The sequence below is a fragment of the Streptosporangium sp. NPDC001559 genome, assembly GCF_042893955.1.
In the GTDB taxonomy this organism is placed as follows: Bacteria; Actinomycetota; Actinomycetes; order Streptosporangiales; family Streptosporangiaceae; genus Streptosporangium.
This window is the reverse complement of record NZ_JBIAVG010000007.1, coordinates 55,531-113,201: the sequence shown is the minus strand read 5'-3', so window position 1 is coordinate 113,201 and position 57,671 is coordinate 55,531. Positions and strand designations below refer to the sequence as shown.

Genomic DNA, 57,671 nt, shown 5'->3' with positions numbered 1-57,671 from the left:
CCGGTGCGCGCTACCGGGGAGACATCTGGAACAACGACCTCCTGATGGTGAAGGTCGGCGCGGACGGAAACGTGAAGATCAAGAACACCGGCGCGCTGACGGTGACGGTCCGCGCCGACGTGCACGGCTACACCCTCCTGCCGGAGGCCGTCACGCCGGCTTCGGCGGCGGGATCGCGCTTTGTGGGCCTGACTCCCGCCCGGATCCTCTCCGGGAAGGTCGTGCCCGGCGAAGGCGACTACACCTTCAGCCCGCTCGGCATGGGCGGCGTGCCCGCCTCGGGCGTGTCACATGTCGTCTTCACCCTGGTCGGCAGTGTCACCGCGGCGACGGCGCTCATCGTCCATCCCTTGGGAACGGTCAGGCCGACGGATGCGAACCTGCACGCCAGCCCTGACGGCTACAAGGACAACCTGGTGATCGCCGAGCTCGGCACGGACGGCAAGATCGTCATCAGCAACACCACGGCCACCCCGGCCACGATCTGGATCGACGTCTCCGGGTACTTCGCGACCCCCGAGGCCGCGGTCTCCGGCTCGACCCTTGTCCCGGTCCAGCCGACGAGACTCGTCAACAACGTCAACCTCGGAGGGTACGCCAACCACACCTTCTCCCCGCTGGGCAAGGGGGGAGTGCCCGCCTCCGGGGTCACCTCCGTCGGGATCAACCTGACCCTCCGCAGCTCCACCGACACCGGCTGGGCCCGGGTCTTCCCCACGGGTACGGCTATGCCGGACACCTGGACGGCCGGCTACCCGACGATGACCTACTACAACGCGGGCGCCATCGTCGCGAAGCTGGGCTCCGACGGGCAGATCACCGTCTACAACGGCGGCAACCATCCGGTGGAGTTGTCGGTGGACGTGTACGCCTACACGGTGCCCGCCTGCGCGCCTCCACCTGCTCCCGTCTCCCCCAACGTCGACATCGAGCAGTACTCCCCGACGACCGTTCTCCAGGCGAGCCCACTGCCCGGCGCGACCCTGGGCATGCTGGAGTACGCCTACAGCGACAACGTCGGCCATCTGGTGCACGGGCGCCAGCCGAGCATCGACGACTTCAGCACGATCCAGTGGCAGGTGATCTCCGATGTGGAGAGATCCGCGGTCAGCGGCCGCCCCGGGATGATCGAGCAGGCCGACGGCCGAATGAGAGTCATGGCACTGACCACCACGGGCAATGTCTGGTTGCGCCCGCAGGCCACCAAGGACCCGCCGGCCTGGTCCGGCTGGACCAACCTCGGCGGGCTGATGTCCTCGCCTCCGGTGGTCGCCAAGCGCTCCGACAACACGGTCGTCGCCTTCGCCGTCGATGCGGGCGGCACCCTGTGGGCGTCCCCGCAGGAGGGGCAGAACGGCGGGCAGGGGTGCTGGTCCCCGCTGGCCATGACCGGCCTGACCGGTGCCCCCGTCGTGGTCCGGGTGGCCACGGGCCTGCAGGTCTTCGCCCGGGACACCGCGGGAGCCGTCAAGTCGGGCCTGTACGCCGGCGGGTCCCTGTCCGGGGTGACGAGCCTCGGCGGATCCGGGCTGACCGGGGCTCCCGCCGTGGTGATCTATCCGGGCAGCAGGCTCCGCGTGTTCGCCCGCGCGGGCGACGGCTCGATCCTCACCCAGATACAGGACACGGCGGGCGACTTCCCCGGGACGTGGGAACAGGTCGGCTCGTTCGTCGCGGCCGGGTCTCCCTCGGCGTTGCTGAGCCCGGTCACCGGCAAGGTCGAGGTCGTGGCCAGGGACGCGAACGGGATAGTCCACAGTACGGGCGAGACGACGCAGGGCTCCGGCACGTGGCGTGCGTGGAAGAGAGTCGATACCGCGCCCCAGGACGTGGCCGCCACCGACCCGACCGTGTTCACCTACACCAGGATTTCTGGGCAGACGTGGGCGTTCGCCTTCCGCGACCCGGACAACCGGACGCGCGTTTACATCGTCCCGACGGACTCCGTGGCCGCCCGAGACGATGCCCAGGACGACGCGGTGACGTTCGTCCCCCACACGCTCCCGGAACCTCCCAAGTAGACAGCGCCGTACAAGGGGCGGGGGTTCGCCCGCCCCTTCCCCGAGCTTGGAGGGGGCATGGTCACCCCGCACCCCATAGCGCCCCGGCCGGCCGGTCACCACAGTCAGGTGGCTACTCCCGATCGCGTCGGCCGTACCGGACGGATGTCGCACCACACCGCATCGGCCCGGCCCGCCGGGATCGGCGTGCCGGCGCCCTCCGCGACCGGTGAGGCCGGGGCTCGCGCCCTCGCCCGATGGGCCGTCCTCACCGCGGCTTCCGGTGCGCGATGAGCCTCGCCATGCCGCTCCCGGCGGGCCGGATACGCCGGGGCACGTCGTCCCGATTACGACGTTGGGGATGGCCGGCCGTCTTCGTGGTGCTGGCGCTGGTGGCCACCTACCTGGAGGGCATGCCCGCCCTGCCCCTCCCGTACGGCGCCCGCGACCCGCTGCCCGCGCCCGAGCAGCGCTGGGGAGCGGCGACCGCCACGACCGAGGGCATTCCCGCGACGAGCCCGAACCACGCCGTCCCGGCGACGCTGCGCTCCCGATACCCCTTGTGGCGGCCTGCCGCCACGCCACCGCGCGGCCGTAACGAGGCCGCCGTCGCCGCCCCGCCGCCGGCCGAGGTCCGCGGGTTCGACGCCGGAACGAGCCGGGAGGTGCCCGCGCTGCGCGGCGCGTACGAGCGGGTGCACCGCAACGCCGACGGCAGTGAGACGACGGAGTTCTCCACCGTGGCGATCAACTACCGCCGCCCCGACGGGACGTGGGCGCCCATCGACTCCCGGCTGCGCCCGGTGGACGGCGGGACCGGCTGGCGGGCCGGTCCCGGGCCGGTGGGGACCGAGGTGGCCGGGCGGTCCGACGCCCCGGTCCTCACCCGGCTCGCCCTGGACGGCGGGCACGCGCTCGGCTTCGGGCTGTCCGGCGCGGCCGGATCTCCCGGCCGGGTCAAGGACGCGACGGTGACCTACCGCGATGTCCTGCCGCACGTGGACCTGCGGCTGTCCGCGCAGAGCGGCGGCGTCAAGGAGGTCCTGGTGCTGCGCTCGCCGAAGGCCGCGGCGAGCTTCCTGTTCCCGCTGACACTGACCGGCCTGACCGCCCGGGTGGAGGACGGGCGCGTGACGTTCCACGACGAGCATGGCGCGCGGCGTGCGGTCATCCCCGAGGGCTTCATGTGGGACGCGGCCCCGGGCGGTGGCGCGATGAGCCCCGGCGTCGCGTACCGGCTGGAGCCGGGAGGGCTGCGGGTGACGCTGGACCAGGCGTGGCTGCGCGATCCGGCGCGCCGTTACCCGATCACGGTGGACCCGTCGGTCGACACGGCCGCCGCGGACGCCGCACTGGTGGTGCACGGCGGTTCCTCCCGCTCAGGCAGCGGCGAGCTGCTGGTCGGCCGCAAGGACGGCAGCGCCTCGGCCTCCTACGTGAGGTTCGCGGGCCTGGTGGACCGGCTGCGCGGGCACACGATCTACGGCGTGCAGATGTCGGTGGTCAACTTCGACGCCCCCTCCTGCCGCCCGCGCCGGGTGAACGTGCACCCGGTCACCGAGTCGTGGTCGCCGGGCACGGACACGTCGTACCCGGGGCCGTCGGTGGGCGCGGCGCTGACCGGCTCGTCGTTCGCCTACGGCTACATCGCCCTTGGTCAGTCCAGGTCGGCCTGCCCGGTCAAGGCGACCCTGTTCAACCTGGGCGCGGGCGGGCGCAGGCTGGTGCAGGGCTGGGCGGACGGCCGCCCGGACAACGGACTGTCACTGCGCGCCTCGGCGTCGGACACGCTGGGCTGGAAGCGGCTGGCCGGTACCGGGACCCCGAACGCGCCCCGGCTGTACGTGACGCACAGCCCCTACAACGCCAAGTACGCGATCACCGACCCGGTGCCCGAGCCCCCGGTGCTCCAGAACCAGGCCGGCCGCGTCAAGGTCGCGGTCACCAACCTGAGCGCGGCGGCCTGGACCGCGGGCGGCTACTACCTGGCCTACCGCGCCTACAACGCCAGGACCGGCAAGGCCGTCACCCAGCAGCGCGCCGCCTCGCTGCCGGGCACGGTGGCCCGCGGCGCGCGGGTCACCCTGACCGCGACGATCCAGCCGCTGCCGCCCGGTGACTACTTCCTGGACTTCACCATGGTCAAGAGCGGCGGCCCGGTGTTCACCGACGAGCAGGTGCCGCCCGCCAGGATCGTGCTCAAGGTCATCGACATCCCGCCGGTGCTTCAGGAGTTGCACCCGCCCAACGGCTACCAGACACCCACCCTCCAGCCCCGGCTGTGGGCCCGCGCGCTGGACATCGACGCGCCCCCGAACAGCGCGCTGCGCTACAAGTTCGAGCTGTGCGAGCGCGACGCCGCAGGCAAGCCGGTGCGGTGCGAGGCGACGCCGTACCAGACCGGCCCGGCCTGGACACCGCCCGCAGGCAAGCTGGTGTGGAGCAAGGGCTACCTGTGGCGGGCGTTCGTCAAGGACGCGGGCAACGAGGTGGACTCCCCCTGGTCCGCCCTGCTCACCGAGGTGCCGCAGCCTGCGGTGACCTCGCGGATCGCGGGCGCGCCCTACGGGTCGCAGGGGCAGGAGTTCGACCCTCAGGTGGGCAACTACACCACCGCCGCGCTGGACGCGCCGGTCACCACGGTCGGGCCGGAGCTACGCCTGGTCCGGACCTACAACAGCCTGGACCCGCGCAGAGACTCGTCGTTCGGCACCGGCTGGAGCACCCGGTACGACATGCGGATCACCCCGGACGCCGACGGCTCCGGCAACGTGGTCGTCCGGTACCCGGACGGGCAGGAGGTCCGGTTCGGCAGGAACCCGGACGGGACCTTCGCCACGCCCTCCGGCCGGACCGCGGCGCTGACCCTGAACGGGTCGGCCTGGCAGCTCGCCGACAAATCAGGCACGGTCTACCACTTCTCCGGCACGGGCAGGCTCGCCAAGATCACTGACGTGGCGGGCCGGTCGGTCGTCCTGACCTACGACCCCATGAACGGCGTCCTGGCCAAGGCGAGCGTGTCCAACAGCCAGACGAACCGGAGCGGCAGGTCGCTGCGGTTCACCTGGACCGGCGGCCGGGTCACCGAGGTCAGCACCGACCAGGTCGGCGACGTGCCGCTGACCTGGACCTACACCTACACCGGCGACCAGCTCACCAAGGTGTGCGCGCCCGACGGCTCCTGCACGTCCTACACCTACGCCACCGGCTCGCACTACCGCGGCGCGGTGCTCGACGACGCCCCGGAGTCCTACTACCGGCTCGGCGAGGCCGACGGCGGCGACGCGGCCAGCGAGATCGCCGTCAACCTGGGCAAGGACCGCGCCCGCTACCAGCAGGTCACGCTCGGCGCGGCCGGCGGCGTCGGCGGCTCGCCGGACACCGCCGCGACCTTCAACGGCACCTCCTCCATCGTGGACCTGCCCAAGGGGCTGCTCAAGCGGAGCGGCGACCAGGCGGTGGAGCTGTGGTTCCGGGCGAACCCGACCGGCTCGGGCGGCCCGCTACTCGGATACCAGGACAAACCGCTCGGTCAGGCCGCGAACGGCGTGCCCCTGCTCTACCTCGGCACGGACGGCAGGCTGCACGGCCAGTTCCACACCGGTTCGATCAATCCGATCGCCTCGACCTCCACCGTCAACGACGGCAGGTGGCATCACGCGGTGCTGTCCTCGATGGCGGGCACGCAGACGCTCTACGTGGACGGCACGGCGGCGGGCAGCCGTACGTTCGCGAGCGTCACCGAGCCAGCCGAGCTGACCGTCAACCAGCTCGGCGCGGCCCACGCCGCCACGCCCGCCTCCTGGCCGGGCTGGGGTACCACGCCGGTGCGGTACTTCAACGGGACCATCGACGAGGTCGCGGTCTACTCCCACCCGCTCGGCCCGACGGCCGTCGCCGACCACCACCGCTACGGCACGGTCCCCGTCGGCCGCCTCACCTCGGTGACCCTGCCCAGCGGCAAAGTCGCGACCGAGGTGACCTACGACCCCGAGACCGGCAGGGTCGACGAGTACACCGACGGCAACGGCGGCACCTGGAAGCTGGGCGCGCCCACGGTCTACGGCGGGGACGCCGACCTGCGTCGCGGCGTCGACGTGCGTGACCCGGCGGGACGGCTGCACCTGTACGAGTACGACGCGATCGCCGGGCGGATGATCCGCTCGGGCGCTCCCTCCGGGCTCGGCCTGCGCGAGGAGGACCGGCCGGGCCTGCCCTCGCCCACGCCGACCCCCACCCCGACATACGTGTGCACCACTCCCGATCCCGGCGACCCGCAGTTCTGCACGACGATCCCGCCCAAGTCGGACGGCCCGGTCTTCGAGGGCCACTCGGCGGACGGCATCGCGATCCGCACCTACGGCTACGACGAGCGCGGCTTCCAGAACGAGGTGACCAACGAGAACGGCGACAGGGTCACCATGACCCACGACGACCGGGGGAACGTGATCTCCAAGCGGACCTGCCGCGTCGGCTCCGAGTGCCAGACCGAGTACTACACCTATCCCACCGCCCAGCTGAGCCCGTTCGATCCGCGTGCGGACCTGCCAAGTGAGTCGCGCGACGCCCGCTCCTCCGGCCCCACGGACAACCGGTACCGCACGACCTACACCTACACCTCGACCGGCGACCTCTCCGCCCAGACCAACCCGGACGGCAGCACCGTGCGCCACACCTACACCGTCGGCGCGGAGCCCGCCCAGGGCGGCGGCGCCACCCCGGCGGGGCTGCTGGCGAGCACCACCGACGCGCGCGGCGCGGTCACCCGTTACTCCTACTACCACAACGGCGACCTCGCCCAGATCACCGAGCCGTCCGGGCTGACCACGACCTACACCTACGACGCGCTGGGCCGCAAGGTCTCCGAGACCGAGAAGTCCGACGCCCACCCCGAGGGCGTGACCACCACGTACGCCTTCGACGCGCTGTCGCGCCCGACCGCGGTCACCGAACCGGCCACCGACGACGCCGTCACCGGCACCCGCCACCAGGGGCGGACCGTCAACGTCTACGACGTCGACGGCAACCTGGTCAGGGTCGAGGCGAGCGACGTACTCGGCGGCGGCGAACCGCGCGTGACGACCTACGAGTACGACGACCACAACCGGGTCGAACGGGTCACCGACGCCGAGGGCGGCGAGACCTCCTACACCCACGACGCGTTCGGCAACCGCATGTCGATGGTGGACGCCGGCGGCAACCAGTACGAGTACGGCTACACCGCGCGCAACATGATCGCCGAGGTGCGGCTGACCGACTGGGACGGCGACCCCGACGACGCCCCCGACACGGGCGGCGACCTGGTGCTCAGTTCCTACGCCTACGACCTGGCGGGCCGGATGGCTCGGCAGAACGACGCCATGGGCCGCCGGATGGAGTACGCCTACTACGGCGACGACCTGCTCAAGAGCGTGACCCTGAAGAACTTCCACGACCCGGACGGCACCACCCGCGACTTCGTGCTCCAGGCCAACACCTATGACGGGGCGGGCCATCTGACCCGCCAGGTCACCGAGAACGGCGCCACCGTCGTGGAGCACACCGTGGACGCCGCCGGGCAGGTCACCGCCACCGTGGAGGACCCGGGCGGCCTGGCCAGGCGCACGCAGTTCGTCTACGACGCGGCCGGCAACACCGTGCGGGTCACCACCTCCGGCTTCCCGTCGAACGTGCCCGGACCCGTCCCGGTCGTCTCCGAGGTCGTGGACTACGTCTACGACCAGGCCGGGAACATGGTCAGGGAGACCGCGGGAACCGGTACGACGCAGGCAGTCACCACCCACACCTACGACCAGCGCGGCCTGCCGACCTCGACGGTGGAGCCGCGCGGCAACGCCGACGGCGTGGACAAGACGGCCTACACCACCACCTACGAGTACGACGAGATGGGCCGCCAGGTCTCCGTGACCGGGCCGCCGGTGGCCGCCGAGAGCGGTGGCGGCGCCCCGGCCACCGTCCGGCCGAAGGCCGTGACCGGCTACAACGCCTTCGACGAACCGGTCGCCGCGAAGGACCCGCTGGGGCACGTGTACCAGGTCGCCTACGACCGGCTGGGGCGGCCCACGGTGAAGACCGGCCCCGCGTACACGCCGCCGGGCGGGGGGCCCGCGGTCACGCCGACCGAGCGCACGACGTACGACCCGATGAGCAACCCGACGCAGGTCATCGACCCCCGCGGCGGCGTGACCCGGTACACCTACGACCGGCTGGACCGGATGACCGTCCGCGACGAGCCGGCCACCGGGGAGGAGCGGGCGCTCTGGCGGTACGCCTACACGCGCACCGGCGAGCCCCTGTCGGTCATCGACCCGACGGGGGCCGAGGCCCGCTTCACCTACGACGACCTGGACCGGCGCATCACCATGACCCAGGTCGAACGCCGCCCCACGACCGACAACCTGACCACCCGGTACCGCTACAACGACGCGGGCGACCTCGTCTCGGTCACCTCGCCGGGCGGCGACGTCACGGTCAGCACCTACGACGCGGCCGGGCGCCTCATCAAGACGAAGGACCCGGCCGGGGTCCAGGAGAGCTTCGGCTACGACGCCGAGGGCAGGCCGCTGCGCTCCACCGACGGCCTGGGCCGTACCAAGACCGTCTCCTACGACGCGCTGGGCCGCATGACCGCCGAGTCCGACCTCAAGCCGGACGGCGCGACGCTGCGTACCCAGACCTACGCCTACGACCTGGGCGGCAACCTCACCGCCGCCACCGACCCCTACGGGCGCAGGACCACCTACACCTACGACGCGGCCGACCGGCTGGTCGAGCAGGTCGAGCCGGTCAGCCCGACGGAGAGCATCACCACGAGCTTCGGGTACGACGCGGCGGGCAACCGCACCCGCTACACCGACGGGCGGGGCAACCGCACGATCCACACGTTCAACAGCCTGAGCCTGCCGGAGTCGGTCATCGAACCGGCGACGCCCGCCCACCCGGACCCCGCCAACCGCACCTGGACGGCGGCCTACGACGCCGACGCCAACCCGGTACGGCTGGCCGCCCCCGGCGGGATCATGCGACAGCGGACCTACGACGCGGCCGGGCGGCTCACCGCCGAGACCGGCGGCGGCGCCGAGGCCGCGACCACACAGCGCGACCTGCGCTACGACGTCCGCGGCGACCTGGTGGGCATCGGTACCCCGCTGGGCGCGCACGCCTACACCTACGACGACCGGGGCAACCTGCTGACCTCGGACGGGCCCGCGGGCCAGGCGGAGTTCGCCTACGACGCCGACGGACAGCTGGTCTCCCGCACCGACGCCGCAGGAACCTCACGCTTCACCTACACGCAGGGACGGCTGGCCACCCAGACCGACGGGGCGACCCGGACGTCGCAGCGGCTCGGGTACGACGCGGCGGGCGTGGTGAACCGGGTGGACTACGGCGGCGGGCGGGTCCTCGCGTTCGGCTACGACGACCTCGGCCGTCCCACGTCCGACACCCTGACCAACGCCGGTGGCGCGACCGTGGCCGCGATGACGTACGGCTACGACCTCAACGACCACGTGACCGGCAAGAAGACCACGGGCCTCGGCGGAGCGCAGGACAACACCTACGCCTACGACCACGCCGGGCGGCTGACCTCCTGGACCCACGACGGCGCCACCGTCGAATACGGCTGGGACGCCTCCGGCAACCGGGTCCGCGCCGGAAACAAGACGGCCACCTACGACGCCCGCAACCGGCTGCTGTCCGACGACGACTACACCTACTCCTACAGCGCCCGCGGCACCCTGGCGGGCCGGACCAGCTCCGGCCTGACCGAACGGTTCACCTTCGACGCGTTCGACCGGCTGATCTCCGCGGGCTCGGCCGGATACGCCTACGACTCGCTGGACCGGGTCACCTCCCGCGGCTCGCGGACCTTCACCTACGCCGGTCTGGACGACGACGTGACCTCCGACGGCGAGACCCGCTACGCCCGCGACGCCGGCGGCGACGTCCTGGGCGTCGCCCGGGGCGACAGCAGCCGGCTGCTGCTGCCCGACGAGCACGGCGACATCGTCGGCGGCTTCGACCCGGCCGACACCGAACTGGCCAAACTGCCGGAGACCGCCGCCTACTCGCCCTTCGGCGAGGTCACCGCCACCAGCGGCGACCGGTCGGGCCTCGGCGCGGTGGGCTTCCAGGGCGACTGGACCGACCCGGACACCGGCCAGGTGGACATGGGCGCCCGCTGGTACCAGCCGGGCACCGGCGGCTTCGTCTCCCGGGACACGGTGAACTACACCGTCGGCGACTCCATCCTCGCCAACCGCTACACCTACGGCGCGGGCGCCCCCCTCGACAACGTGGACCCCGACGGGCACTGGCCGTGTGGCGGTTGCTGGAAGAAGGTCAAGAACGCAGTCAGCAGCGGCGCGAAGTGGGGCTGGAACAATGTGGTGAAGCCAGTGGCCAACTGGGGCTACAACCACCTGGTCAAGCCAGTGTGGAGCGGGATCAAGAAGCTCTACCACAACGTCGTCAAGCCCATCTGGAACGGCGTGCGCAAGGTCGCGGGCTGGGTGAACCGGAACGTTGTCCAGCCCACGGTCAACTGGGCCAAACAGCGTGCCGCGCAGGCCAGACAGGCGGCGATCGCGGCCAGGAAGGCGATCACCAGTAGGGCCAGGGCGGCGACGGAGTGGGCGGCCAAGCACAATCCCATCCCGGCCATCAAGGCGGCGGTCAAACCCCTCTACTCAGGCCTGAAGACGGTGATCTCGGCCGCGGCCAAACTGCCCGCCCAAGTGGTCTCCACGGTCCGCGACGTGGTCAAGGACGTCGGCAAGGGCGTCCAGGCGATCTACAACAAGGCCGTCGAGGTGGCCGGGTCCGTCGTGGAGAACGTCTCGACGGCCGTCCAGGCGGTCTCGGAGTTCGCCCAGACCCACGCGGCCACCATCGCCGGCATCGCCACGGGCATCGTGGTGGGCGCGGGCTGCGGCGCCCTGATCGGCTGGACCGGCGTCGGCGCGGTCGCCTGCGGCGCCCTGGCAGGAGCGGCCGGCTCGCTCGTCCACGACCTGGTCGAGGGCGGCCACAGCTGGAAGGAGATGCTCGGCAACGCCCTGATCGACGGTGCGATCGGCGGAATCACCGGCGGCCTCGGCTCCATCGGCGGCCAGGCGCTCAAGATCGGTTTCCGTACGGCCCTCAGCGGCGGCCTGCGAAGCGGCGGCCGAGCCACTCTCAGCGCCGCCCGGACCGAGGCCCGTGCCATCGCCAGTGGGCGGCCCACCGGCGGCCTCCTCGGCCGGGGCTGCGGCAGCAACAGTTTCACCGTTGGTACGGGCGTCCTCATGGCTGACGGCACCCGCAAATCCATCGAACAGGTCAAGGTCGGCGAACTCGTCGTGGCCACCGACCCCACCACCGGCCGCACCGAGAACCGCCCCGTCACCGACGTCATCACCGGCGAGGGCGACAAGAAACTCGTCGAGATCACCGTCGACGTGGACGGCCCCACCGGCGACCGCACCGGCAAGATCACCGCAACCGCCGGCCACCCATTCTGGATCGGCGACCACTGGACGGACGCCAAGGACCTGCGTCCCGGTCACCTCCTGAAGACCTCCGCCGGCACCTACGTCCAGGTCACCAAACTCCGCCGCTGGACCGCCCACGCCAAGGTCCACAACCTCACCGTAGACAACATCCACACGTACTATGCGCTAGCCGGTAACGCCCCGGTTCTTGTTCACAACTGCGGACCTGGCGGAAGTGCCGAGGATCTCGCCGCGAAGATCAGCGACAAAACGCATTTCCACTACACGAACGAGGAAGGTCTCAAGCGGATTCTCGAAGCCGGAAAGATTCGGGCAAACTCTGCCGGCAAGGTGTTCGTGACCCAGGAAATGTACTCGCCTGAGGAAGCATTCACGCACGTCTTCGCCGGGTCGACAACCCACGCGGGTCGAGGCAGTCACGTCGTCGCCTTCGATATGCTGGAGGGAGCCGCCTTGCGAGTTGGCGAGCAGCCAAACGAGCTGATCCATCAGGGTACGCTTCGTCTGGGCGAGATTCTGTACGCTGGCCTCAACCCGTTCGGGTAGTGAGATGGTAGAGCTAAAAGACATCGCTGAGCTGGAGGTCCTTCACAAGGCCCTCATGTCGGCACGCTTCGCGGACGCACCCTCGGATCCGGTCCTCCTGGGCAGCCCCTACCTGGCTCTCATCCACAGTTCGATTCTGGACGAGATCGTGGACCACTACCGCCGCAACAGTCAGATGGGCATCGCCGCACGCTGGGATAAATGGCGGGAGCTTTCGGTTGACCGCAGGGAATGGGAGGTAGTCCGTCGATGCCTAAGCCAGCCAGACTCGGGCTGGGCGAGGCTGCCCAGTGACGAGCTTAAGCGCGACCTGATCCGCACCTGCTTCGAGCCATTTAGGGCGAGCTCGGCTCTCGTCGATCGAATGGTCGAAGAGATCGATCATGAAACGAGTAACGACGGGTAAGCAGGGCTGCGCAGGCGCGGGTAAAAGCGGCTTCCCCTGGAGCGGCAGGAGCTGAGGTCTGCGATGTGGAATGGAGCAGCCATTCGGCATTGGGCGACCTGGAAGGACGTGATCATTCGGACTTCACCTGGAAGGGCCATAGAGCTCGTGGCTGACTTTGTTGTCTGGTATCAGGGGCCGATGTAGCCCGAGGAACAAGTCATCTTCCATGACGACTCGTGCAGCTTCGATGGCGTGGTCCCGACGAACGCAACAGGAGACGGCATCCGCGCCACCGCGGAGTGAGCGACTCCGTTAGCAGGTCGCCATACAAAGAAAGGAAGGTCTTGCCAGGATTCCGGCAGGACCTTTCTGGCTTTCTTGGCCGAATTCACCGACGATGGGAAGCGCCAGGACTTCCAGTTGACCGGCCACCGGCCATTGGCGCACATGCATGGCCGGCGCGTTGGGTGGAGCGAGCGGTAATTGGGGGTTGAAGGCCCAAGGTTTCAGTCTTCTTAATATGTCGGTTTTATGTGATCCAGGATGGTATCCATGGGAATTTATCAACCTGTTCGGCGATTATTGTCGCCCTTTATGGCATTGACGGTAACGGCGGGAGTGATGGTCGGTGTGACGCCTGCCCCCGCGTGGGCGGCGACGCCCTGTGCTGTCGCCGACCTGTACTCCCACCGCGCAGTGACGCCCGCCGACGTGGGCGGTGGCGCCGCGGCGGCCGGGGCTCGGTTCGGCAGTGTGGTGGTGAGCGGTGACTTCGACAAGGACGGGTTCGCGGACGTGGCGGTGGGGGCGCCGAACGACTCGGTGGGCGGCGCCGCGGCCGGAAGCGTGTCGGTGTTCAAGGGATCGGCGGCGGGGCTCGTCACTCCGGGGACCCGGCTGACCCAGGCCAGCATCGGGGCGGGCACGGAGGCGGGCGACCGCTTCGGCGCCACGCTCGCGGCGGGTGACTTCAACAAGGACGGGTACGCCGACCTCGCCGTCGGCTCGCCGGGCGAGGCCGTGGGCTCGGCGGCCAAGTCGGGGGCCATCGTGGTCTTCTCCGGCGGGGCGTCGGGGCTGGGGAACGGCAAGTTCTTCTCCCAGACCTACGGCGGCGGAGGCGACGAGGCGAACGACGCCTTCGGAGCCGCTCTGGCCGCCGGTGACCTGAACGGCGACGGTTACGCCGACCTGGCGATCGGCACCCCCGGGGAGGTGCCCGGCGGGGAGACGACCCACGGCGGCACCGTCTACGTCTACAAGGGATCCTCCAGCGGGATCGTCAAGGGGTGGGCGGCGGTTCAGGAGGACGCGGGCGGCTACACGGAGGAGGGCGACCAGTTCGGCGCCGCCCTGGCCGTCGGGAACGTCACCGGCAGTTCGCACGCCGACCTGGTGGTCGGCGCCCCCGGCGAGGCACCCGGCCCGGGGCCCGCGGGCAGCGGGGAGATGTACGTGATTCCCGGTGCGGCCGCGGGCAAGAGCGCGGGCTTTGCCCGTACCCAGGAAGGCGGCACCAACGAGGCGGGAGACAACCTCGCCGCCGCCCTGGCGATCGCGAACTTCGACAAGGACGGCTACGCCGACATCGCGGTGGGCGTCCCGGGAGAGGCGCCGGGCACCGACCCGAAGAGCGGCTCCATCGTCGTCTACCCCGGCGCGGCGACCCAACTCGGCGCGGCGTACTGGATCCAAGAGAACGCGAGCGGCGAGTCCCCCGGGACCGGCGACAGGTTCGGGGCCACGCTGTCGACCGGCGACGCCGACCATGACGGGTACGCCGACCTGCTGGCCGGCGCGCCCGGCAAGCCGTACGGCGTGGCCGGGTCGGGCGCGGCGTTCCTGTTCCGCGGCCGCCCGCGTGTCATCGGCTCCACCGCCGGTCTGACCGTCGGGCGCCGCATCACCCAGATCGACGCCGGTGACGTCAACGAGGCGAACGACGCCTTCGGCACCGGCGCGGCACTCGGCGACGTCAACGGCGACGGCAAGGCCGAGGCGGTCGTCGGCGCGGCCGGCGAGGCCGCCGACGGCATGCCCGCGTCCGGCACCGCCGTCGCACTGTCCGACCTCGTTCCTCCGGCGACCGCTCCCCTGCCGGTCGAGGCGTTCTCGCCGGCGAACGCCCTGCAGGCATCCCCGCTTCCGGGGGCGGCGACGGCGACGATCGAATACGCCTACTCCGACAACATCGGCAGACTGCTACACGGCCACCAGCCCAACCCCGACGCGTTCGACACGGTGCAGTGGACGGTCGTCTCCGGCACGGAGGCCTTCACCGGGACGCCGTCCCTGAGCGAGCAGGCCGACGGACGGCTCCAGGTGACCGCGCACAACGCGAACGGTCCCGTCTGGGCGAACACGCAGGCCACCAAGAGCCCACCCGCCTGGAGCACCTGGCAGCCACTGGAGACGCCGATGGCCTTCCACCCGGTGACCGGACGGCTTGGAGACGGCAGGCTCGTCGCGTTCGCCGTCGGCCCCGGCGGGGTCCTGTGGGCGTTACCGCAGGTCACCGCCAATGGACCGTACACCTCGTGGATCAGCCTCGGCGTCGCCGGACTGGCCGGCACCCCGGCCGTGGCCACGGTCGGCAGCGGAATCAGGATCTTCGTCAGAGATGCCTCCGGGGTGTTTCGCACCATGACGTACTCCGACGGCGCGGTGACCGGCTGCGCCGGGGTGAGCGAGGCCGGATTCGCCGGAACCCCCGCGGTCGTCGTGTACCCGGGAGGCAGGCTCCGGCTGTTCGCGCGGAGCTCGGACGGCACGATCCTGACCAAGAAACAGGACGAGACGGGTACCTTCCCCGACGCGTGGGACCAGGTGAGCGGCTTCGTCGCGGCGGGCGCCCCCTCCGCCCTGATCAGTCCGGCGAGTGGAAGGACCGAGATCGTCGCGCGCGGCGCGGATGGGGTGATCTACAACACCGGGGAGACCACACAGGGCTCGGGTGTGTGGCGTCCCTGGACCAGGGCGACCTACGAGACGGACCCGAGCGCCACCGATCCGACCGTGTTCACCTACACCAACTCGAACGGTCCCGGCTGGGCGTTCGCGTTCCGCAACTCCGACAACCAGGTCCGCGTCTACGTTCTGGGAACGACCTCCCCACTGGCCGCAGCCGGGAAGGCGGAGAAGTTCACCCGCCACGTCCTGCCCGAACCTCCCCGGTGACGGTCACCGAACCTGTGGGCGGCCAGTGCTCTCCACGTCACTGCCGCGGTGATTCTCGCGGCAGTGCGGCGCCCCTCGTTTCTTGACGGCTGATTGGAGGTCCAGGAGATCGCTGATGAATGCGCGTCGGAAGCCGTACGGGGCCACAGGGACGCTCTGGCTGCGCGAGTCGCTTGATGCCGAGGGCGAGCCCATAGCCCGATCTTCCGACCTGCGGATTCTCACTCCGCTTGGCGGATCCGACGACAGCCCACCGAGACCAGAGAGAATCTGCCACAGAAACTGAGACCCCACAGCTGGGCTACAGCCCGGCTTTGGTCATGGGGTTGTCCTTCCAGCGCTCGACGGCGCGCACATAGCCGTGCACGGTGGGGGAGGTGGGGCTCCAGCGGGCCGCCGTTTTGAGTGCGGTGGCGCAGATCCCGGTGGCACTGACCCTGGACGGGCCGGAAGCCGCCTTTATGATCTTCTTCGCGGAAACGGCGGCGCGCCGAGGTGGCCGCTGCCGGACGAACGGCGGTACGCCGGGATGATGGTATGCACCAGCCTGGCCGGGTCGCAGAAACGCGCTCAGCGCCTCAGTCGTCGGCGAATCGGAAATTCAGGTAGAAAACCGGCGCCACCGTCATTGTCGGCCTCAACGGCCTGCGCCTACTGCGAGGCGCCGCCCGACGGCGCGCAGCCGCCCCCCGCCACGTCTAATAGCCGGCCGGGATGATGTCCGGTCTTCGCCGCCGCGGCCTGGCGTGCGCGCCCGGCCTGAGTCTGTGGCCTGGGCCGGCCCCTCATCTGCGACTCGCCGGATGAGGATGCCCCCTCCCGTAGCAGGCGTGGGAGAGGCGGTGTCCCCGGATCCTCGGACCCGAAAAGGGCCTCTGAGCTGCGCACTGACACCTCGTGCGGATCCCCTGCCGGCGCCCCGGTGTGGATTCGCAAACGGACAATTCACACCGCAGAAGGCCCTCGGTTCGCCTACTTGCGGGAATTGTCATTCCCGGTAGTAGGCGATCTGTACCGCCAGCACAACAGATCGTGATTATTGATTTTGAATTTCTGAAAAACAGAAAATGCTAGCCTGGAGCGGTGAGCGAGAGAGCCGGTGCGGTGACGCCGTGCAAGCACTGTGGGATGCCGATCGAGCAGCGCGAGGGAAGAGGGCGTCCCAAGGCCTACTGCCCGCAGGGCGACTGCCAGGCGGCGGCCAAACGCGAACGGGAGCTGAAGCGCGCGACCCCCGGCCTTGAGGGCGCGCTCGCCCGCGCGGAGGAGTTCTACGAGCGCATGGAGAAGGGCATGGCGGCGGCGATCGCGCCACTGGCGCAGATCCTGGCCGACGAGCTGAGCCCCGCCGGGGTCGAGGCGAAGCTGAGCGCGGTGCAGGCCGAGGCCCACACGCGGGTGGCGATCGCGCGCACCGAGCGGGAACAGGCCTTCGAGCAGGTACGGCTGGCCCGCGAGGCCACCGGACACGCCCGCCGGGAGCGGGACACCATGGCCCGCCAGGTCGAGGAGGCGAACGCGGAACGGGACATCGCCCTGGCCGACGCCGAGACCGCCAGGGAACAGGCGCTGGCCGCCCTGCACGAGGCCGCGGCCACCGAACGGCTCGCCAAGCACGCCGAACAGGAGGCCAGGCGGCGGGCCGACCACGCAGAGGCGGCCAGGGACGCCACGCTGAGGGAGACGGCCGAGCGGATCGAGACGGCCGAGACCGCCGCGGAGCAGGCCCAGGCGCTGGCCGTACAGGAACGAGAGCAGGCGGAGCAGGCCCGCGCCGAGCGTGACCAGGCGGAACGGACGGCGAAGGCCGCGCAGCGGGCGAGGGCGGAGGCCGAGCGGGCCGCCGTCGCCTCCGAGGCCCAGGCCAGAGCGGCCGAAGCCGAACGGGACAGGGCCCAGGCTCGGGCGGACGCCGAGGCCCAGGGCCGGGCACAGGCGCTGGCCGAAGCCGCCGAGGCCCGGGCGCAGGCGGCCCGCGCCGACCGGCAGGCGGCCCAGGCGGACAACCGGGCGGCACGCCAGATCACTGAGGCGGAGGAACGCGCCACGGCGAAGGTCGCGGAGGCGGAGGAACGCGCCGCCGCGCGGATCGCCGAAGCGCAGGCGGAGCGGGACAGGGCGCTCATGCAACTGGCCATGGAGCAGGTGAGGCTTTCCGACCTGCGGGAACAGATGGAGGCTCTGCGCCTGGAGGCCGCCCAGCTCAGGGAACGCGCGGTGACAGCGGAGCTCCGCGCCCCCGCCACTCCCCCGGAACCGACCCCATAGGCATCGCGATCTGACGTTGTGAGTCCACTACGCGGGCCTCCAAGTACGGAGGCCGGCGCGTTGCCGCGTTACCGCAGGCGCGGCCCGCTGACCTGCCGACGTTCGGCACCCTGCCCGACGCCGGGGTGCGGCCGATCGAGAGCACCCGGCTGCGGTGACCCGTCACACGCAAGCGCACGGTCGCCGCGCCGCCAATCGGCCGTGGGATGGGCGGGCCACCTCGCACGTGCAGGGTCAAAGGGTGTCGACCAGGGTGACTTCAGCGGTTCTGACGCTGCCGTCGGGCCTGCGGTAGGTGACGGGGACGACGGCTCCCGCGCGCAGTACTCCGACACGGGCGGCGCTCTGCTCCCTGGCATTGGTGATGACCCTGCCGTTGAAGGAGACGATGACATCACCGGGCCGGATCCCGGCCTTGTCGGCGGGGCTGCCCGGCACCACATCGGATACCAGCGCACCGCTGTTGTTGGGGGCGTCCTCACGGACGACGCCGAACAGGCCCTGCCTCCCCTCGGTGATGATCACGTCGAGTGGTTGCCGCTCGCTGTCGACGCTCAGGTTTCCGCTGTAACGGGCCCGCTGCATAGGGGCGTTGGGGGTGGCCTGAAGCCAGACCCGTACCGGCAGGTTCCAGCGCCAGCGCCCGGGACCCATGCGGACGGTGGCGGTGGAGCCATCGGTGGCGATCGCCTCCGCGCAGGGCCGGGGCCGGCAGTTCATCTCCAGGCGCGTGATGCGGGTGTGCGGAGGGGCGGTGAAGACGAAGGTGCCCGACGTGGGGCGGGTGCGGTGGTCCGGCGGATACGTCACGGGTTCGGCGGCGCCCGGGGCGTCGAGTTCGGGCACCTCTTGCTGTGGTTCGACCCGCGCGGAAAGCACCGTCGCGGCCGCTGCCGGTCCGGCGGCCGGAAACGTGGACGAAGCCGGGGCGGCGGCAGCGGGGGTAAAGACCGTGGCGGTCAGGACGGCCGACACGAGGCACGCGGTGACCGCGGTGCGCCGGACTCGCGGCCGGTGGACACCGACGGGGTTGTTGAGGTTCACAGGGAACGTCCCTTCTGAAGGTGACCCGGGCAGCGGTGACCGTCGATGGGCGCGGAACAGAGCGGCAAATACAATGAGTAGTTGACCTATAGCCGTGCGTGCCCGACAAGATCGGACCTTACTACAGGGAATCGGACCGCGGGCCGACCAACTCGCGGCTGTCGCCTGTCACACGCGCGCAGGGCCGGAACAGGCATGGCGCCGCGTCTCCGCCGGACCGTTCGCTGCACCTCGGCGTTTCCCTGGGACTCGTCTCGACGCCCCTGACAGGATGAGGTGACGTTCACGGTCGCGGCAGGAGGGCTGGGCGCGCGATGCTGGGTCGGCTCGCCGGGCAGTTCCGGCTCATCACGCGTTCGTTTCCGGCCGCGCGACGGAGACACGGTGTCGTCCGGACGATGCGACTGATCTCGCATGAGCTTCTGTTCGATGTCCGGCACGGGACCGACACCTCTCTGGAGCCGCCCGGCTGCACGACCGCGCACGAGGGCACCAATCCGCTGCTCTTCGCGGAGATGCTGCGAAACACCCCGTTGACCGCCGGCGGGCGGGTGTTCGTGGATTTCGGGGCGGGAAAAGGACGGGCGCTCATGCTCGCCGCGAGGCACGGCTTCGCCGCCGCCATTGGTGTGGAGTCGTCGCCCGAGCTGTGCGCGATCGCGAACGCGAACATCGCCAGGTTCGGCCGCCGACGTCCCTGCGCGTTGAGCGTCACATGCGCGGACGCCGAGTCCTTCGCCGTCCCGACGTCCGTGACCGTCGCCTACTTCTTCCATCCGTTCGGTGCCGAGACCATGCGCGCGGTCGTGGATCGCATTCTCGAATCGCTCGCCGAGGTCCCCCGGGACTTCTACGTCATGTACCTCAACCCGCGGCACGCCGACGTGTTCATCACCGCTGGATTCGGCGAGACGGACCGGTGGCACGACGCGGTGCTTCTGTCGCGACCTCGATGAGGGCTCGGGCCACGCGCGAGCGGTACCAGCGGCTGAGGAAGTCATAGAGGACAAGTTCCTGGGGGCGCGCGGCGGCGGGCAGCATCCGGTTCGCGTGCATGTGCAGGAAGCTGCCGACGAGGGCGGTCACATGACGGGTGAGCCGGTCGGCGCCCGCGCACGCCGCCAGGTCGCCGGCGATGGGGCGCAACGCCTCGGAGCGTGCCCGATATAGGTGATCTGGTGCGGTCAGGAGTGACTCCAGTCGCGTCCGTTCCCGCCGATAGCGGGCGCCGAGCCGGTGGGCGAAGGCGGCGTCGGCACCGAATTCGCGGCTGAAACGATCACGTGCCGCCGTACTGACGGAGAGCCGCCCGGCCAGGTCCAGGCCCAGATCGTCGAGCAGCCGGTCAAGACCGACCAGCGCCAGCCGCCAGCGTGTGTCCATGTCGCGGGGAGACTCCCCGATCGCCTTGAGCGCGGCGTCGCTGTCGGCGTGGAACAGCCGCTCGGCCAGAACGATCCCGTCGGCTCCGCCGTAGCGCTCAACCTCGCGTTCGTAGGTGTCCAGTTGGATCCGCCAGAGTGTGCCCTCGGCGTGGAACGGCGCGCAGGCGGCGAGCAGCGCGGGCAGCACCTCGTTCATCAGGCGGTCGGGGTCGCCGTGCAGCCGCAGCCTCAGATGCGGGTCGGGATCGGCGTACCGGACGAAGAACCAGCGGTCGACCGAGGCGTCGGACACCGCCTCGCGCACCAGGGGCCGCACGACCTGCTGGAGTATGGTGTCGGCACCGACCGGGCCGCTGTACAGCTTGGCGTAGAGCCAGGGTGATCCGGGCGGGAAACTTCGCGTGAGCGGCCTCTCCTGGCGCGCCGGGGTGACGGCGGCGGGCTCGAGGGCCCTCGCGCGCAGAAACGGCACGATGATCTCGTGCGCGAAACGACCCTCCGGCCCCGTCGCAGGCACCTCGTCCGGCCCGAAGAACACCTCCTCAAGCCGTACCGGCCGGTGCTCTCGGAACAGGTGAACGGCCATGTCGGCGAAGAGCGGGTTGTCCAGGTCGATGGGCAACCGCCGATCCGCGTCCACCACCGCGACCCATCGCGGCAGGCGAAGCAGGCGGCGTAGATCCTGCACCGCGGCGAATCGGGCGGCGGCTGTCGGGCCTTCCAGGGACGCCAGTTGCGCGTCCGACAGACGCCAGCGGGCCCGGGACAGCACCAGCCGGCCGGCGGTGACCCTCGGCAGATAGGGCGCGTCGTCCAGGCCTCCGAACGAGAAGGACAGCCCGCCCGTCCTCCCCTGACGCTGCAGATGACACAGGAAGCGATACAAGGCAGGGCTGCCAGCTCCGTCGAAGCGGTGCGCGACCGTGAGCCGGGGCAGAACCTCGCGGCCGAGCGAGCGCGAGCGGAGCACCACCCGCTCACCGGCGACGGAGACCGTGAGGTCGTCGAGGGGCATCCGCCGCTCCGGCGCGGCCGGGCGGCCGAGGTAGACGATCTCGTACTCGCGAAGATGCGGCCGGACCAGGACGTTGCCCACCTTGCCCGGCACGGGATGCACGATCTCCGCGTAGATCGCCTCCGGTCGCAGCGCTTCTTCGGCCCGTAGATGCCGCTGTAGACGGCGGAGCAACCGGTCGTCACGACGGCAGAACCGGCCCATCAGCGTGGTTCCGGACAGCCCGCCCACCGCGGACAGCATGATGCGGTAGCGTCCCGCGGCCACCTCGTCCTCATCGGCCGCGATGATCGTGGCGACGACACCGAAGGAGTCCGGCATCGGGACTGCGTCGCCCGCCTCCTCAAGGGCCCGCACCTCAGCCTCGCCCAGCGACAACTCCGCCACGCCCGCGCACGCGGCTTCGGTCAACCAGCGCGCGGCGAGCGCGTCCCGCCTGCTGAGTCGAGTGTCCTCGGCCCGTGGAGGTGACGGGAACGCCAGATCGTCCAGCAGCGGAGCCGGAGCCGCTCCGAACGGCCCGTCAGCGGGGAGTCCGATACCGATCTCGTCGTCCAAGGCCTCGCACAGCGGCACCTCGCGCCGGTCGTACCGGTTGAGGAACGCCTCACGGAAGCGGCCCAGAGGGTCGCCGCGCCGGCCCGCGCCGACGCGGCGCAACAGACGCACTCCGCGTTCGATCTCCGCGACCACGTCTCGTCCCAGTGTCACCCGGGCGGGCTTCGTGAGATCGACATGGAAGGAGGCCGGGACCTCGGCCAGGGCCGGAAGCGCCGCGGCGACTTCGCGGTAACGCTCAGGATCGGCCCCCGGCGGCGACTCGTCCAAACCCGCGAGCATGGTCCGGGCCTGGCGCAGTGCCGAGACGACCGGCCGGGCGCGCTCTCCGCCCGCCCGGTCCAGCCGGTCAAGGAGGTCGTCGACCGGCTCGGGCCCGCTCACCGTGGGACCGAGTTCGCAGACCAGGAGCTGTGCGTCGATCAGCCGGTCCACGAAGTCGAGCGCCTCACCCCGGCCGACCTCGGGGTCGACGGCGCCGACGGCACAGGCCAGCTCCCAGGGCAGGGCCCCGCCCGCGGCCCGCTCGAGCACGGCCTCCAGATGGACCGTCGGTTCGACGGCCACCAGGTGGTACGACGTCCCGGCGCCGGCAGGGCGCGTCTCGGTGTATCTCAGGCGCCCGGCCGCCCGGTAGACGCTGGAGTTCGGCAGATACCTGAGCCTCGGACGCAGGGCCGGATCTCGCTGCAGGGACTCCGCCAGGGCACCGAGATATCGGGAGTCCAAACTCGTGTGGCGGCGGTAGGTCTCCCGCCTCGCGAGACGCAGCCGGGTCTCCTCACCGATCGTCCCGAGTGAGCACCCGGCGAAGAGCCCGAACGGCGTCGGGCGCCCCGCCATGCGCGCGACATACCGAAGAAGACCATGGCCGATCTTGAGCCCGCCCCGCGGGTCACGCGCCCAGCCGTCCAGCCGCCCCTCCAGCGACGGCGAGGCCACCCACAGAGCCTCGCGCACATCGGGCCGCAGGCACAGCGCCCGCAGCCGGTCGAGGGCACGCGCGTGTTCCGCCGTCGCATACTCGTGCGAGTAATCCGTCTCCGCCAGGCCGTCACCGCCCAGCGCGAACAACGCGTCCAGCGGAAGGTACGGCGTGCGGAGCACGAAGAACCCCGCAGGCCGCCAGGCCGGCTCCTCCTCGGCACCCGTCATCCCCGCAGCAGCCGCCTCATCCGGGCCGACCCCCGCCGGAGCAGGAACCGCCACAGCGACGGTGTCATGATGCCCTGCGGAAACGGACGTGGCCAGAAGAAGTTGACGTTCAGCGCCCACGGCGTCACCACCGTCACCTGGTGATACCAGCCGACCGGGATGTAGAGCGACTCACCCGGCCGCAGAGTGCACTGCCAGCCCGATGCCCGCCGCGCGAGCGGGAACCTGTCGAAGTCCGGAACGTTGGGGTCGAAGCGGCAGTGGGTGATCCGGGGAATGCGGTACACCAGCCGGGACTGCGAGGGCGGGAACAGAACGAAATGCTTGCGGCCGATCACCTGGACGTTGCAGTTGGGAGTCACATCGCAGTGCAGCCCGGAGGAGGTGCCCAGGACGCCGCACCACAGATTGGTGTCCACGGGGGAGGCGCGGAACCAATCAGGGGCCGGCGCGTCGGCGGCGAGCCTCTCCGACAACTGGCTCAGCTTCGCGTCGAGGTAATAGGAGTCCTCAAAGCCGCTGGCGGCGACCGCCTTGGTGATGGCGCCGACGTCGGCGTGTCTTTCGGTGACAGGCCGTAGGTCGTGCGCGGTTTCCACCACCCAGTCCAGATAATCACCGAAAGACGTACGTCCGCCGCGGGCCAGGTTCTGGAAAATATTGCTGGGTGGGCCGTTCGTCTCTCGCACGGCGACCTCGCGGTGACCGGCCACGGACTTGAGGTAGGCGCTGTTCCAGTTCTTGACGGCCTGCCATCCGGAAACATTGTCCACGACCACCCGGGGAAGGCCGGCGAGGCGTGCCGGCCGGAATTCGCCACGCGAGACGCGTGGAACCGGTTTCAGATTCAACGCCGACCCACCGTTTTCGTCTACTTGACCCGCTCGCCCTGAATCTCGTGGTCGGCGCCGGCGTCGTCGCACGTCCACAGACTCCATCCCTGCGTGCTCAGGATGGGGTCATTGAGGTTGCGCACCGTTTCCCGGTCCAGTGAGAGTTTCTTTCGCGGCTTTTCCGCTGTTTCTTCCATGACGGGTATCCTTTCTTGTTACGACGATCGGAGCCTATCCCGGGCCAATCCGGGCGTCCAGCTCCATGTCAATTGTTTACCGACTCCGCCGGTGCGATTTCCCTTTTTCCCTTCATTGCTTCGTGTTAATTGTTGCGGCCGGTAAATAAATGGGCAGTGTTCGCAGGCGGTCACCGGCCCCGGGAGCCCTCGAAGCGGGGCCGTTCCCGTCGGGCACCCGACGGCCGGCGGAGCCTGGCGGAAGGGCGGGAGGTGCCCCGGTTTGGCAGACTGCTGGTCATGGCGAGTGAACGGGTGCGCGTCGGCGTCCTCGGCCCCCTGGTGCTGGACACCCCCTCCGGTCCCGCGCAGGTGGGAGGCGCGCGGCTTCGGGCGTTGCTGGCCCGGCTGGCGCTGGACGCCGGGCGTGCCGTACGGCCCGCGACCCTGGCCGAGGCGCTCTGGGGCGAACCGTGGGGTGAGGAGGCACCGGAGGACCCTCAGCGTGCGCTGCAGTCGCTGGTTTCCCGGCTGCGCCGTGTCCTGGGCGACCCCGAGCTGCTCACCCTGGGGCCCGCCGGATATCGGCTGGCCGTCGAGCCGGAGGCGGTCGACGCCGTCCGGTTCGAGCGGCTGGCTCGCGAGGGGCGCGACTCGTACGCGCGATCCCGGCACGCCGAGGCCGCCGCGATCCTGCGCGAGGCCCTGGGACTGTGGCGTGGTCCCGCCCTGGCGGACGTGCGTGAGGCGCCGTTCGCCGACGCCGAGGCGGAGCGGTTCGAACGGGCCAGACTGTCCGCCCTGGAGGACCGGATCGAGGCCGACCTCACGCTGGGCGCGGAGCCCGACCTTGTCGCCGAACTTGAGTCGCTGACCGCCGCGCACCCGTTGCGGGAACGGCTGCACGCCCAGCTGATCCGGGCCCTGGCGCTGAACGGCCGGGGCGCCGAGGCCCTGGCCGCCTACCAGCGGATCCGTGACCTGCTCGCGGACGGTTTCGGCGGTGATCCAGGACCGCACCTTCAGCAGGCCCACCTGGCGGTGCTGCGCGGCGCGTCTCCCGGACCCCGCCGGTCGCACGGAAACCTGGACGTCCCGCTCACCAGCTTCGTCGGCCGCGACGAGGACGTCCGCCGGGTGGTCGGATTGCTCGGCCGCGTCCGGCTGGTCACCCTGGTCGGCCCCGGCGGAGCGGGTAAGACCCGGTTGGCCAACGCCGTCGGCCGACGGCTCTCGCCGTCCGGCGGGGTGTGGTTCGTCCCCCTGGCCCCGGTCGCCGCGGACGACGTGCCCCGCGTGGTGTTCGACCTGCTGCGGAGTCGCCGGGAGGGCGTGCCGTCCCGGCCCGTCACCCGGGAGGCCGTCCCGGACCACCTGGTCGAGACGCTCGCGGACGACGACCTGGTGCTGGTGCTGGACAACTGCGAGCACGTGATCGAGGCCGTCGCGACGCTCGCCGGGACCCTGCTCGCCCGCTGTCCGGGGCTGCGGGTGCTGGCCACCGGCAGGCAACCCCTGCGGATCGACGGTGAGACCCTGCACCCGGTGCTCCCGCTGGAACTCCCCGAACCCGGGGCGAGCCCCGAGCGGACCCGTGCCTGCGCGGCGGTCCGCCTGTTCCACGACCGGGCCGTCGCGGTACGGCCGGACTTCGCCCCCGAGGGCGGCGCGCTGACCGCGGTGACCGAGATCTGCCGCCGTCTGGACGGCCTCCCGCTGGCGATCGAACTGGCCGCGGCGCGGTTGCGCGCCCTGCCGGTCGAGGCGGTCGCGGCGCGGCTGGACGACCGCTTCCGGCTGCTCACCGGCGGCAGCCGTACGGCGTTGCCACGGCACAGGACGCTTGGCGCGGCGGTGGCCTGGAGCTGGGACCTGCTCGGTTCCGACGAGCGGACGCTGCTGGAACGGTTGTCGGTCGTGCCCGGCGCCTTCGCCGAGGACACGGCGGAGGCCGTCGGCGGACTGGGTGAGGTCCAGGAGTCGCTGGCGGCGCTGGTCGACAAGTCCCTGCTGCACCCGGTGGAGTCCGCCGACCCCGTCGAGCCGCGCTACCGCGTGCTGGAGACCATCAGGGAGTACGGCCTGGCGCGGCTGGCGGAGCGGGGCGAGGTCGAGGCCGTACAGGAGCGGCACGCCGTGTTCCTCCTGCGGCTGGCCGAGACCGCCGACCCACGTCTGCGCACCTCAGGGCAGCTTCGCTGGCTGGTACGGCTGTCCGCGGAACGGGACAACCTGTCGGCCGCGATCCGCTGGGCGGCCGAGTCGGGCGACGCCGGTCTGGCGGTCCGGTTCGGCGTCGCGCTGTGCTGGTTCTGGTTCCTGCGGGACCACCCACCGGAGTCACTCGACCTGCTCGACCGGGTGCTCCAGACTCGCGGCCCGGCGGAGCCGCAGGCCCGCGCGCTGGTGGTCGTCGCGCACGCGCTGGCCACCATCGAGGCCGTCGGCGAGCCGGAGGAGGCGAGGGAGGCCTTCGACCGGATCGGGAAGGCGCTCGAAGAGGCCTCCGGCACCCACCCCGTCCTGAAGATGGCCCGGCTGGCGCTCGCCATAGGCGCGGGCGCACCGGACATGCCCGACTCCCCCGACGAGGGGACCGATCCGTGGAGCCGGTCGCTGACCCTGCTGGTCCGGGGCGTGCTGGCCATGAACACCGGACGGGCCTTGGAGGCGAAGCATCTGTTGTCGCACGCGCTGACCGGTTTCGAGGAGCTCGGCGAGCGGTGGGGACTGGCGACCACGATGAGCACTCTGAACTCGGCGGCGCAGCGGGCCGGCGAATCGGCCTCGCCCGTGCTGGCCGAGCGGGCCACCCGGCACTTCCGGGAGCTCGGCATGCCCGAGCACACGATGGAGAGCGAGGTCGCCACCGCGCTGCATCTCGCCCAGACCGGTGACGCGGACGGCGGGCGACGGCTGCTGACGGACCTGCTCGCCCGGGCGGGCCGGGCCGGGTCTGCGGAGTCGCAGGCCCAGGTGTGTCTCGGCCTGGCACGGCTGGAGTGGCAGGCCGGACGGCCGGGGGCCGCCCGCGAACACGCCGAGGCCGGTCTGACCGAGGCCCCGCCCGGCCGGGCGACCCCGCATCTGACCGCGTTGCTGCTGGCCGTACTCGCCCAGGTGGACGTCGCGGAGGGGGTGCCCGACGAGGCGGCGCGCAGGCTCGACCACCCGGCGGTGCACCTGACGCTGTCCTGGCACACGCCGGTCGCGGCCTCGACCGCGGTCGCGACCGCCGCGATCGAGCTGTGCCGGAACCGGGCGGAGCGGGCCGGACGGCTGCTCGGGGCCGCCGCCGTGCTGCGGGGCCGGGACGATCCCGGTGACGCGGACGTGCGGACGGTCGAGCGGCGGATCACGGCCGTCCTGGGAGCCGCCGGGTTCACGGCCGCCTACGCCGGGGGCGCGGCGGCGTCACGCGCCGAGGCCGAGCGGCTGGTGTCCTCGGTCATCACCTCCGCCGGGGCCGACCGCGCGGGTCAGCCGGTGTGAGCCGGGGCGGCTTTGCCGAACATGGCGCAGATCGCCGCGAGCTGGAACGCCTGGGCCGCCTTGGCGAGCTTCGGGTCGCTCCCGTACTCGGCCCAGGACTCCGCCAGGATCAGGAGGGTCGCCGTACGGCCACCGGCGCGGTCGGTGACATTGGTGGTGAGGTAGCCGGGGATGCCGCCGTCGTGACCCCAGAACGTGCCGCACGGGGTGGCGCTGGTCTGGATGCCGAGCCCGTAGCCGGGACCGTCCGGTTCCCGGGGGTCGATCGGCACGGTGGCGCGCAGCTGCGCGAGCTGGGCGGCGGGCAGCAGCTTGCCGGACATCAGCGCGGTGTAGAAGCGGGCCCAGTCCTGTGCGGTCGAGACCATCGCCCCGGCCGATCCTCCCCACCCGGGGTCGTTGCCCGAGACGTCCACGTGCCCGTCGTGACGGATCCCGGCGAAGTTCCTGAGCCCGGCGGGCACCGTCGGCGGCATGTGGGCGGCGTCCGGTTCGTAGCCACGGGCGTACGGCCCGCGCCAGGTGGAGTCCGTGGCGTAGTAGGTGTGCTTGAGGCCGAGCGGCCGGGCGATCCGGTCCCGGACCAGGTTCGCCAGGCTCGTCCCGGTGACCCGTTCGAGAACGGCGCCGATCGCGGCGTAGTTGGTGTTGCTGTACGACCATTTCGTGCCGGGCGCGAACAGCGGGTCGTGCTTCACGCCCACGGCGAGCAGCTTCTCCGAGGTCCAGCGCCGCCGTTCCCTGCCGAGGATCGACGGCCGGAGCGCGAGGTCCTCGGTGTAGTCGAACAGGCCGGCGGTGTGGTTCAGCAGCATGCGCAGCGTGATCGCCCCGCCGTTGGGCACCCTGCCCGGCAGCCACCTCTCCACCGGGTCGGACAGGGCGACCTTGCCCTCGGCGACCAGCTGCAGCACGAGTGTGGCCATCATGGTCTTGGTGTTGGATCCCATCCGGACCTCGTCCCCCGCCTTGAGCAGGTGGTCCTTCCTCGTCCAGGAGGCCTGTTCGGCGATCTCGACCGGTCGGCCGTCGCCGTCGTCGATCCGTGCGATCACGCCGGGCGCCCCGGCGGCGACCAGTTCTCGTGCCAGCCGCCGCAGCTGGGCGCTCCGCGCCTCGGCGCGGTCACCGGCCTGGGAGGTGGTGGTCTGGGCGCCGGCCTGGGAGGCGGCGGCCGGGGACGCCAGGGCCGCGGAGTTCACGACCAGGCTCGCCGCCAGCGCGAGAGCGGCGGCCACGCGCGGGCGGCGGCGCCGTACGGCACGGTCCTGCGGGAGGAGGTTTCGGGACATCGGTCTGTTCCTTTCGAAAATGGACGTCCCCACCCTCGGCCCCTCCGCGCACAGACCGCACTCAGCGCGCTGTCAGTCGTCTGTCACGCCGCCGTCCTCCTGGTCATTCGTCCGCCTGGCCGTCCCCCGGGTCGTTCGCCAGGTCGTTCGTCAGGAGGAAGGGCTCCGTGGACCAGAACTCCTCCGGTCTGAGGCTGTGCAACGCGGTGTCGAGCGTCGCCGTGCCGCGCCGGTTGATATCGGTATTCACGAGCAGGACGTCATTCCGTTTTGTCGAACTTCGCCGGTGTGCCGGTCTTCGCCCATGACGACCGGTTGGGTGTCGGCCGGGCCACGCCCTGTCCAGGGGAGGGAATCGAAAGCACCTGGGCCTGCTTTGAGGGTTTATCATCAGCTACTTGTTGTTTTCACGGAAAGCCTCAACGTAAGGTTCAACGATACCGTTTAAGGCATGGTTGCTGATGTCAGGGGCGTCGTGCGTCCCGTGGAGTCCGTCATGGGGCTGTTCCCCTCCCGGCCTCGGTTGCTCGCCCTCGGCGAGCCGACCCATGGCGAGGACGTTCTGCTCGACCTGCGCAACGACCTCTTCGAGCGGCTCGTCACGCAGGAGGGCTACCGGACGATCGCGATCGAGAGCGACTGCCTGGCGGGGCTGGTCGTCGACGACTACGTCACCGGGGGTGCGGGCACTCTCGACGAGGTCATGGAACGCGGATTCAGCCACGGCTTCGGCGCGTCCCCGGCCAACCGCGAACTCGTGCGCCGGATGCGCGCCCACAACGAAGGCAGGCCCGCCGCCGAACAGCTGCGTTTCGCCGGGTTCGACGGCCCGCTGGAGATCGGTGGCGCCGCGAGTCCCCGGCCCGCCCTCACCGCGCTTCACTCGTACCTCGCGGCCCGGGTGGACGCCGACCTGCTGGCCTGCACCGGGGAGACACTCGACCGGTTGCTCGGCGCCGACGAACGGTGGACCGACCCCGCCGCGATGATGGACCCGTCCCACTCGGTCGGGCGGTCGGAGGAGGCCGTACGGCTGCGGCTGCTCGCCGACGACCTGGTCGCCCTGCTCGACGCGCAGACACCGTCCCTGATCGCGACGTCCTCGCGGGAGGAGTGGGAGCGGGCGCGTCTGTACGGGCGCACCGCGACCGGCCTGCTGCTCTACCACTCCTGGATGGCCGACACCTCGCCGGGCCGGATGACGAGACTGATCGGCCTGCGCGACGCGATGATGGCCGCCAACCTCCTCGCTCTCGCCGAGCGGGGGCCGGTGCTGGTCCACGCCCACAACCGTCATCTCCAGCGGGAGCGGAGCACGATGCGGCTGGGTGCCCTGCATCTGGAGTGGTGGAGCGCGGGCGCCCTCGTGAGCGCGCGCCTGGGCGAGGAGTACGCCTTCCTCGCGACGGCCCTCGGCACGATCCGGCACCGGGGGGTGGGCACCCCTCCGCCGGAGACCGTCGAGAGCCTGCTGTACGGGCTCCCCGAGGAGCGGTCCGTCGTCGGCGCCCGTGACCTGGTCTCCGCCCTCGGGGACACACGGCTCACCCCCCGCGTGTCCCCATATTTCGGTTATTTCCCCCTGGACCCGGCCCACCTGGCGGACAACGACGGAATCGTGTTCGTCAGGGACCTGGGACCTGCCGCAACGACGTCGTCGTCAGCTCCGGACACGCCCTGATCTCGGCCTCGGTGAACCGTTCCGTCACCCACCGGCCGCGGGAGAACAGCTCAGTCTGGTCGGTGTGGTGCGGCGAGGCCGGGTTGGCCGACAGCGAGTACGTCAGCACGGTACGGGTGCGCGGCCCGGCCGGGGTCAGCTCCACGGCGATCAGGAAGCTGGAGCCGGTGTCCACGTCCGGGTAACGCCCTTGCTCACCGAGCGGGCCGCCGGTGCGAATCCGGTCGAAGCACCCCTCCCCCTCCGTACAGCCCGGCACCGGGACGGCGCCGTAGCGCTGGGCCTGACCCGGCGTGAGCGTCAGCGGGAGGTCGTTGGCGGTGAAGAACCGTACGGCGTCGGCCAGCGCGGTCGCCACCAGCGGGTCGGCGACGTCGAGTCCGCGTGGCGTGGTGAGCGGGTGCGCGGGGTCGAACGGCACCTTCCACCAGCTCTTCCGTGAGTCAGCCGCCTCTGACCGTCTGTGCGGGCGGTTCAGGTTCCGCAGGAACTCACGCCACAGGACGGCACCACGGCTGTCGAGGCGGGCCCGTCCGTCCCAGGCCGTCAGCGTGGCGCAGGCCCGGCGGACGTCGACCTTCCCACCGTCGCTCGCGGTCATCACCGGCCTGGCCCGGCACAGCGCGCGCAGGTCCGGGCGGAGCAGTTCGGCGCTCAGGTTGCGCTTGCCGACGGCCGTCCGCTGCAGGGTCTCCAGCGTGAAGCCGGGGGCGCCGAGCCCGTCGCCGCCCGAAAGCCGCTGGGCGACCATGTCGAGGCCGACCCGGGTGCGCAGGTCCCGTTCGGTACGGACGTCACCGTAGACGCGCGGATAGCCGGTGAGCGGGGCCTTCGGATTGGTCAGCCAGGGGCTGGCGTTGGCGTTGGTCACGTAGTCGGCGCGGGTCAGCCTGGGCTGGGCGGCGGGGCCGAAGACGCCCGGCTCGATCGCGTCCGCGTCCCGGCCCCACAGACACGCCGACGTGGAGCCGTCCAGGACGAGCGCCTCGGGGTCGTCCCCGGCACGGCAGCGTTCGGCCTGTTCGTCGGTGACATGCGGTACGACCGAGGCGTCGGCGAAGTATGTCTCGCCCCTGGAGTCGGCGGCGAGCGTGTAGACGAAGGGCATGCCCTGGTAGGTGTCCTGTACCCGGCGCAGTTCCGTGAGGTCGCGGGCGGCTCCCATGGCCAGCCACTCGTCGGCGAATCGCAGGTTGGCGGCGTTGACGTCGGCCAGGGCGAGCGCCTCCTTCCCGGTCCAGCCGGTGGCCAGCACCGGGCCGTACCTGGAGGTGTACAGGGTGGTGGTGACGGCGCGGGTCCCGCCTCGGGCGTCCCGGACGGTGACCGAAACCTCCTGCCTGCCCATCGGCTCCGGCCGCCCGTCGACCAGGTAGGAGGTGCGCAGGCCCGGCGCCAGTTCGAGCCGGTACAGCGTGAACCGCTGGGCGTGGGAGACGGTGTGCGTCCAGGCCACGGTGGCGTTGTGGCCGATCTGGACCATGGGTGTGCCGTACAGGCTGCCGCCTGACACGTCGAGCACGCCCGGGATGGTCAGGTGGACCTGGTAGAAGCGGCGGCTGCCGTTCCACGGGAAGTGGGGGTCGCCCAGCAGCATGCCGGTACCGTCGCGGGTTGCCTCGCGCCCGATGGCGTAGGCGTTGCTGCCCGGGGCGGACGGCCCTCTCCTGACCGGCCGGTCCTCTCCCTGCTCCGACGTCCGTCCCGAGGCGGCGATGGCCTCCTTGAACGAGGAGCCGCCGCCCAGCCGGGCGAGGTCGAGCAGGTTGGTCCAGACATCTGTGGCCGTGATGGGCCCGACCCATTCCTTGCCCCGGCAGGTGGGGTCGGGCAGCCGGTCCACACCCGTCTCGCTCAGGTACCGGTTGAACCCGGCGACGTAGCCGTCCACGAGGGCGCGCAGCTCGGCGCCAGGACCGTGCGGCGCGGGCCGGGCGAGTATCCGGCGCAACGTGCCCGACGCCTGGATCCCCTTGTAGTACACGTCGCTGGCCAGGTTGGAGACCGGGTCGATGGGGTCGTCCGACATCGCCTCCGCGCCGAAGTACCGCGAACGTTCGCCGCGCAGGGTGAGCGCCCACGAGGCCATGACGCACAGGTTGTCCTGCGCGAAGGCGTAGCCGTAGCCGTAGCCGAGACCGCCGTGGTCCTTCGCCTGGATGTGCGGGATGCCGTACTCGGTACGCCTGACGTCGGCGGCGTAGCGGCCCTCCTCCGCCCGCACCGGCGCGGGCGCCGCCACGAGAAGCGCGCCGGTCAGCGCGGCCACGAGCGGTACGGCCAGCCGCCGGACACGTGTGATGATCATCGGGGGTCCTGTTCGAAGTGGGCGTTGTCAGGCGCGGTCACACGCCTGAGCAGTGGCAGGCCGGCGAGGATCACCAGCAGGGCGGCCAGCAACCCGCCGCCGACGGTCAGGAAGTAGGCGGGCCCCGGCAGCGCCACCGACGCGTTCCTGATCGCCAGCCGGTCGATCAACGGCTTGGCCACGCCGAAGCCGGCGGCGGCGGCCACCAGGGCGGCCAGTACCACGGGGGCCGCCGTCTCCAGCAGCACCACCCTGGACAGGGTCCGTGTCGGCGTGCCGCCCAGCCGCAGCAGGGTGAACGGCTGCCTGCGCTCGACCACCCCTCCCGCGACCGAGACCAGCAGACCGCAGCCCGCCACCAGCAGGGTCAGCGAGACGACGGCCAGCGCGGCGCGTTCCGCCTGTTCCAGCAGCACCGCGCGGGTCTGGGCGACCTCGGCGAACGTCTGCGGCGTCTCGGTACCGCCGGAGGCGGCGACGTACGGGGTGAGCAGCGTGCGGACTCGTTCACGGACGGCCGGGTCGTCCACACGGACCAGCACCGCCGCCAGGGGAAGGGCCGCGGAGGTGGCGGAGGTGTCCGGGTTTTCCGTGTCCACGATCGGCAGGTGACGATCGACGGAGAGCATGTTGTCGCCGGTCAGCAGCCGGTTGAAGTCGGCCCTCACCTCGCGGGCGCCGGGGGCGCACCGGCCGAGCGCCGGGAAACCGGTCAGGGCGTCGCAGCCGACCACGTGCCCGAGCAGGAAGTCGGGCCGGCAGCCGGGGCCCGGGTCGCACGGCGGCGGTCCGTCGGGTCTGGGCGGCGCGTCGGTCCTGCGGTAGACCGGCAGCACGGTGACGCCGGGCTGGGCGCGTATCCCGGCCAGCAGCCCGGCCGCCGTGTCCGGCGGCAGCGGCAGGCCGTCGGTGGCCTCGCCGTACCCGAAGGAGGCCCGCATGACCTCGTTCAGCGTGCCGCCGCCCGCCGCCTTCTGGCCGGAGACGACCGCGGGGACGACACCGGCGACGGCCGTGCCGATGAAGACGGCCAGCACGATTCCGTTCACCGACCGGAAGGCGCCCTTCGGGTCGGCCGCCAGCCGTCGCGCGGCCAGCAGTGTCGCCGCGCCCGAGGTGACGCGGGCGGTCAGTCGCGCGGCCAGCAGCGTCAGCCACGGCCCGGCGACCACGAGGCCGACCATGGTCAGCGCCAGGCCCACGTCGACGAGCACCGTGTTCGGGTCCCCGCCCTTGGCGAACGCCGGACCTGCGAACAGCCCCAGCCCGGCCGGCAGCGGGAGCGTCCGCCACCATCCCGGGGCGGACGCCCGCGCCCTGCGCGCCGTACCGAGCGGCGTGACCCGCACCCGGCGCAGCGACCACAGGGCGGCACCGACGGCGGCGAGCGGCACTCCGAGGAGCACGGCGGCGTACTGCGGCCCGGTCGGTGCGACCGTTTCGGGGAAGAAACGGGAGCCGGTGACCGTGACGTCCACCAGGACCGGCCGCACCACCTGGAAGAGGAGGACGCCGGCGATCGCGCCCGCCGCCGCGCCGAGCGCCGCGTCCGCCGACGCGATCGCGTTGATCTGCCGCGTGGTGGCGCCCGCCAGCCTGATCGCCGCGAAACGCGTCTCGCGGCGGGCCGCCGCCAGGCGGGTGGCGGTGCCGATGAGGACGAGCAGCGGGAAGATCAGGCCGACCGCGGCGATGCCGAAGCCGTGCTCGTACAGGGCGGTGGTCTCGTCGTCGGCGGGTGCGGTGGCGACGGTGTCGACGGCCGTGGTTCCGGCCATGGCGGCCAGTTCCGCCGGGGTACGGCCCACGACGACGACCAGATCGTCGGGGCCGGACAGCGCCGCCGGTCCGATCAGGCCCGCGCGGGTGCCCGGGAAGCGGTCGGCGAGCTGCTCGCGCGGTACGGCGTCGACCAGTTCGGCGAGCGCGGGTGAGAGGTGGTACCGCCCCGCTGCGGGCAGGGCGGAGAGGCCGGGCACGGTCGGCGTGGCCGTCCCCGGGTCGAGGACGGCGACGTCGAGCCGTTTGATCGGGCGGCCCGCGTAGATGTCCCGGCGGTGGTTCCACAGCACGGCGCCCTGGGTGGCGCCCAGCGCCCAGCCGCTTGGCGCGGAGCCGGTCGTGCACTCCCAGCACGGGCGGTTCGCGGTGGTCCTGAACGCGTTGAACAGCGCCACCGTGCCCAGCAGCACCGTCACCCCCATCGCGACGGCGACGGTGACGAGCGTCAGCCTGACGGCGGACTGCCCGCCGCCGCGCAGCGACAGCCGCAGGCCGAGCAGAAATGTCATCGGACGGCCCCGCTCGCGTAGGGGTCGGTGACCTTGCCGTCGCGCACCATGACCTCCCGGTCCGCGCAGGCGGCGACCCGGGCGTCGTGGGTGACCACGATCACGGTCACGCCCTCCTCGCGGGCCAGGCCGACGAGCAGTTCCATGACCTGCTCGCCGGAGAGAGAGTCGAGCGCGCCGGTCGGCTCGTCCGCGAAGATCACCTTGGGCCGCGTCACCAGGGCTCTGGCGATCGCCACCCGTTGCGCCTGCCCTCCGGACAGTTCACCGGTGCGCCGCTCGCCCAGGTCGTCCAGTTTCAGCCGCAGCAGTGCCTCCCCCGCCCGCCGGTAGGCCTGTTTGCGCCGGGTTCCGCCGAGCAGCAGCGGCAGCGCGACGTTGTCGGCCACCGTGAGCTCCGGCACGAGCTGGCCGAACTGGAAGACGAAGCCGAACGCCGTACGGCGCAGCTCGGAACGCCTGGCGTCGTTGAGGAGGTCCAGCCTCCGCCCGTCGAACCAGACCTCTCCCGTGTCGGGGGTGAGGATGCCCGCCAGGCAGTGCAGAAGGGTGGATTTGCCTGAACCGCTCGGCCCCATGATCGCCAGGATCTCCCCCGCCGCCACGGACAGGCTCGCCGCGCGCAGCGCCGGTGTCCGGCCGTGGGCGCGGTCCACGGAACGGGCCTCGAGCAGCGGGCCCGGAACGGGAACGGCGTCGATGACGGCGGTCATGCGTTGCGCACCGTTTCCGCCAGCGCGCCGAGCCGGGCCGTGGTCACGTCGATCCAGCGCAGGTCGGCCTCAAGGTGGAACAGGGCGTGGTCGGCCAGCAGGGTGTCCACGAGGGCGTCACCGCGTTTGATCTCCGACAGTTCGCGCATGCGCCGCATGTGCGTGGCGCGCTGGGCGTCGAGGTAGCCCTGCGCGTCGTGGCCGAGCAGCAGGGCCAGCACGACCTTCGTGAACAGAACGGTCTGCAGGAACGGCTCGGCCGCCACCGGTTCGGCGAGCCACACCTCCACCTCCTGGCTGCCGAGCGGGGTGATCGCGTAACGCTTGCGGTCGGGGCCGTCACCCGGCTCGCTCTGACCGGCCGTGACCTTGCCGTCCCTGGCCAGGCGGCCGAGCGTCGAGTAGACCTGCCCGAAGGGCAACGGCCTGCCCCTGCCGAAGTAGGTGTCGTAGGCGCGTTTCAGGTCGTACCCGTAGCTGGGCTCACGATCCAGAAGGCCCAGGAGGGCCAAGGGGACTGTCATGGAGCCCGACTATATACCGGGGGTATATACGCGGTGTATAAGGAACACGGGCGGGGGCCGAGAGGTCAGCAGGGCTGGAGGGCGGGGAGGCGGCCCTCGAAGAAGGCGGCCGGGGTGACGCCCATCAACGTACGGAACTCGGCCGTCATGTGGGACTGGTCGTAGTAACCGGTGGCCGCGGCCAGGCGGGCCCAGCGGGGACCGTCGGCACGGGCCAGGGAGAGTGCCTCACTGAGACGTTCGATGCGTTCGAAGTGCTTGGGTGACAGGCCGACCGCGTCGGCGAACAGGTCGCGCAGGTGCCGCTCGCTGACGGCGAGGTGGCGGGCGATGACGGGCAGCGGTTCGTGCCGTCCGCCCCCACGTCCGCGCAGTGCCCGGGCCGCGGCCCGGACCAGCGCGCCCCGCGCCCCGTCCGCCGGGACCCTGGCGGACAGCGCGGCCCCCAGATGCCCGAGCACGAGACCGTCGTCACCGGCCGCCTCCGTCAGCGCCTCCTCCAGCCGGTCCGAGGAGGTGCCCCACAGTTCCCCGAGGCCGACCACCCGGTCCACGACCTCGCTCACCGGGACGCCGAGCAACGGCCGGGCGGCGCCGGGACGCAGCCGCAACCGCAGGCCGTACGGGATGTCCTTGCCCGCGTGGTACGAGGCGCGGGTACGCGGGCCGACCACGAGCAGGTCGCCGCGCCCCGCCGGGGTCGTCCGGAAGACCAGGGAGGTGTCGGTTTCGGGGACGTGCACCAGCGGGAGCCGCCCTCCCCGTACGGAATCGTCCGCCCGCAGCGCGCTCACCGCCCTGACCAGCGACCGCAGGCCGTACGGCACGGCCATCGGGACCTCGATGCTCACCACCTCACGCTAGCCGGGGCACAGGGTGGGCAGGCGTGCCGAAAATTCCTATAGGGGCCGGTGGGCGGGGCGTCAGGGTTGGCGCATGATTCTTGTCACGGGTGCCACGGGCACGGTCGGCGGTGAGGTGGTCCGGTTGCTGGCGGGCCGGGGGGAACGCGTCCTGGCGATGACGCGGGAACCGGCGAGGATCGAGAGGTCACCGGGGGTGCGGGTCGTCCGGGGGGACTTCGACGATCCGGCGTCACTGGCCGGGGCGGTACGCGGTGCCGACGCGCTCTTCCTGCTCAGCGCTCCGGGCCCGTGGGTCGCCCGGCACGACGAGGCGATGATCACGGCGGCACGGGCCGAAGGGGTGCGGAAGGTGGTGAAGGTCTCGGCCATCGGCACGGGAGAGGAACGCGAAGGCGTCACGGTGGGAGACTGGCATCTGGCCGGGGAGCGGGCGCTGCGCTCGGGCGGGCCGGACTGGACGATCCTGCGGCCGTCGAGCTTCGCCTCCAACGCCCTGGGCTGGGCTCCCCGGGTCCTGCGGGGACAACCGGTGCCGAACACGATGGGCGACGGCAGGCAGGGGGTCGTCGACCCGCGGGACGTGGCCGAGGTGGCGGTGACGGCGCTGACGTCCGAGGAGCACGTACGGGCCGTCCTCACACTGACCGGGCCCGAACTGCTCAGCGTCCCGGACATGGCGAAGGCGCTGGGCGAGACGCTCGGGCGGACCGTCGGAACGGTCGAGGTGCCGCTGGAGGTCTACCGCGAGAGCCTGATCGCCGCCGGAGTGGATCCCGGGTTCGCGGACATCGCGGTCGACGGCTCCCGGACGGTGGCGCGGGGCGGCAACGCCCGGCTCACCGGTGACGTCGAGCGGGTGCTGGGGCGTGCGCCCCGCACGTTCGCCACCTGGGCGGCCGACCACCGGGCCGCCTTCGTCTCCGGCTGAGCCCGGAGCCGGGTCCGGTCACGTCGTCTCGGCGCTGAGGGTCGGCGCCACGGGCCTGCGGGCCGCCAGGCGCGCGGGCAGCGCGGTGAGCGCCGCCGTCGCCAGGAGGGTCGCGAGCGCGGCGCCCACCATCCAGAGGAAGGGGGTCTCCACCGCGTTCCTGGCGGTGAAGAGGGAGAGCATGCCGATGCTCAGGGGAACGCCGACGACGACACCGGGCAGGCCGGGCAGGAGCTGGGCGGCGGCCAACCCCATGGAGATCTGCCCCGGGGTGGCGCCGAGTGTACGTGCGACGGCCATGTTCGCCCGGGCCTCCAGAGCGGTGGTCCAGGTGAACGTGACGGTGTTCACGACGGCGAGGGCGATCAGCAGGATGGTGACGACGAGCATCAGCCCGCGGTCGTGCTCGCCCCGCAGGTTGGGCAGGACGGAGGAACCGTCCAGGCCGTAGCCCCTCTCCGGCTGGGCGTTGAGGGTCAGCACGGCGACGATCGCGATCACCGTGGTGGCGGTCGAGCACGCCTGCAGCACGGCGCGGCCAGGCCTGCGGGCGGTCAGCCGTACCCCGAGCAGCAGCGGGGTGGGCAGCAGCGCCGACAGCGCGGTGATCCAGGGGCGGCGGCGGGGCCGGTGCGCGGTGGCGGCCAGCGCCGTGACCGTCGCCGTGCGCATGGCCCGCAGTGTGGGGCCCAGCGTGGACAGCACCGCCACCACCACGGCGAGGACCGTCGCCGTGGCGACGGTGCCGCCGGTCAGCCCGGCGGTGCCGATCCTGCTGGCGGTGGGACTGGCGACGGCGGGCACGGTCAGGCGGGCGATCGCCAGTCCCAGCGCGTCGCCGGCCAGCGCCAGCACCAGATACTCGGTGAGCAGGACGGTCGCGATCAGCCCCGGGGTGGCGCCGACGGCCTTGAGCAGCCCCGCCCGGCGTGTCTGCTCGACGGCGCGTCCCGCGGCCAGCGCCGCCACCCCGGTGACGGCCAGGAAACTGAGCAGCCAGCCGCCGAGGACCAGGATCGGCTGGCTGTTCCTGAGGATCACCATGTCCTGTTCGGCTTTGAACTGCCAGGAGTGGAAGTTGACCCTGGCGGTGGAGGCGGAGTGAGCGTCGCGGAAGGCCTCGGTCGCGGCGGGGTCACGAAGTTTGAGGTCCAGGGCCAGGGTCACCGGAAGGTCGTGGGACGACGCCAGCGCCCGGGCGTCGGAGCGGGTCATCCAGGCCAGGCCGCTGTAGTCGCTGGGTCCGCCGTACGGGCCGATCTGCGCGGCCCAGGGGTAGATGGAGGTGGCCGAGGTCACGGCGATCCCGACGACGGGGTACGGCCAGCCCGCGATGGTGACGCGGTCGCCGACACCGACGCCGAGCGCGGTGGCGAAGCCGCGCTCCAGGACCGTGCCGCCCGGGCGTACCCACCGCCCCGAGGTCACCAGTGGCCGGTCGAGCGCCCCGGGTGTCTCGGCGAAGCCGTGCACCACCACCGGGGACGACGTGGAACCGCGCGCGGTGAGGTCGGCGTAGACGATGCGGTAGGGGCCGTGGTGGGCGACGACTTCCGGAGCGTCGGCCAGCGAGGTCAGGGCCGAGGTCACCCCGGGACCCGTCTCACCGGAGAGCACCACCACGTCCGGTCCGGCGCTGGCCTCCCGGGTCTGCTCGTACAGCGCGTCGCTCACCCCGCGCAGGGACAGGCCGAGCGCCATCGTGGCGGTGGCCACCGTGACCGCGAGCAGGAGCATCGCGGCCTGAACCCTGTGCCTGCGCAGGTCGGCCAACACCAGACGCACGACGAGTACGGCGGAGCCCACGACGTTCAGTCCCCCAGTCCGATCAGCCCGCCGAGTCCGCGCGGGTGGGAGGCGGCCAGCCGGGTGTCGTCGACGAACATCCCGTCGCGCATCGAGACCAGCCGGTCCGCCGTGGCCGCGACCCGTTCGTCATGGGTGACGATCACGAGGGTCTGTCCCGCGGAACGCAGCTCCTCGAAGATTCTCAGCACGTCGAGGGTCGCGGCGGTGTCGAGGTTGCCGGTCGGCTCGTCGGCCAGGACGACCAGCGGCTCGTTGGCCAGCGCGCGGGCGATGGCGACCCGCTGGCGCTGCCCGCCCGACAGCTGGGACGGCAGGTGCCGGGCGCGGTCGGCGAGCCCGACCCGTTCCAGCAGCAGGTTCGCGCACCGCCTGGCCTGGCGGCGTGAGCGTCCGGCCAGCAGCGCGGGCAGCTCCACGTTCTCGGCCGCGGACAACTCCTCCACCAGGTGGAAGGCCTGGAAGACGAACCCCACAGAACGGCGCCGCATGCGCGCCAGCGCTCGCTCGCTCAGCGTGTCGACGCGTCTCCCGGCCACCCACACCTCTCCACCGGTGGGCCGTTCCAGGCCTCCCAGCAGGTGAAGAAGAGTGGACTTTCCACAACCGCTCGGCCCCATCACCGTGAGCGTCTGCCCCTGGGGCACCTCCAGGTCGACCTCGTCCACCGCGCGGACCCGGCTCTGCCCCTGACCGTGGGTCTTCACCAGGCCACGGGCCCGGACCACGACGTCTGACACGTTCATCCACCCTCGACTTCGTCGTCGGCCCCGGACCAGGCCCGTTCGCAGGCGTCCAGCCAGCGCAGGTCGGCCCGCAACCGCAGCACGAGGCCTTCCAACAGCAGGCCGGCGCCCGTTCCCGCCGGTTCGGCCAGCGCCGCCTGTTGCACCTCACGCAGACGGCGCAGCAGCTCGCGGCGCTGCGCCGCCACCAGCTCGATCGGGTCGGCCAGCCGGGCCGCCGCGGCGGCGGCGAGCTTGAGGTGGAACTCCGCCAGGTCGGGTTTCGGCCAGCCCACCTCGGTCAGCCAGGCGGCCACCCGCCGCTGCCCGGCCGGTGTCAGCGCGTAGACCTTGCGCTCGGGCCGTTCGGGAAGCCCGTCAGCCCGCTCGCAGACGACGAGCCCCGCCTTCTCCAGCCTGGTCAGGGTCACGTAGATCTGACCGGAGTTCATCGACTCGCCCAGCGGGCCGAGACTCCGCCGCAGCCGGGCACGCAGGTGGTACCCGTGTGATGGTTCCTTGGCGAGCATCGCCAGCACCGCGTCCTGCACTCCACCCCCTGACGGTTGGCAAATAGATAGCGGTTACCTATAGGAGATGTCAAAAGCCCCCGCAGGGGCGGAGCGCGCGGACATCGTCAGGGATTCGCGTAGCGGGCGGCCATGGTGTGGAAGACCTCCCTGGGTTTCCAGGTGGTCGGATCCAGTGTTTCGACGAGGCCGTAGGAGCCGAGGGCGGCACCTCCCGTGCGGTTGTAGGCGGCGAAGGTGAACCAGAAGGAGGCGTCGACGCCCGCCTCCTCGAAGGCGTCCGTCAGCTCGGTGAAGTAGCGGACCTGCTCGGTCTCGTCGCGGACGGCGCCCGCGGGGACCTCCCAGGCCATGCCGCCACGGTCACCGGCGCCCGTGTAGGGACAGGTGCCGAACTCCGTCACGGCCACCGGCTTGCCGTGGCTGAAAAGACCGCGCAGCTCGTCGGAGAAGCCGGCGGCGTTGTACGCGGCCCGGTAGGCGTCCGCGCCGACCAGATCGAACGGGGCCCAGTCGACGAACTCCCAGGGACCCGCGGCGTACGTCACCCGGCCGCCGAAGTGCTTCCTGGACACCGCGGCCGCCTCACCCAGGAAGGCGTTGAAGCGCTCCATCACCGGGCCGATCCCCTGCCACCAGGCCAGGTCCGCGCCGGCCATGGCGGTCAGCCGGTCCCCGTAGGTGGCCCCGGGCAGGAACCCGTGGCCGAAGGCGCTGGTCTCGCAGCCGGGAACGAAGACGACCTCGGCACCCGCCCGCCGGACGGCCTCGGCTCTCCGGGCGCAGTCGGCGTACAGGGCGAGCATCTCGGAAGCGCCCAGGTCGACGGGGAAGGGGGAGAACCACACCTCAAGGCCCGCCGCGGCGGCGAGTTCCGCGGCGAGCGAGAGCCGTTCCGGCGTGCCGCCGGTGATGCGCACGGCGGTGCAGTGCAACTCGTCGGCGATGACCCGGATGTCGCGTTCGACCGCCTTTGGGTGCCACTCCGGACGGCTGGCGTTGCCGGGCAGGAAGCCGGTCTCGTAGGTGACTCCTCGTACGCGCATCACTTCTCCTCTCCGCCGAAGGCCCGCTCCAGCAGGTCGAACGCGAGATCGAGGTCGCCGCCGACGAGCCTGCCCGCGGCCAGTGGGGTCATGCCGTCCGTCAGGCGCTGGAAGAACGTCTCCTGGACGGTGCCGACCGCGGTGACGATGTGCGCGGCCATCAGCCGGACGCGGATGCCGTCCGGTTCGCCTTCCTCGATGAGGACCTTGACCAGGGCCGCGGCCTGCTCGCCGCGGAAGCGGCTGACACCGGCGACCAGGGCGGGGCTCTGCTGAATGACCCGCACCATGGTGCGCAGCTCGGGGACGTAGGAACCCGCGGGCTCGGCGACGGCGCCGTGGTAGTGCTCGCGCAACGCGCGCAACGGCGTGCGGCCCGGCGCGCGCTCGGTGACCACCCGGGCGAGATCGTCGTCGAGCACGTGCAGGACCAGGGATTCCTTGGTCGGGAAGTAGTTGAACAGGGTCGCCTTGACGACCCCGGCCGCCTCGGCGACCTCGTTGACGGTTACCGCGTCGAACCCCCGCTCGGCGAACAGCCGCATCGCCGCGTCCGCGATGTGGGCCCTGCGCTGGGCTCGTTTCTCCTCTGCGATCACAGCGAACAGCGTACATGGACCGGGTTCAGAAATGAACCTGGTCCAAAATAATCCGTCGAGCGAGGACCTCGACCCGGCCGGCTTGTCCGCGCCGGATGTCACGCACCGGTGAGACCCGTGCCGGACGCGGACCTCCGGCGACCAATCGTTCGGTGACCGGTGCCACAGCCCTTAGCGGAGCCCCGCGTTCTCAGGGATGACGGTCGAGGCGGACGGTGGCGACCGGGGCGAGCACGGCGTCCATCCGGGCGACGAGGCCGGAGTCCAGTGTGACGCCGGACGCCGCCGCGTTCTCGGTGAGCTGGTCGGGGCGGGATGCTCCGACGATCGCGGCGGCGACGTCGCGGTTGCGCAGCACCCACGCCACCGCCAGCTGCGCCATGGTGAGCCCGGCCTCGCGCGCGAGCGGGCGAAGCAACCGCACCCGCTCAAGGACGTCGTCGCGCAGGTAGCCCTGGATGTTCAGTGCGCCGCCGCCGTCACGGTCGGACGCCCGGCTTCCGTGGGGAGCCACGCCGCCGGGTGCGTACTTGCCGGTCAGCACGCCCTGGGCGATCGGCGACCAGACCACCTGCCCCATGCCGAGCTCACGGCAGGCCGGCAGGATCTCGGCCTCGATGACCCGCCACAGCGCCGAGTACTCGGGCTGATTGGCCACCAGCGGCACGCCGAGTTCGCGGGCGTGGACATGCGCGGCCCGGATCTGATCGGCCGTCCATTCGGATACGCCTATATATAGGGCTTTGCCGGACCGAACCACATCGGCGAACGCCTTCATGGTCTCCCGCAATGGGGTGTGGTGGTCGAATCGGTGGGCCTGGTAGAGGTCGATGTGATCCGTTCGCAGGCGGCGCAGCGACCGTTCGACCGACGTGATGATGTGTTTACGGCTCAGGCCTCTGTCGTTGGGGCCGCGCCCGGTCGGAAAGTAGACCTTGGTAAATATTTCGAGTCCTTCACGGCGTTCACCGGCCAAAGCCCGTCCCAGCACCGTTTCGGCACGTCCTCCGGCATACGCGTCAGCGGTGTCGAAGGTGGTGACACCGACGTCCAGCGCGGCGCGCACACAGGCGATCGCCGTTTCCTCATCGACCTGTGAGCCGTGGGTGAGGAAGTTGCCGTAGGCGATTTCGCTGACCACGAGGCCGCTGCGCCCAAGCCGCCGGAATTTCACGCCGACGACCGCCCGCTGAGGATAACCATTTATGAATCATCTTTCGTTGAAAGAGATTCGGCAACTGGTAAACTGTCGACCCATGTCTGCCGCAGCTAAATCGGGGTCCCGCGCCACTTCCGCCATCCTCAGTGACGCCTCTGAAATTCTGCTGGCGTTGTCCAACGACCGGCGGTTGGCCATCGTCAACACGGTCGTGACGATGAACAAGGAGTCCGGTGCGGTGCGGCTGGCGGAGCTGGCCCGCGCTCTGGAGCTGGACGTCAAGAGCCTGTCCCGCGATGTGATGCGGCTGGTCGAGGCCGGCGTGCTGCGGCGCGAGGGTGACGCGCTGATCGCCGACATCGCCTCGCTGGGGCGGGTCGGCGACTCGGTGGTGGAGATGACCGCGCTGTGCCAGGCGATCCCACCGGAGTCGCCGCTGCGCCGCTACCTCGCCCACGGCCGCATCGTCGACCTGCCGAAGCGCTCCGAAGACCTCGATGTGATCGCGAGGGCCCTCGCCAGCCTCCTGCCCGAGGATCAGACCCTGACCGAGGGTGAGGTCAACGCGATCCTCTCCCACGCGGGCGACGACGTCGCGCGGCTGCGGCGGCTGCTGGCGGACCTCGGCCTCGTCGAGCGGTCCGGATCGGCGGAGTACCGGCGCCCCGCCGCGGCGCCGGCCAGGGCGTTGTGACCGGGCGCACCGCCTCCGTCCCGGTCTTCGACTTCGATCGGCTGCCGCCGGACTGGGGGCACGGCCCCTGCGTCCTGCGTGGCCTCGACGGCATCGACGCGGTCGACACCTACGGCATCCTGCGCCGCATCGGCGCCGCCGTGCGCGCCGGGACCCACCGCCGTCCCGACGACGTCAAGGTCTTCACCGTGCCACGGGTGACGGCGGAGCTCGGCGACTGCCTCCCCGGTCCCGGCGAGTCCGAGTTCGGCCCCTACGCGCGACGGGTGTCACAGTCGTTGAACGTCGGCTGGAGCGTGGTGGCCAACTCGGCACAGTCGCACTCCGCCGACCTGTACCGGTTCGCCCGTGACGTGTTCGTCCGGCTGCGCGGCACCGAGCGCGGGCTTCCCGCCGGCGTCTCGGACTGTTTCATCGTCGCCGGCTCGTACGCGTCGGGGCCGACCCGCATCCACAAGGACACCGCCGACGTCTTCCTGTACGTGGCCGAAGGCGTCAAGACGATGTTGCTGTGGCCGTTCGAGACACTCGTCGGCCACGCGCCGGACGGCTGCGACCCGGAGCACGAGTACGTCGCGCTCGGCATCGGGCCCGACGCCGTCGACACGCCGCCGCTGCGGCTGACCGGCGTGCCGGGCGACGTGCTCTACTGGCCGGCGTCCTACTGGCACTGCGGCGAGTCCGACGGACGGCCGTCGCTGAGCCTGCATCTCGCGACGCACAACTTCCGCGACATGGGGCCGGTGTGGGCCGGTGCCTTCGCCCGCGCCGGGCTCGGCGCGCCGACGCCGCGATGGAGCGCCACGGAACGCGAGCTGGCCGCGGAAGCGCTGACGTTCGGACGCGCCGCCGCCGCGGCCGCCACCTCCGCCGTGCACCAGTGGAGCGTGACGCGGCACAGCACGGCCAACTTCGAGATCCTCCCCGACCTCCCTCAGCGCACACCGCCCGACTGGCTGCGCACGACGGGCGTACGCGCTGCGCAGCGCACGCCCGTCTCCTGGGCGACCGACGCCGCGGACCCGAAAACGGTGATCGTGGCGGCCAACGGCCGCTCGTTCCGCGTCGCGCCGCGGCAGTCGTCGCTTTCGCTGCTCACCGCGCTGGGCGACCTGGCCGTGGGCGCGGTTCTGAGCCTCGACGCGTGGCGGGGGAAGGGCGGGCTGCCGGCCGACGTGGTCGCGGTGCTCGACGTCGCCTACGCCGCCGGGGCGGTGGACGCCGGCTGAACGTCCGGCCGCACCGGCACGACCAGGGTGGTGGCGAGCGGCTCGGCGTACACGCCGGGCACCGCCGCGTCGACCTCGGTGAGGGTCACATCCCGCAGCGCCGCCGACAGTGCCGCCCACAGGTTCACCGGCAGGCCGCAACGTTGCGCCTCTCCGTGCGCGAGCAGCAGGGAGTTCGTCGACGCGAGACGGCGCAGCACCTGGGTCCATACGATGCGCCTGGCGTCCTCGACCGGGCGTGCCGAGGGACGCGCCGCGTCCGTGTGCGCCGCGTGAATCAGTGACACCACGTGGTCGGCCGTCGCCGCGTCCGGTGCGGCGAGCATGACGAACTCGCCGTGGGCGAGGTCCGTCACGCAGTCCCACAGGTAGCTCACCGCCGCACGGGACCGTATGACGTCGTCGAGCGCCGAGTGGTACGGACCGAACGCCACCTGGTTGGCGATGAGGACCGCAGCGAGCTCCCGTACCGTGCCGACCGGCGGAATCGCACGCCGGACCTGCAGATAGGCCAGATCCGCGCGTGGTGAGCCGACCTCAAGCCACGCCGGTGGCCTGCGGTGCCGGCGCAGGCCGACCGCCGGGTCCTCGCCGGACGCCACGGTGCCCGGCCCGAGCGCCGCGGTGACGGCCACGCCGACCGGCACAGCCGCTGCGGGCTCCTCGAGCAGCCGCCGGGCGGCGTGCACGACGTCGGCGACGAGCCGCCCCGCGTGGATCCGGTCAGGGGTTCCCGGCCGGGCGAAGCGCGTGGCCAGGGTGGCGAGGTGGTGCGACGTTTCGACGGACGCGGCGGCGGCCCGCTCCAGCGCACGCCCGGCCCGTTCGTCGAACACCGGGGCCGGTCGCACGGCGTCGTGCAGGCGCGCCGCCTGCTCCCAGACACATGCCGGGTCGAGCTCCGGCATCGTCACGTCCACGCCGATGACGCGGCCGTGGTCGACGAGTGGGACGGCCTCACCGAGGCGGGCGCCGAAGGTCCAGACCCGTGGGAGGGTCAGCGCGTCGTGGATGAGCTGAACCACGGGCCCGTCCGGCGGGGCGCCGTCGGCGCGCAGGTGCAGGCGTGGCCGCGGGTCGCCGGTGTGCACGTACCGCACGCTGCGGTCGCCGTCGCGGCGCTCCCAAGCCGTCACCGCCGGGACCCGGCGTGCGCGCGGAAGTCCGCGTGCGGGCTTTCGGCGAGCAGCTCGGCGAAGCCTCGCATCGTGTCCGTGGACGCCTCGCGGACCGCGTGCCGTACCGCGTCGTGACCGGTCGCCGGGCCGATCAGGTCGATCGCGTCGATGGCGGCCTGGTCGGTGGCCTCGATCCGGGTCGCGTCGGTGGTGGCGCGCACCGCGTCGAACCGCGCCAGGTCGCCGCGCAGCAACGGGAGCAGGTGATCGTGGACGAGATCCGGAGCGGGTCCGTCCGCCAGGCCGGCGGCGACCGCGAACAGGTGACCGCCGCGCACCGCCGCCGCGCCGAACGGGGAGACGACCCGCCCCGACACCCACCGCAGCCCGGCCGGTGGCGGGCATCGCTCGATCAGACCGATGGCGAGCCAGGCCGCCGCCGCGACGTCCACGGTGAGCGGAAGAAGCCAGGCGGCGGCGCTCGCCTCGACGTCGTCGGTCGCGACGGTCCAGCCGCCGGCCAGTGCCGGCGTCAGAGCCGGTGCCGGTGCCGGTCCGTCCTGGTCGGGCGGTACGGCGAAGGCGGCCAGCAGGTCCTCGGGCGACGGCAGGGGCGATGTCTGCGGTCCCGCGACGCACACGGCGAGGCGACGCCCGGTCAGGAAGGAGGTGATGTCGTCGAACCGCAGACCGTCGGTGTCGACGGCGACAGGATCGAAGTCGGGGTCGCCGCGCAGCGCCCGGGCGATGTCCCGGCGCGGGAACCCGAAGACCCGCCGTTCCCGTCCGGTGCGCCGTTCCAGCGCGATGAGCCGCAGCGCGGCCGTGACGCGTGGCGCCATCACGTCGGGCAGGGCGGCGCGGCAGCGCCACAGCCGCTGCGCCAGGGCGGAGACGACCGCCGGAACCTCCTCCGGCGGGCACACGTGGTGCAGCACGACGGCGTGCTCGCGGGTCTCCCCCCACTCGACGGTCGGCGCGTCGAGCTCGTGCGCGAACCACACGTGTTCGAAGAGGTGGGCGAGGCCCGCACCGGACACCGGGTCGTCGAGGTAGCCGCGGGCCACCACCACGCAGATCGCGCTGTACGGGCTGTCGGGGACCACGCGTACCGCGGCGCCGACGTCGCCGCGGCGCGAGGAGGAGATCAATTGAGATCTCCTGGGAGCACGGCGGCGCCGTCCTGCGGCACGGTCGCGCGCCGGGCGGCCATGAGCACGAGACCGACGGCGGCCGCCGCGACCGTGACCGCGCCGGAGACGATGAACGTGGCGCGGGGGTTGCCCGCGGCGAAGACGCCGCCGAGCACGAAACCGACCAGGAAGAACGAGTTGACGATCGAACCCGCCGCGGCGTGCGCGCGGCCCAGCAGCTCATTCGGGGTGCGGATCTGCACGGCCGTACGCATGCCCATGTTCTGGTAGGCGTTGGCCGCTCCCGCCGCGAGCGCCGCGACGACCGCGAGCACGACGGCATTGACGAGTCCGTACGCGAGGATCGCCACGCCCATGGCGCCGGCGCCGACCAGCACGACACGTTCGGGGGTCCGGAACTCGCGACGGGATCCGAGGGCGGCGCCGACCAGGGCGCCGACGCCCCACGCCGCGGTCAGCACGCCCAGGGCCGTGGCGCCCGAGTGCAGGGGCCCCTTGACGAGGAACACCAGCGCCACGTTGACCATCGAACTGGCCGAAACGGTGATGACCACGATGGGCAGGATGGTGCGCAGGTCGGTCTGGCGGGCCAGGAACTTGATGCCGTCGGTCGCGCCCGTCCACCACACCCGGCCGTCGTCGTCGACCGGGCGGCGCACCTTGATGAGCACGATCGCGGCCGCGGCGAGGGCGAAGGACACGGCGTCGACCAGCAGTGCCGGACGGAGCCCAATGCTCGCCACCAGCACCCCACCGACGACCGGCCCGGCGAGCGTGGACGCCGAGCGGCTGACCTCCAGCAGTCCGTTCGCCCGGGTCGGGAAGGCCTCGCCGGCCAGCAGCGGGATCAGCACGATCGCCGCCGGGGTGGACACGGCCGCGCACAGGCCGACCAGCGTCGAGCCGCCGAGCAGGACGGCCGTGTTCGGCCAGGCGCTCATGGCCAGCACGACGACGGCCTGGACTCCGGACACCAGCGCGAGCATCCGTCCGGCGTCGCGCCGGTCGAGCAGCTGGCCGGCCAGCGGCGCGAGCAGTACGGCGGGCACCAGTTGCAGCACCAGCAGCGCGGCGACGAGGAAGGACCGCCCGGTCTCGGCGAGGTGGAACATGACCGCGATGGCGGCGATCTCGTCGCCGACGGCCGAGACGAACACCGCGACGAGGAAGACAGCGGCGGCGCCTCGGCGGACCTGAGTGACATCGGTGGACATGGTGGTGTGGTTCATCCCTTGCGGCCGGTGAGAATGTGGTCGGCGTCGGTGCCGTAGGCGTGCAGCGCGTCGAGCCCCGCGTCGGCGAACATCTCGGCGAGCGCGGCGATCGGGCGCAACCGCCGCAGCTGTGTCCCGCGTTGTGTCCGCCGTACGGTTCCGTCGGGGCCGACGATCCGGATGATCCGCTCGATCCGCAGGCACCGGCCGTCGGCGTCGGGCGTCCGTCGCTCCTCGACCTGCGCGAGCGTGGCCTCGGCTACCGGCACGTCGGGGCGCCGGGTCCAGCCGGTGCCGTCGCGCAGCGTGTCCTCACCGGCCGAACCGGCGAGTGCGAGGACGCCGCCGGGCTTGAGCGCGGCGGCGTAGCTGCGCACCGCGGTCATGGCGAGGGCGTCGTCCACGATGAAGCTGAACGCGTTGAGCGGGCAGAAGATCACCGCGTATCCGCGCAGCGACGCGTCGAGCGGCGCGAAGCTGCCGCGATGCACCACCGGGCGCAGCCCGAGGCGGCTCCCCTCGGTGACGCACACGTCGGTCATCTCGTCGGAGATCTCCAGCCCCTCGACGTCGTGCCCGGCGGCGAGCAGGCGCAGCATCAGGCGTCCGGTGCCGCTGCCCAGCTCCAGGGCCGGGCCGTCGGCGCCGGCGACCAGTTGGGTGAACACGTCGTCCTCGACAAAGCGTTGGTCGGCGATGGCATTGGCGTACACGGTCCCGAGGAGGCCATCGTAGAAGCTCGTCGTCGTCATGGCTCAGACCCGGAACGCGTTGTCGGGCAGCCGTGCCGCCGCCGCGTCGGGTGTCCACCGCGCGTACCGCCGGTGCACCGCGTCGAGATGCCCCCGGTACAGGTCGATCATCTGCCGCAGGACGACGAACAGGTGCTCCACAACGGCCGGTGTGAGGTGACGCTCCTCGGACAGCAGCAACGCGGGCAGCCCGGCGTGGTCGCCCTCGACGTCGTCGTCCTCGTGCGCGCGGAACACCTTGATCAGGCGGTCCGGCACGCCGTGGTCGCGGGCGAGCAGGTCCAGTACGTCGTCGCCCGACCGTGTCCCGCCGGACCGCGGCGCCGGAACCTCGGGCAGGACGAGCGCGGCCGCGAACTGCGCCACGCCCTGCCAGGCGAAGGCGCCGTAGGCGTGGCTGTAGGCCATCGTCTCGACGGCCTCCGGAGCCCGGCGCAGGACGTCGACGTCGAGACCGGCGAAGGCGAAGCCGCTCAGCAGCAGCTCGCCGTGGCCGGACTCCGAGTCGCGGAAATCCTCCAGCGCCGCGCGCTGGGCGCCGGTCATGTCGTGCCGGAACACCGGCTCGCTGGACCAGCGGGCGCTCCGCACGACGAAGTAGGTCTCCACGAGGAACCCGAGCGCGAGCCCCGGGTTCGGGCCCTCGGCCAGGGCGCGCAGCAGCGGCGCGTCGCGGACCGCGGCCGGGAACCGGCGGCGGAACACGTCGAGCAGCCTGCACGCCACGTACGCCCCGGGCACGTGTTCCTGCCGGGCGGCGTCGGGGTCGACCAGCAGGCCGGTGCTGAACAGCCGCTGGACGGCCGCACGCGCCTCACGCTCACCGCACCCGAGCCAGCCGCCCACCTCCGACAGCAGCTGCTGCGGCGGCACGCCGTGCGCCAGGCGCGTGAGGTCCGGGGTTTCGGCGGCGCGCGCCGGGAACTCGGCGCGGTACGTGCCGTCCTCGATGCGCACCACGCCGTCGTCGACGGTCAGGGACGCGCGGTCGCTGAACCGCGGGCGTACCGCGAAATCAATGACGTCTGGCATCGGTCCTACCTTTCAGCGGGTTTCACGAAGACACGGCCCTGAGTGTCGATGCGGTGCAGCAGCACCCGATGGTCCAGCCCGGCGAGATACTCATCGGTGGCTTGCGTGGCGCCGCTCAACTTGCCGTAGTCATCGACGATGACCACCCCGTGGGGCACCACTCTCGGGTACAGCTCACGCAGCTCGTGCAGGGTCGACTCGTACTGGTCCGTGTCCAGGCGCAGCAGCGCGATGCGGTCCGGCGCGTTCCCGGGGACGGTGTCCTGGACGAAGCCGGTCACGCAGTGCACACGCTCGCCCGGGTAGCCCGCCGTGGTGATCCGTTTGTGGATTTCGGCGGCGGAGGTGCCGGATGACATGTGCTCCGGCGTCGCGGCTTCGGCGCCGGTCGTCCGCTCCTCCGCCCCGACCATGCCGTCGTGTCCACCGGCCGGTTCCCAGGCCCAGTCGAACGTGTCGAACAGGTACAGGTCGCGGTCCTCGACATGATGGTTGAGCAGGGCCAGCGCGGCCAGCAGCATGCTGCCGCCCCGCCAGACACCGCACTCCACCACGGCGCCCGGGATGGCGTTGCCGACGATGTGACCCACCGCCGACCACAGGGCGTACTGCGCGGCGGCCGAGGTGAGGGTGAGGTCCTCACACTGCCAGGCGGCTTCGAGGAAGTCGTGGTCGTGGTCGAGGTCGGGAGCGGCGGACACGACCTTCGCGATTTCTGCGTGTACGTCACGCAGTGCGACGCCCGGTTCGTCGGCCACGACACGGGCCCCGCGCAGATGCCCGAGCAGGGCGGCGGCCGCGTGCCGATCGAGCCCGGTCAGGGGGGCGAGCGCCTCGGGCAGGTCCTGCGCCGTCGTGCCGCGTGCGATCTCCGCCAGCACGACGAGGACACCCGGATCGACCTGCCAGAGGGTGAACGGCCGGTCGACATGGCCGAGAACGAGCCGGCCGTCCTTGACGGCCACGAACGCCCCGTCTGTCAGCTTCATGACGTCGTCCTTTCCTGGTCCAGTGCGCCGCGCCGGACCAGTTCCCGCATGAGCGTCGCGGCTTCGGCGAGGCCCGGCGGGCCACCGGAGGCGCGCATCGTCTCGCTCCATCCGGCGAGGGTCCGCGTCGTACCCGGCTCCAGCGTGGCCAGGAATCCGTCGAGCCATCCGCCGCCGCGCACACGCATGACGTGCCCGTTGGCCGCCAGGTAGGTCGTGTCGTCGACGACCAGCGTCGCCACGGCCGACACGTCCGGGACCGTGAGCGGGTCGGTGGCCGTGAGGCCGGGGCACGGCCGCGGCGGCGGCACCACCTCGAAGTTCGACGCGGTCCGGCGCCGCAACCGGCTGAGACGCGTCTGCAGGTCCAGGCCGGTGCCTTCGAGGACGCGGGTCAGGGCCTTGCGCACGGCCGCCTCGACGGCGTCGGCCCGGTCGGTGTCCTCCTCCCCCGGCGTGCCGCCCAGGAACCGGGCGACGCCCAGGTCGGCCTCGGCCTGCTTGCGCAGCCGCCGCAGCACCGTGGCGAGCCGGTCGTCCCACTGGTAGTACGCCATGTGCAGGGACACCGTCGCCGCCCCGTCTGAGGTCGCGCAGTGCCAGCGGTCCGACGGCCAGTACATGACGGTGCCCGCGCCGCCCTCGACCACGGTGGCCGTGTCGCGATGGTCCTCGACGCGCACCGACGAGGGCAGGTTCACCTGACGCTGGATCGCCTCGGCGCCCGCGACGCGGCCGAACACCTCGAAGGGCCACGTGTAGTAGCGCTTGGTGCCGCTGATGACGTGGGTGAAGACGCCTGCGGTGTCCTTGTGGATCAGTGTCGGCGCGGTGCCGTACGCGGAGGCGATGAGGTGGCAGTCGACCCCACCGGCCGGCCCTGAACCGGTCGCGGCGACGACGGCGTCGGCCTGGCGGCGCAGGACGCGCCAGAAGTCCCAGTCGAACTGCTGGAGCGAGTTGACGGTCAACGCGAAGGACCGCACCTGACCGCGGAGACGGTCGGCGTATCCGGCGAAGCCGCTGTCCAGCCCGCGGTCGGGCAGATACGGGTCGAGCTGGGTGGGGTTGACGATGTTGTCGTCGGTGAAGAGCCGTACGTCCTGCGGGTCGGGCAGCGTCGTACGGGTGGCCGCGGCGGTGCACGCGAGCGTGAACAGCCGCTCCTCGGTGAAGGCGCCGGTGTCCCAGGGCGGGTCGATCACACCGGGCCCGCTCTCCCACAACGTGGTGATGTCCGGTCGTCCGCTCATCGCAGCGACCGCCGGGCGTGCTCGACGTAGGGGGCGACGCGAGGGTCCCGGGCGCTGAGCGACTCGCCGTGGTCGCGGACGAACCGGTCGGGATCGGTGACGCCCTCGTCCTTGAGGAAGGCGGCCAGTTCTCCGCCCTCGGCGCCCGCCCACAGCAGACCGGCCAGCAGCTGCGCGTCGACACCGGGGGCGAACACACGGGAGAAGATCTTCCGGCGGCGGAACTCGGGCACCGTAGGGGCGAGCCTGGCGAGGTCGTCGTCGGCGCGGGCCGCGGCGGCCCGTTCCAGCAGCGCCGACACCTCGTCGGGCGGGTTGTCGCTCAGCTCGTCGAGCACGTGGATGAGATGGATCGGATCCACCACGGTCATCGCCTGTTCCAGCGTTCGCAGGTACAGCCGCCGGTTCGCGCGGCGCAGCATGCCGAGCCCGTCGATCCATCGCTGGACGTTGGATGTGCGGTGGAAGGCGGCGGGCAGGTATCCGACGCCGGGACCGACGAACTCGTGCGGCCGATGCTCGGGGCCGCCCGCCACAGGTTGGGCGGGCGCGCGTCGCACCGCCACCGTCACCGACGGTTTCTCGATCCAGTAGAGCTCGTGGACGAGGGTCGGCAGGATCGGCGAGACCGACGCGGCGCGCATCATGGTGCGGCTGGTCGCCGACAGCGTCGCGGACGTGACGCCGTCACCGAGCGCGTCGAGTGCGGAGAAGTCGTACTCAAGGTGGACACGGCGGCCGCTGAGCGCCAGGAACGCGCCGGACGACACGTGTTTGTGCAGGGTGGAGGAGTTCTGCAGCCAGTACAGTACGTCGACCCGGATCGTCTCGGTCCTGACCACGGTGACGCAGGCGTTGCCGAAGTAGTTCTCCCACGACTGGTCCGGCCAGCCTCGCGGGTCCGCCAGCAGTTCCGCGAGAAGCAGTCCCGGGTCCACCCGGGCGAGTGCCGTCGAGCCCGCGAGGGCGGCGGCCAGCGCGTGCGCCGAACGGTCGTCGTCCGCCGTTCCTGTCTGTTCCTCGACGGCGGTCAGAGCGTCCTGAAGTTCACGGAACGCGTCGATGGTGCTCACTTCGGCTCCTTGTCGTCGTCGGTCGGTCAGGTCGGTATGCCGTGCCGCCACGGCGCGTCGGTGGGCAACCGGGCCCCGCCGCGGCTGGCCGAGGCGTACGGCACGGTCGCCGCCCCCGGTACCAGCACCCGCACCACGGTCCAGTCGGGGCCGCGCAGCGGCAGCCGGACGATGATCGGTCCGCGGTCTGCGGCGGCGAGGCGGCGCACCAGGTGCTCCAGCTGGCCGGGCGCGTCGTGGTACGGCATCTCGGGTACGGCGTGCGGGCGCTGGGAGTCCAGGTATCGGCGGCACTCGTCGATGACGGACGGCTGCCGCCACCGCGCGTGCACGGTGCTCGTCGCGGCTCCTGCACGGTGTGCGCGCACGCCCTCGTGGTACACCTGGCAGAGCTCCAGCATCGCCGAGTCGACGGCCTCGTCGAACGTCAGGCCGGATCCGCTGGAGCGCACGAGCAGTCCGGCGTGCGGGTCGTGGTGGAAGGCGTGCACGTCGGGCATGAGGTATTCCCGGTTCGGCCAGTGCAGGACCCAGAGGTCGCCGCGGAAGGCGCCGGTCAGGCGGAGACGGCGCAGGGAGGCCGCGGCGTCCAGCCGGTACGCGGGCCGAAGCCCGGTGAAGTGGTGGTAGAGGCTGTCGCGTTCAAGCACCTCGCGCAGGCCGCGCAGGGTCGCGTCCGCGACGTCCGGTGCCGCCGCGAGACCGGTCGTGCCGCCGTAGGTGGGCCGGTCGGCGCCGACGTAGGGGAATGTGACCAGGGCCTTGGGCACCGCGACGGTGGTGTGGTCGGTCAGATCCGTACCGTCGACGTAGTCGGCCGTGGGCGCCGGGTCACGGTCCCAGATGTCGCCGTACGGATGGAACTGCGCCAGGTCGACCCGGCGTGACGTCTTGGCCGCCGGCGGCAGGCTCCAGTTGGCCTCGTAGGCCGCGTAGCGTTCGACGGCCTCCCCGACCGCGCCGGTCACCGCGGTCCGCGGATCGGTTCCCTTGCCGCTGTTGCCCTCCAGGTGGTCCTGACCGGAGGAGGGAGTCCGGCAGGTGGCGATGTGGCTGCCCGCGACCGCCCCGGGCCCGGCCTTCAGTCCGCGCACCATCCCGAACGTCCACGCCTGTGTGTCCGGCACGTCGCGGAACGCGGTACGGCGCACGGCGGCGGAGGTGGCGAAGGAGACCCGCCTCCCGGAGTCGGCGAGGACGGCGTCGTCCGCGGTGTGGCGGGTCGCGGCCAGTACGGCGCGGACCAGGCCGTCCGGGTCGGCGCGCAACCGCCACAGCGTCGTGGAGGGCCGGTCGTGCAGGCCGAGTTCGGCGAGCCGGTGCTCGAACGCCCAGCGCCGGTCCGGTCCCGGCCCGGAGAGTGGCGCGGAGAGCGGCCCAGCGGGCGGCGCGGGGCCGGTCACGTACAGGCCCTCGAAGGACTCGCCCACGCGCAGGAGCCGTCCCGCGCGCAGCGTACGGGCCAGCGCGTCGTGGTCGGCCTGGCGGTGTGTGACGATCAGGACGAACGTCTCGGGTAGCGACGGACGCCCGACCACCCATCGGGCCTGACCGGCGGCGGTCAGACGGCGGGCCAGCGCGGCGCACGCGCGGGCCGGCACGCCGGCGCCGCGCACGAGCACTCCCGTCACCGGTGCGCCGGGCCCGGAACCGTCCGGGCCGAAATCGTCCGGTTCCAAATCGCCGGAGAGCGCGGAAGGCTCGATGAAACCCGCGCCCACCGCATTGTCGACGCCCATGGCCTGCGCAATTGTGGATGCGTCGACCATATCGGTTGCAAGGTGGACCAATGAAAGTTTCGGGCCCAGGAGGAATGCACTCGCCCCCTGGGCGGCGGTGACCACCCAGGGGGCGAGACGATAGGCGAAATCGCTGTTTTCGGACGCCACAGAATGTGATCCAGAGGCAGCCTGATACGAATTCGCCATGTGCGACGTCAGTAGGACTTCGGCTGCAGAATGATCGGGTTGCTGTCGAGTTCCATCATTTCGACAGTGAACGGAACGTGCTCCTCGCCTGCGGCGGGGAGCTCAGACTCGGAAGCCAGGTTCTCAGCCATACATACCTCTTTCGAGGGTGGACGACGATTCTGACAAAAGTTAACAGGCGCAGACAACATAATCAATGGTGCGGGTGGCGGGAATGGAAAGCCGCTGTTATGGTCGGAATTCGGCGGCGGCAATCAAGCGCCCGGACGTTGACGTGTCTTCTGAGGGGTCGTTGCATGGTCACTCATGCCGGCGTGCCGGATCTCTGGGCATTGGACCGGATCGAAGAGGTCGCGTCGCCCTATCACGACTGGGTGCCGCGGGATGAGCCGGTCCTGTCCGAGAACGTCGTGCTGAGGGCCGAAACCGACGGCGTCGAGATCGTTCGCGCCGGGACCGTCGTCGGCCGGATCCGGGGCGTGTCGTGGTCGGCCGCGTTCGCCGAGCACCTCGCCGCGCGGCCGCCGCTCACCGCGGGCGACCTGGCACGGAAGCTGTCCGTCCCCTTCCCCCAACTGGCCGACGCGCTCATGACACTGGAACGGCTCGGCGTCGTACGCACCGCGCTGGCCGAACGATGCTCCTGGGGAGGTGTCTGATGGATGTCGATCCGTTCGCGCCGCGAGTCTTCGACGACGTGCTGCCCCCGGCACTGCTCGAGGCGCTCAGCGCCGCGGCCGCCGCGTTGCCGAACCGCACACTGTCCTTCTGGACCGGTCTCGACGCGCCCGGGCCGCCGCTCATCGCGGCCGTCCTGCGCCATCTGAAGGCGCTGGTCGGCCTCCCGCAGCTTGACCGGCCCGATGCCGGGGTCGAGTGGTGGGTCCGCCGCGCCCCCGCCTACCACTTCCAGCCCTGGCACGTGGACAAGGACGAGGCGCTGTTCATGCGCGACGGCGTCGTCCGGCCGCCGACGGCCGCCAGCGTCTTCTACCTCGGCGACGCGGGCGGGGCGACCATCTTCTCCTCCCAGGTCTGCGACCAGGAGGGCACGGCACTCGTCCCGCGCCGCCTCGAACGCGCGTGGACCATCGCGCCACGCCGCAACCGGTTCGTGGTCGCCCGGGGCGACGCCGTCCACGCGGTGCTGCCCAGCCGTGACCAGGCGCAGCGGGTGCGCACCAGCATGCCGATCAACTGGTGGTCAAGCCCGATGGTCGGCAACGAGCGGCT

40 protein-coding genes (2 of these 40 only partly in view) are annotated in these 57,671 nt (G+C 71.7%); 13 read left to right on the top strand and 27 right to left on the bottom strand.

All coding sequences use genetic code 11. The annotated features are described in order from the left end of the window. The 5 genes from ACFYY8_RS17485 to ACFYY8_RS17465 form a co-directional block, all read left to right on the top strand. Positions 1-2,021: the 3' portion of a hypothetical protein gene (locus ACFYY8_RS17485; RefSeq protein WP_390041850.1), read on the top strand. 187 nt of this gene lie to the left of the window's left edge; the window shows 2,021 of its 2,208 coding nt (coding positions 188-2,208); the start codon falls outside the window, past its left edge; its stop codon occupies positions 2,019-2,021. A gap of 236 nt (positions 2,022-2,257) precedes the next feature. Then, the gene (locus tag ACFYY8_RS17480) at positions 2,258-12,043 is read left to right on the top strand and encodes a LamG-like jellyroll fold domain-containing protein (RefSeq protein ID WP_390041848.1); all 9,786 of its coding nucleotides are present in this window, start codon (positions 2,258-2,260) and stop codon (positions 12,041-12,043) included. A 4-nt stretch (positions 12,044-12,047) separates the two neighbouring features. Further along, entirely contained in the window at positions 12,048-12,449 is a 402-nt protein-coding gene (locus tag ACFYY8_RS17475; protein WP_390041845.1) for a hypothetical protein, read from the top strand. A gap of 576 nt (positions 12,450-13,025) precedes the next feature. Further along, positions 13,026-15,608, top strand: a complete 2,583-nt coding sequence (locus ACFYY8_RS17470; RefSeq protein WP_390041841.1) for a hypothetical protein — start codon at positions 13,026-13,028, stop codon at positions 15,606-15,608. 1,083 nt (positions 15,609-16,691) lie between these two features. Continuing rightward, positions 16,692-17,876 (top strand): hypothetical protein, encoded by a 1,185-nt coding sequence (locus ACFYY8_RS17465; protein WP_390041839.1) that lies wholly within the window; start codon positions 16,692-16,694, stop codon positions 17,874-17,876. Positions 17,877-18,110: 234 nt separating this feature from the next. On the opposite strand, the gene ACFYY8_RS17460 is transcribed toward ACFYY8_RS17465, so the two are convergent. Then, entirely contained in the window at positions 18,111-18,920 is an 810-nt protein-coding gene (locus ACFYY8_RS17460) for a S1C family serine protease (protein ID WP_390041836.1), read from the bottom strand. Between the two features lie 398 nt (positions 18,921-19,318). Here ACFYY8_RS17460 and ACFYY8_RS17455 point away from each other — a divergent pair, with 398 nt between their 5' ends. Further along, complete coding sequence (locus tag ACFYY8_RS17455; RefSeq protein ID WP_390041833.1) at positions 19,319-19,876, top strand: class I SAM-dependent methyltransferase; 558 nt, start codon at positions 19,319-19,321, stop codon at positions 19,874-19,876. Here ACFYY8_RS17455 and ACFYY8_RS17450 read toward each other — a convergent pair. From ACFYY8_RS17450 to ACFYY8_RS17440, 3 genes are read right to left on the bottom strand one after another with little or no spacing between them, the layout of a single operon-like run. After that, positions 19,812-23,033 (bottom strand): lantibiotic dehydratase, encoded by a 3,222-nt coding sequence (locus tag ACFYY8_RS17450; RefSeq protein ID WP_390041831.1) that lies wholly within the window; start codon positions 23,031-23,033, stop codon positions 19,812-19,814. The two genes, ACFYY8_RS17455 and ACFYY8_RS17450, sit on opposite strands and share 65 nt — an antisense overlap. Then, positions 23,030-23,971: a cupin-like domain-containing protein gene (locus ACFYY8_RS17445; protein WP_390041829.1), complete on the bottom strand. Its 942-nt coding sequence runs from the start codon at positions 23,969-23,971 to the stop codon at positions 23,030-23,032. The genes ACFYY8_RS17450 and ACFYY8_RS17445 overlap by 4 nt, the downstream gene beginning before the upstream one ends. Then, positions 23,905-24,063: a hypothetical protein gene (locus ACFYY8_RS17440; RefSeq protein WP_390042437.1), complete on the bottom strand. Its 159-nt coding sequence runs from the start codon at positions 24,061-24,063 to the stop codon at positions 23,905-23,907. Before ACFYY8_RS17440 ends, ACFYY8_RS17445 begins: the two co-directional genes overlap by 67 nt. A gap of 279 nt (positions 24,064-24,342) precedes the next feature. Here ACFYY8_RS17440 and ACFYY8_RS17435 point away from each other — a divergent pair, with 279 nt between their 5' ends. Continuing rightward, positions 24,343-27,534: a BTAD domain-containing putative transcriptional regulator gene (locus tag ACFYY8_RS17435; RefSeq protein WP_390041827.1), complete on the top strand. Its 3,192-nt coding sequence runs from the start codon at positions 24,343-24,345 to the stop codon at positions 27,532-27,534. On the opposite strand, the gene ACFYY8_RS17430 is transcribed toward ACFYY8_RS17435, so the two are convergent. After that, positions 27,522-28,826 carry a serine hydrolase domain-containing protein gene (locus tag ACFYY8_RS17430; RefSeq protein ID WP_390041825.1) on the bottom strand — a complete coding sequence of 435 codons (1,305 nt, stop codon included), beginning with the start codon at positions 28,824-28,826 and terminating at the stop codon, positions 27,522-27,524. The two genes, ACFYY8_RS17435 and ACFYY8_RS17430, sit on opposite strands and share 13 nt — an antisense overlap. A gap of 103 nt (positions 28,827-28,929) precedes the next feature. Beyond that, positions 28,930-29,076, bottom strand: coding sequence for a hypothetical protein (locus tag ACFYY8_RS17425; protein WP_390041823.1), 147 nt, complete (start codon positions 29,074-29,076; stop codon positions 28,930-28,932). Positions 29,077-29,277: 201 nt separating this feature from the next. Between ACFYY8_RS17425 and ACFYY8_RS17420 the strand changes: the two genes are divergently transcribed. Continuing rightward, entirely contained in the window at positions 29,278-30,507 is a 1,230-nt protein-coding gene (locus ACFYY8_RS17420) for an erythromycin esterase family protein (RefSeq protein WP_390041821.1), read from the top strand. Here ACFYY8_RS17420 and ACFYY8_RS17415 read toward each other — a convergent pair. The 5 genes from ACFYY8_RS17415 to ACFYY8_RS17395 all read right to left on the bottom strand — a co-directional run bounded on the left by ACFYY8_RS17415 (position 30,452) and on the right by ACFYY8_RS17395 (position 37,194). Then, positions 30,452-32,815, bottom strand: coding sequence for a penicillin acylase family protein (locus ACFYY8_RS17415; RefSeq protein WP_390041819.1), 2,364 nt, complete (start codon positions 32,813-32,815; stop codon positions 30,452-30,454). The genes ACFYY8_RS17420 and ACFYY8_RS17415 overlap by 56 nt on opposite strands. Next, entirely contained in the window at positions 32,812-35,106 is a 2,295-nt protein-coding gene (locus tag ACFYY8_RS17410; RefSeq protein ID WP_390041816.1) for an FtsX-like permease family protein, read from the bottom strand. The genes ACFYY8_RS17415 and ACFYY8_RS17410 overlap by 4 nt, the downstream gene beginning before the upstream one ends. Next, the gene (locus ACFYY8_RS17405) at positions 35,103-35,819 is read right to left on the bottom strand and encodes an ABC transporter ATP-binding protein (protein ID WP_390041814.1); all 717 of its coding nucleotides are present in this window, start codon (positions 35,817-35,819) and stop codon (positions 35,103-35,105) included. Before ACFYY8_RS17405 ends, ACFYY8_RS17410 begins: the two co-directional genes overlap by 4 nt. Then, entirely contained in the window at positions 35,816-36,343 is a 528-nt protein-coding gene (locus tag ACFYY8_RS17400; RefSeq protein ID WP_390041812.1) for a PadR family transcriptional regulator, read from the bottom strand. The genes ACFYY8_RS17405 and ACFYY8_RS17400 overlap by 4 nt, the downstream gene beginning before the upstream one ends. 65 nt (positions 36,344-36,408) lie before the next feature. Next, a complete protein-coding gene (locus tag ACFYY8_RS17395; RefSeq protein ID WP_390041810.1) occupies positions 36,409-37,194 on the bottom strand; it encodes a helix-turn-helix domain-containing protein in 786 nt (261 codons plus the stop codon). A gap of 85 nt (positions 37,195-37,279) precedes the next feature. Here ACFYY8_RS17395 and ACFYY8_RS17390 point away from each other — a divergent pair, with 85 nt between their 5' ends. After that, entirely contained in the window at positions 37,280-38,137 is an 858-nt protein-coding gene (locus ACFYY8_RS17390; protein ID WP_390041808.1) for an SDR family oxidoreductase, read from the top strand. Between the two features lie 18 nt (positions 38,138-38,155). Here the strand turns inward: ACFYY8_RS17390 and ACFYY8_RS17385 are convergent, their stop codons facing one another. The 6 genes from ACFYY8_RS17385 to ACFYY8_RS17360 form a co-directional block, all read right to left on the bottom strand. Then, positions 38,156-39,922 (bottom strand): FtsX-like permease family protein, encoded by a 1,767-nt coding sequence (locus ACFYY8_RS17385; protein WP_390041807.1) that lies wholly within the window; start codon positions 39,920-39,922, stop codon positions 38,156-38,158. 26 nt (positions 39,923-39,948) lie between these two features. After that, positions 39,949-40,689 (bottom strand): ABC transporter ATP-binding protein, encoded by a 741-nt coding sequence (locus ACFYY8_RS17380; protein WP_352013437.1) that lies wholly within the window; start codon positions 40,687-40,689, stop codon positions 39,949-39,951. Beyond that, a complete protein-coding gene (locus tag ACFYY8_RS17375) occupies positions 40,686-41,219 on the bottom strand; it encodes a PadR family transcriptional regulator (protein WP_390041805.1) in 534 nt (177 codons plus the stop codon). Before ACFYY8_RS17375 ends, ACFYY8_RS17380 begins: the two co-directional genes overlap by 4 nt. Before the next feature lie 86 nt (positions 41,220-41,305). Then, a complete protein-coding gene (locus ACFYY8_RS17370; RefSeq protein ID WP_390041803.1) occupies positions 41,306-42,244 on the bottom strand; it encodes a hypothetical protein in 939 nt (312 codons plus the stop codon). Continuing rightward, on the bottom strand, positions 42,244-42,843 hold the full coding sequence (locus tag ACFYY8_RS17365) for a TetR/AcrR family transcriptional regulator (RefSeq protein WP_390041801.1): 600 nt from the start codon (positions 42,841-42,843) through the stop codon (positions 42,244-42,246). The genes ACFYY8_RS17370 and ACFYY8_RS17365 overlap by 1 nt, the downstream gene beginning before the upstream one ends. Positions 42,844-43,033: 190 nt before the next feature. Beyond that, positions 43,034-44,017: an aldo/keto reductase family protein gene (locus ACFYY8_RS17360; protein ID WP_390041800.1), complete on the bottom strand. Its 984-nt coding sequence runs from the start codon at positions 44,015-44,017 to the stop codon at positions 43,034-43,036. An 82-nt stretch (positions 44,018-44,099) separates the two neighbouring features. On the opposite strand from ACFYY8_RS17360, the gene ACFYY8_RS17355 reads away from it, so the two are divergent. Together ACFYY8_RS17355 and ACFYY8_RS17350 are read left to right on the top strand one after the other, a co-directional pair. Next, positions 44,100-44,696, top strand: a complete 597-nt coding sequence (locus ACFYY8_RS17355) for a DUF2087 domain-containing protein (protein ID WP_390041799.1) — start codon at positions 44,100-44,102, stop codon at positions 44,694-44,696. Continuing rightward, positions 44,693-45,925, top strand: a complete 1,233-nt coding sequence (locus tag ACFYY8_RS17350) for a hypothetical protein (RefSeq protein ID WP_390041798.1) — start codon at positions 44,693-44,695, stop codon at positions 45,923-45,925. The genes ACFYY8_RS17355 and ACFYY8_RS17350 overlap by 4 nt, the downstream gene beginning before the upstream one ends. Here the strand turns inward: ACFYY8_RS17350 and ACFYY8_RS17345 are convergent. From ACFYY8_RS17345 to ACFYY8_RS17300, 10 genes are all read right to left on the bottom strand, one after another. Further along, on the bottom strand, positions 45,895-47,061 hold the full coding sequence (locus ACFYY8_RS17345) for a hypothetical protein (protein ID WP_390041796.1): 1,167 nt from the start codon (positions 47,059-47,061) through the stop codon (positions 45,895-45,897). The two genes, ACFYY8_RS17350 and ACFYY8_RS17345, sit on opposite strands and share 31 nt — an antisense overlap. Continuing rightward, on the bottom strand, positions 47,058-48,194 hold the full coding sequence (locus ACFYY8_RS17340) for a hypothetical protein (RefSeq protein ID WP_390041794.1): 1,137 nt from the start codon (positions 48,192-48,194) through the stop codon (positions 47,058-47,060). The genes ACFYY8_RS17345 and ACFYY8_RS17340 overlap by 4 nt, the downstream gene beginning before the upstream one ends. Continuing rightward, the gene (locus tag ACFYY8_RS17335) at positions 48,191-49,411 is read right to left on the bottom strand and encodes an MFS transporter (protein ID WP_390041792.1); all 1,221 of its coding nucleotides are present in this window, start codon (positions 49,409-49,411) and stop codon (positions 48,191-48,193) included. Before ACFYY8_RS17335 ends, ACFYY8_RS17340 begins: the two co-directional genes overlap by 4 nt. A gap of 11 nt (positions 49,412-49,422) precedes the next feature. Further along, on the bottom strand, positions 49,423-50,163 hold the full coding sequence (locus ACFYY8_RS17330) for a class I SAM-dependent methyltransferase (protein WP_390041790.1): 741 nt from the start codon (positions 50,161-50,163) through the stop codon (positions 49,423-49,425). A 3-nt stretch (positions 50,164-50,166) separates the two neighbouring features. Continuing rightward, positions 50,167-51,195 carry a hypothetical protein gene (locus ACFYY8_RS17325; protein WP_390041788.1) on the bottom strand — a complete coding sequence of 343 codons (1,029 nt, stop codon included), beginning with the start codon at positions 51,193-51,195 and terminating at the stop codon, positions 50,167-50,169. A gap of 5 nt (positions 51,196-51,200) precedes the next feature. Then, positions 51,201-52,184: a TylF/MycF/NovP-related O-methyltransferase gene (locus tag ACFYY8_RS17320; RefSeq protein ID WP_390041786.1), complete on the bottom strand. Its 984-nt coding sequence runs from the start codon at positions 52,182-52,184 to the stop codon at positions 51,201-51,203. Beyond that, entirely contained in the window at positions 52,181-53,437 is a 1,257-nt protein-coding gene (locus ACFYY8_RS17315; protein WP_390041784.1) for a hypothetical protein, read from the bottom strand. The genes ACFYY8_RS17320 and ACFYY8_RS17315 overlap by 4 nt, the downstream gene beginning before the upstream one ends. Beyond that, positions 53,434-54,510 (bottom strand): hypothetical protein, encoded by a 1,077-nt coding sequence (locus ACFYY8_RS17310; protein ID WP_390041782.1) that lies wholly within the window; start codon positions 54,508-54,510, stop codon positions 53,434-53,436. The genes ACFYY8_RS17315 and ACFYY8_RS17310 overlap by 4 nt, the downstream gene beginning before the upstream one ends. 26 nt (positions 54,511-54,536) lie before the next feature. Beyond that, complete coding sequence (locus ACFYY8_RS17305; protein WP_390041780.1) at positions 54,537-56,249, bottom strand: YcaO-like family protein; 1,713 nt, start codon at positions 56,247-56,249, stop codon at positions 54,537-54,539. A gap of 197 nt (positions 56,250-56,446) precedes the next feature. Continuing rightward, entirely contained in the window at positions 56,447-56,569 is a 123-nt protein-coding gene (locus ACFYY8_RS17300; RefSeq protein ID WP_390041778.1) for a hypothetical protein, read from the bottom strand. Between the two features lie 165 nt (positions 56,570-56,734). On the opposite strand from ACFYY8_RS17300, the gene ACFYY8_RS17295 reads away from it, so the two are divergent. Then, complete coding sequence (locus ACFYY8_RS17295) at positions 56,735-57,097, top strand: hypothetical protein (RefSeq protein WP_390041776.1); 363 nt, start codon at positions 56,735-56,737, stop codon at positions 57,095-57,097. Next, a protein-coding gene (locus ACFYY8_RS17290) for a hypothetical protein (protein WP_390041774.1) crosses the window boundary here: on the top strand, positions 57,097-57,671 show its 5' portion. Its footprint extends 169 nt past the window's final position; 575 of the gene's 744 nt are visible here — the first part of the coding sequence; the start codon lies at positions 57,097-57,099; the stop codon falls past the right edge of the window. Before ACFYY8_RS17295 ends, ACFYY8_RS17290 begins: the two co-directional genes overlap by 1 nt.

Excerpts from the sequence above, each read along its gene's own strand:
- ACFYY8_RS17480 (WP_390041848.1), top strand. The coding sequence starts at position 2,258 with ATGGGCCGTCCTCACCGCGGCTTCCGGTGCGCGATGAGCCTCGCCATG.
- ACFYY8_RS17475 (WP_390041845.1), top strand. The coding sequence starts at position 12,048 with ATGGTAGAGCTAAAAGACATCGCTGAGCTGGAGGTCCTTCACAAGGCC.
- ACFYY8_RS17470 (WP_390041841.1), top strand. The coding sequence starts at position 13,026 with ATGGCATTGACGGTAACGGCGGGAGTGATGGTCGGTGTGACGCCTGCC.
- ACFYY8_RS17455 (WP_390041833.1), top strand. The coding sequence starts at position 19,319 with ATGCGACTGATCTCGCATGAGCTTCTGTTCGATGTCCGGCACGGGACC.
- ACFYY8_RS17450 (WP_390041831.1), bottom strand. The coding sequence starts at position 23,033 with ATGACGGGTGCCGAGGAGGAGCCGGCCTGGCGGCCTGCGGGGTTCTTC.
- ACFYY8_RS17445 (WP_390041829.1), bottom strand. The coding sequence starts at position 23,971 with ATGGAGTCTGTGGACGTGCGACGACGCCGGCGCCGACCACGAGATTCA.
- ACFYY8_RS17440 (WP_390042437.1), bottom strand. The coding sequence starts at position 24,063 with ATGGAAGAAACAGCGGAAAAGCCGCGAAAGAAACTCTCACTGGACCGG.
- ACFYY8_RS17435 (WP_390041827.1), top strand. The coding sequence starts at position 24,343 with ATGGCGAGTGAACGGGTGCGCGTCGGCGTCCTCGGCCCCCTGGTGCTG.
- ACFYY8_RS17430 (WP_390041825.1), bottom strand. The coding sequence starts at position 28,826 with ATGTCCCGAAACCTCCTCCCGCAGGACCGTGCCGTACGGCGCCGCCGC.
- ACFYY8_RS17420 (WP_390041821.1), top strand. The coding sequence starts at position 29,278 with ATGGTTGCTGATGTCAGGGGCGTCGTGCGTCCCGTGGAGTCCGTCATG.
- ACFYY8_RS17415 (WP_390041819.1), bottom strand. The coding sequence starts at position 32,815 with ATGATCATCACACGTGTCCGGCGGCTGGCCGTACCGCTCGTGGCCGCG.
- ACFYY8_RS17410 (WP_390041816.1), bottom strand. The coding sequence starts at position 35,106 with ATGACATTTCTGCTCGGCCTGCGGCTGTCGCTGCGCGGCGGCGGGCAG.
- ACFYY8_RS17405 (WP_390041814.1), bottom strand. The coding sequence starts at position 35,819 with ATGACCGCCGTCATCGACGCCGTTCCCGTTCCGGGCCCGCTGCTCGAG.
- ACFYY8_RS17400 (WP_390041812.1), bottom strand. The coding sequence starts at position 36,343 with ATGACAGTCCCCTTGGCCCTCCTGGGCCTTCTGGATCGTGAGCCCAGC.
- ACFYY8_RS17390 (WP_390041808.1), top strand. The coding sequence starts at position 37,280 with ATGATTCTTGTCACGGGTGCCACGGGCACGGTCGGCGGTGAGGTGGTC.
- ACFYY8_RS17380 (WP_352013437.1), bottom strand. The coding sequence starts at position 40,689 with ATGAACGTGTCAGACGTCGTGGTCCGGGCCCGTGGCCTGGTGAAGACC.
- ACFYY8_RS17370 (WP_390041803.1), bottom strand. The coding sequence starts at position 42,244 with ATGCGCGTACGAGGAGTCACCTACGAGACCGGCTTCCTGCCCGGCAAC.
- ACFYY8_RS17355 (WP_390041799.1), top strand. The coding sequence starts at position 44,100 with ATGTCTGCCGCAGCTAAATCGGGGTCCCGCGCCACTTCCGCCATCCTC.
- ACFYY8_RS17335 (WP_390041792.1), bottom strand. The coding sequence starts at position 49,411 with ATGTCCACCGATGTCACTCAGGTCCGCCGAGGCGCCGCCGCTGTCTTC.
- ACFYY8_RS17330 (WP_390041790.1), bottom strand. The coding sequence starts at position 50,163 with ATGACGACGACGAGCTTCTACGATGGCCTCCTCGGGACCGTGTACGCC.
- ACFYY8_RS17325 (WP_390041788.1), bottom strand. The coding sequence starts at position 51,195 with ATGCCAGACGTCATTGATTTCGCGGTACGCCCGCGGTTCAGCGACCGC.
- ACFYY8_RS17320 (WP_390041786.1), bottom strand. The coding sequence starts at position 52,184 with ATGAAGCTGACAGACGGGGCGTTCGTGGCCGTCAAGGACGGCCGGCTC.
- ACFYY8_RS17315 (WP_390041784.1), bottom strand. The coding sequence starts at position 53,437 with ATGAGCGGACGACCGGACATCACCACGTTGTGGGAGAGCGGGCCCGGT.
- ACFYY8_RS17305 (WP_390041780.1), bottom strand. The coding sequence starts at position 56,249 with ATGGGCGTCGACAATGCGGTGGGCGCGGGTTTCATCGAGCCTTCCGCG.
- ACFYY8_RS17300 (WP_390041778.1), bottom strand. The coding sequence starts at position 56,569 with ATGGCTGAGAACCTGGCTTCCGAGTCTGAGCTCCCCGCCGCAGGCGAG.
- ACFYY8_RS17295 (WP_390041776.1), top strand. The coding sequence starts at position 56,735 with ATGGTCACTCATGCCGGCGTGCCGGATCTCTGGGCATTGGACCGGATC.